A 57,671-nucleotide genomic window follows, 5' to 3' on the forward strand; every position below is an offset into this window, starting at 1 on the left:
GGGAGCGACCTCCACCACCGTGCCTGTCTCCATGCTGATGCTATTTCAATCCACGCTCCCGTGAAGGGAGCGACGACTTCGGATATTGACACTACGTCTGACACGGTATTTCAATCCACGCTCCCGTGAAGGGAGCGACCATCATCAGGGTCAGGGTAGATACCAAGAGCAGCATTTCAATCCACGCTCCCGTGAAGGGAGCGACCCCGATCCCACGCCGCCGATGTCAGCTCAGAAGCAAATTTCAATCCACGCTCCCGTGAAGGGAGCGACACACGCCCGGACACCCTATTTTTGTATTCCATCGCATTTCAATCCACGCTCCCGTGAAGGGAGCGACAGGAAGGGCGTTAAGTCGGCAGATCGGTCGCAGTATTTCAATCCACGCTCCCGTGAAGGGAGCGACCCGGGGATTTTCGAGTGCCGTAGACGCTGTTAAATTTCAATCCACGCTCCCGTGAAGGGAGCGACTTTTTCGTCCAACAAACCCAAGGATATATCGGTATTTCAATCCACGCTCCCGTGAAGGGAGCGACTTGAGCCAAGGTAGTAGCTTGCTGGGCCTCCTTATTTCAATCCACGCTCCCGTGAAGGGAGCGACTTGCACCTGCCCATCAGCGCCACTGGGCTGCGCGAATTTCAATCCACGCTCCCGTGAAGGGAGCGACACAAACCATTTCAGCACTCCCGTCAGCGCGGGCAGATTTCAATCCACGCTCCCGTGAAGGGAGCGACTTCTGCCTTCGACTTCCTGCGCGTCCTTGGGGCTATTTCAATCCACGCTCCCGTGAAGGGAGCGACCTCGCGCGAGTTACATCAGCAAAAAGATAATCTATTTCAATCCACGCTCCCGTGAAGGGAGCGACGCTCATGCGGCCACCCCCATGTCTTTCTTGTCAAATTTCAATCCACGCTCCCGTGAAGGGAGCGACAGGCGGCCAGGCTCACATGCCTGCCGTCCGGACTATTTCAATCCACGCTCCCGTGAAGGGAGCGACCAGAGCTTGCCTCCAGAAGCTCACCGACCTGCTATTTCAATCCACGCTCCCATGAAGGGAGCGACTATAGCCTCGTTGCTTCATGCTGTCAGTAATGTATTTCAATCCACGCTCCCGTGAAGGGAGCGACACGGCTGGAATCCTGCGGGAGCTTGGACGCATGAATTTCAATCCACGCTCCCGTGAAGGGAGCGACGACACAGCACATCGGGCTGATCGATTTCCTACATATTTCAATCCACGCTCCCGTGAAGGGAGCGACCAAACGAAGATCGGGCAGACAAACGGGTTTTCCGATTTCAATCCACGCTCCCGTGAAGGGAGCGACTGGATGCGCGCCGCTCGAGGGTTGCGGGCCAGGATTTCAATCCACGCTCCCGTGAAGGGAGCGACCAACTCTTTGGCCTTATTCAGTTCCGACTTTGAAATTTCAATCCACGCTCCCGTGAAGGGAGCGACTATTACAATCCCAAAACTAAAGGTGAAACAATCATATTTCAATCCACGCTCCCGTGAAGGGAGCGACCAGGGCAGGTCGAACGGCAGATCCAGCCATCGCATTTCAATCCACGCTCCCGTGAAGGGAGCGACCGGATATCGCCTGCCATTTGGCATCCCACCAGTCGATTTCAATCCACGCTCCCGTGAAGGGAGCGACCAAGCGCCGGACCAGTTGCCGCGCAGGACGTCGAGATTTCAATCCACGCTCCCGTGAAGGGAGCGACGTGTCGAGGTCTGGCCGGTGTACCGCGCAATGTATTTCAATCCACGCTCCCGTGAAGGGAGCGACCCTCATTGCCGGTGGCGCCAACGACACGGCCCAATTTCAATCCACGCTCCCGTGAAGGGAGCGACGCGTGGTGACCACGGTCAGCGGGGTCTCCTACTGCATTTCAATCCACGCTCCCGTGAAGGGAGCGACCCGACACGGCCAGCGGCGCCAGCAGGCACGCCATATTTCAATCCACGCTCCCGTGAAGGGAGCGACTCGGATAGGTGTATGGAATCGGTGTCGGAATACATATTTCAATCCACGCTCCCGTGAAGGGAGCGACGTGGGTATTACGTGTCCCAGCCCGCCACGATAGGCATTTCAATCCACGCTCCCGTGAAGGGAGCGACTCCGGCTTGAGGGTCGCCCCGGTGAGCATGACGGATTTCAATCCACGCTCCCGTGAAGGGAGCGACAAGCGTGATACGTACTCGCTCACTGATAAAGCATTATTTCAATCCACGCTCCCGTGAAGGGAGCGACGTTTCACGGGCACGGGGTGACACCACTACCCACCAATTTCAATCCACGCTCCCGTGAAGGGAGCGACACATCTGTGGACAAAACTGTGGATAAACCAGCAATTTCAATCCACGCTCCCGTGAAGGGAGCGACTGGTCAGGATGGCCCAGCTATGACGACGCTATCATTTCAATCCACGCTCCCGTGAAGGGAGCGACTCACAGACGATTCGGGCAGAAGCCTGGTGCTGGATATTTCAATCCACGCTCCCGTGAAGGGAGCGACCCACTGTCACGGTTTTTTGGATACCGATAGGGCGTATTTCAATCCACGCTCCCGTGAAGGGAGCGACACGAGAGCGGCAAGAGATCCATCACACCAGAAGATATTTCAATCCACGCTCCCGTGAAGGGAGCGACCCACGCCCCACGGGCTCGCGCTCAAAACAGCTTGATTTCAATCCACGCTCCCGTGAAGGGAGCGACTCGCTGGCCCCGGTCTTCGCCAGAGGCTCCACGAAATTTCAATCCACGCTCCCGTGAAGGGAGCGACATGCCCTTTGCAGGCCGGCTAATACGTGACTTTCGATTTCAATCCACGCTCCCGTGAAGGGAGCGACCGTCGAGAGTAGTCGGGTCGCCTTGGCTCATGGTATTTCAATCCACGCTCCCGTGAAGGGAGCGACCAGATACCATACTGAGTTGATACCTCACCTGAGCCATTTCAATCCACGCTCCCGTGAAGGGAGCGACTTGAACACATCCTCCATATGTTCGTTTTCGTCCACATTTCAATCCACGCTCCCGTGAAGGGAGCGACAAGGATAGTGACATGTCCAGAGTCGTCGGCCTGGTATTTCAATCCACGCTCCCGTGAAGGGAGCGACACTTTTAAGCCTGAACAGTTATCCATTTTTGGCAATTTCAATCCACGCTCCCGTGAAGGGAGCGACAGCACAATGATACATCCGATGACCAATATACGATCAGCTTTAAATGGCTGACGACTCCTAACAGCCCAAACCAGGTACCCAGATTCTGTTTCTAGTCGAGCAATTGAGATGATGCTTCAAGTTGATAACATCACTATTCAGTTATCAAACAACTGTTCATCCGATTCACTAAAATTCTAGCTTCCTTCGTATGAATAGCTGTCTGATTTGAAATGCGAAAAGAACTCAGCTCAAAAACATGTGAAATTAAGACCGTATATCGTCATGAAGTAAAGTTTTGCGGCGCGAAGAATCTGGTGAATACATGATTGCTAGCGTTTCGCGCCAACGATGATCCACAACAACAGTCAACATACTGCACTGTTTACAGAATTACACCAGCCATCTAGCTATCGTCTAATTTCCGCGGCTCAAACAAAACAGTAAAATCAAAGTCACACAATTCTATAACATCATCACTTGATCAACAGGGATATGACGCCTCACCCCGTAGTAATGGATTCTGCGCGAGTATCTGGCACCCAGGTCATACAAGATCAAGCTGTCTTCCTGAGGATTGATCAACGTCATCAGCCGCTGTTTTAACAGCTCACGGTCGGCGGGAGTGACCACGCATTCGAACACACTATTTTGCACACGCTGCCCAAACTTCATGCACTCATGGCCGACCTGTCGCAGCCGTCTCCGGCCGGCCGCCTCACAGGTGTCGACATCATAGGCAACAACCACCATCATTATTGTTTCACCCTACTTCCAAAACATTGGCGGATAGGCATCCATATCCCCGCGTATATATCTAGCCAGCAATAATGCCTGTACATATGGCACCAACCCCCACGGCACTTTCTCCTTAAGGAAGGGGTGCATGATTTGCTCATTCTTGCGCTTCTGCCAGGCTGAAAGCACCTGCTTCCTCCCCTTGTCGTTAAGATAAGTTCCTCCGTTCTCTCGAACCTCAAAATCTTCAGCCTTAACCACATGGGTGTTGACCAGAGACAAAGCCAGCCGATCCGCAAAGATTGGACGCAATTCCTCAACAAGGTCCAAAGCCAGCGAAGATCTACCTGGCCTGTCTGTATGCAAGAACCCGACGTAAGGATCAAGGCCGACACCTTGAAGTGCAGAACGACAATCTCCAGAGAGTAACACGTAGATAAATGAGAGCAAGGCATTCATCCTATCCATCGGTGGCCTTCGGCTACGCTGCTCGAAGTAGAAATCATCCTTATTCGTGAGGATGAGATCGTCAAAGGCATAAAAGTAGCACCTCGCCGCTTCTCCCTCCACACCACGAACCGAATCTGGCGTTTGGCAGCCATTCAATTCCTGCAAGGCTGCCAACAGACGGGCACTCTGCTCTTTGACACGAGGCACATTGATCCGTAAGGCGTGGTCTCGGGTAGCACGCTCCAGCACCTGTCGCGCATTGAATATCTTGCCCATGACGAACGAGGCTGCAATCGAACAGACCTCGTTATCGTCATCGGCCATGTGATATTGACGGCGTCGCAAAAGCACATTTCTGTTAGCCTCTCCAAGCACTGACCCATAGTATTTGCCCTGAGGGGAGTAGAAGGCGAACGAGACACCAAATTCATTACACTTTCCCAGCAAGGCTGGCGAAGCACCCTTGTAACTGAAGCAAAGAATAGACTCCAAGGCACGCAGTGGTATCCGTCCCATGACGCGATCGTCCTCATTCACCACAACGTTCTCCTGCTCTAGGGAAAGGTAGGCATCCTCTGTAGTGACAAACAAGGTGTTTAACATCTGTCTCAATGGATCATCGCTTCCCTCCGGCGCTTTTCCTCAATAAACTCTCATTGCCCAAGTTACCCCTACAACTCTTTCAAGGTCTTTCGAATGTAGCCAGCAGCGGATGACTTATGCACAAGTTCAGGCAGGCAGATATCTTTCAATGAGCATGACCGGCACCCCGTCTTTGGCTTCACCTTGGGAGTATGACCTCGCCGATAAAGGTCCCGCATCTGTGCCAGATCATGGACTACCTGAGCGCGAAGATCATCATTGAGCTCGACCAATTCACGACGCTTGGTCCGCTGATAGAACAATGCCCCCTGGCTGATGCTGCAAGAGAGCATTTCTTCCAAACACATAGCTTCGCCACACAATTGCAAACGATCAGCATTATTGACCTTGCTGGAACCATGCTTGTACTCAACAGGATAGGGTTTCCAACGTCCTCTCCTGCCTATCAACGAAACTCCATCCTGAGCTGCGTGAAATTCGACGATGTCACAATCGCCGACGACTCCCAACTTTCGGGAGAATACACGCAGATCGCGCAGTATCAAGGTGTCGCCGCGTTTTTCAGAAGCGTGATAGTCGTGAGCACGTCGGTGTTCGAAGTCTCCTGCATATGTTCTGGTGTTGTCACGCCATTGCTCCTCTATGTGGATCAATGCCCATTGGCGCTTGCAGAACTCAAAATGCTGAATGCCAGACAGGGCCAGCCATTCATCCTCAGGATATTCGGCCGGCCCTGTGGCCATGGACAAGTCCATGGAATTATCACTCATTGCAGTATTCTCAGCCATCCACCATTTCAGTCAGTTCAACCGACTGCGGAATAGCTGAAGTATCGACGGTCACATCGTAATCCGAGAAGCTGCGCGGGGTCTCGACCTCAGGCTTATGAGCCACATGAATGCTATCGAACAGCTTATAGGAAGGAGCATCGCCAAGATCGTTGCTGTGCTTGAAGACGTAGAGCTTGCGAACGGCCATCTTGCCCCTAGCTGCAGAATGATCAAACTCGAACATATTGAGAATGGCCTGCCAAAGCATGGCCAGGTCTTCCTCGCTAAACCCGGTGGTCTTTTGTGCAAGCTTGGCATTCACATAGCCATCAGCACGGTATAAACCATAAGGAACAATTGACTTGTTGCCCATCTCGTTGTTCTTGTTCTCTTGGTCTTTTTCCGTAGTAATGGCCACCCTGGTGATGGTGACAGACTGCGGGAAAATCGGATCGATAGATCTCGAGAATCCAAGTTGCACAGGACCACGCACCTGGCCACAGGCCAACCCGCCCTTGACGAAGGTGGTCATCACCGCGCCAAACGTTCTGATATCGAAGAAATTGGAGCACATGTAATCGAGGATTAATCTATCCAGCTCGCCATTTTCTTTCTTGGCCTTTTTTAAAGCCTTCCCGATACTGTCCATATCGGGATCCCCATTGACGCCAACCGCTTTTAGCGCCTCAGCATCGAGGCGGTTCAGCGGAACCTGCTGCTTGATATAAATACGCCAGGGCGCCTTATCCCCGTTAATTAACTGCACATAGTTACGTATCTTCCTCTTCAGGCAAACATCAGTAACAATTCCAATCCCTGTCTCACTATCGGTTCGTGGCATATTGCCTGATTCCGGATCTCCGTTGGGATTGCCATTCTCAACATCATAGAGAATGGAGAAATCGTACCTATTTTGGATAGCCTTGGCAGTTTGCTCACTCATTTACAATTCCTTCTTCCTTGTTAGTTTCCTTATTGTCGTCCTTGTTCTTGCCCTTGTAGCGCTCCTGAGTCTCGAAATAATATCCGAGCTGGAAAGCACCCTGTTCAGGCAGCGATAACCTTGTCGGGAAGTTCTCGCCGATTCTGGTCATCAGATCTGCAATACGCTTGGTATAGTAAATGCGCGTTCCCGTCGACAGTTTTCGCAGGTGCTTTTTCGCCAAATCGCCCAAGTGCGGGAAAACCACGGCGGGCATGGTCGATGCATTAGTAAAGAACCGGTCACCAATCGTGGTATTGATACCAGGATTCGCAGCATGTTGTATGTCCTCGTACAGGGCGAACAGCCGTCCTAGGACATAGGGCACATTGGTGCTTTCTTTGTTGATGGACACTTGCAATACCTCCTTAGGGCATTGGTTGTTTTGATGACGAAGAAAATACGCTTTGATGATTGCCGCCTTGGCGCGGGGCACTTCATGCTCAACGCCAATGCGGTTCTCGACAGCAGTCAGGAGCGACGTAGGATAGGGCGCACCTGTAAGAATGGCCTTAAATAGGTCGGAAACTGTACGGGGGGAAGCTGGAATCCTCTTTTTCCCACCAGCGGCAGATGGCACAGTTTGCGCAAGGAGCATCCACACAGGTAGATCGTGACGTTTATCAAATTTCGGTCGTTCGATATCCAAATCTGCATAATGACGACGTACATGTTCCATGTAACTGCCATAAGTGTCCTTCAAGAAGAAGGACACCGAAAGCCTGGCCGCATTAGGGGCAAGCCCAAGGATGTAAAAATGCTCATCTGGATTAAGCCTGACACCATTGAAATCAACGGGGTTCCCTTTAGATAAGGCCGTGACAGTGGCTATTAAATCCTGTTGGTCAACCCCTGCAGCGCCTTCAATGCACAAGTTCATCTCAGCTGAGTACTCAGCCTGTCCTGACTCTGCCCAGGAAACAATCGTCAAGGAACCATCATTTACAGTTCTTGTATACTGATCGTCTTTCAGCACAGTATTTAAGGCTGTAGTATAAGCAAAGGCTTCACGTTTGCTCATAGGAGCATTTTGATCCTGCTTTTTGTTGTAGGAAAGATATGCTGGCGCGTTAAAAGACACTAGTGCTGATCCACTGGATTGTGCGTTGCGGACGCCTCTGATATTTGGATGAGTAAGAGCAGGGACGACAGCTTGGCCTGAAACAACACTTTGCATGGTTTCAGAACCAGCGGCCGTTTCACCACTGTCCTCGTCATCCGAAGAGAACCATGAATCCCAGTATTTCTGCATGGTTCGGTTTTTAGATAAAGGTAAGCCGTTAAAGCAGAGGACAAAATTACCGGTTAAGGCCTTCTTCCAGTCCCCTTCACCCAAATTCTCCTCTACAACTGCCGCTTGAGGCGTACGGGAGAAGAAAGCGAGTACTGCACGGGCTTCAGCTTCATCGGCATTTGCGAGCACTTGTCGATGCAATTCAGCAGCAGCTGCAAAGCGTTTGGCTGCTTTGTTTGTTGCACCGTTGGCATCTGCACCAAGCAGGTAAGAGGAGTTGTCACAGAGGAAATTGGCCTGAATCTTCACTGTCCGCAATGCATGTGCTGGGACAGACATCATACGTCTGAACTGCTTGTTCTTTGTCAATGTCCCAAACGGAATGACGTGCGTTATAGTCCCATCATCCGCTATGTCCAGTCCCCACGGAACATTTTCAACGCTGTATCCATACCGCGGTGCCTGGCCAGCCTCCACCAGCCGATCGTAAAGTCTAACTAGTTCGCCGATCATGAGCTCACCTTCGGATCAGTTGCATCCAGCACACCGTTAATCAGCTCAGCCCTGAAAAACATAGGTTGCGGGTCCGCAGGGTCTCGATAGTCCATGTCATATAACATGTACCCCAGATCCCGACGACCGTTTTCGAATCCCTTGGGCTGGCCCTTATCGACATCCCAAAGCCGAAAATCGACAGGGAACTCCCGGGTTCCAAAATAAGGGTGATGATAGTATTGCCCGTTCTGAGCCCGCCTATTGAACATGCTGATGAACTTAGCCGGCGTATCCCCAGCGGCAGCTTTACTATTCATATCAAAGTGCGCCTCAATCACATAGTGAACATCCCGCAAAATGGTGGAAGCACGCTGCTGAATGTCTGAGGAAGCATAGATCGCGCTGTCTTTGGACGGATCATTGATCATCGACCTGATAGTATCGGCCGAAATCACGCTGCTGACCTCATTGCGACGAACACTGGTGAACCTGATCGGATTCATAACCACGATCCTGTCAATCCGCCAGACCATGCCCGGATGCCAGAACACAGCCTCCAGAATCCCCCGTGCCGCCGATGGCGTCATCACGTCGTACGAGACCCTCTCTACTTTCATTTCTGGTCTGGTGAAGAGGGCGTACGGACCCCAGACCTCAAGTTGTACTGTCATTGGTCTCCTTTCCTGTTGGCGGTATTGCCAATTACGATTCAGTTATCAATACAGCAGACCGTTTTGAGGCAACTGATCTTCATCGACTTGCAGACCTGTAGCACTGTCGTACATGCCCATGTCCAGCAGAACAAATGCATCGTCATCCGACCTGGCACCATGCTCAGCCAGAGCGGATATCTTCCCAGCCTCTTTGAGTCTGTCCAGCTGTCTAGGCCAGACATTGACCGCGTACCGGCCCAATCTGCGGAACAGCCCTCGCGTATAGCAACGAGGATCAGTCAGCTGGGCACACAGGGCGCTCGCTTCTTCATTGACTGGTATATAGACGGGAACAGTTGGCGTATCAATCAGCTTGAAAAGCTCAGCAATCTGAGCGAACGGCATACGGCATCCTGATATTCCACGCTCATGAGCCTTTAGAATCTGACGTTGATCGAGACTCTCGTCCCCACGCATTCCAAAGAGCCTGGTGAAGTATTCATGAATCGCTTTTGACGATGCCAGGTCAGCATTGCCTTCCCGCACCAAATCGAAAGCCAGCATATTCTGTTTCAAAAATGAAACTTGCCCCTCATCAGTGGAAAAAACATGGACCAATGAGGCATCCGCATCACGTCGACCTTCTCTATTGCAACGGCCAGCTGTCTGAAGAATCGAATCAAGACCAGTCTGTTCCCTATACGCCTCAGGAAAATCGACATCCACTCCGGCCTCTATTAGAGACGTGGATACGACCCTGCAAGATTCTCCTTGGGCGAGGCGATCCCGTATCTGCTTCAGCAAACGTTCCCTGTCATAGGCACATTGCAGTGTAGTCAGGCAGAAAGTGCCGTCTTCAAAGCCATGCTTTCGCACCATTCCGGAGATGTACTGCGCTTCCTTACGTGTGTTGACCACGCACAGAACCTGATTATGACCTTCTACTGCTTCAGCCATCTCATCCATGTTCTTATGACCGTCATCGACGATTCGGTTGCGCCGGAATTCCGAGCGCTCTTTTTCGCTCAATGGCGCAATTTCTGGAATTGCCAGAGTTGGAAGTCGAAGAGCCTGGGCAAACAGATCCTGCAAGGCCGGCTGTGTGGCTGTACACAGTACCGCAGTGACGTGATAATTGGTAACCAGCTCAGCAATGGCCTGTACACACGGTTTTAGCTGAGGCAAGGGCAAGGTCTGGGCCTCATCGAAGATCACAACAGAGTTAGCTATGTTGTGAATCTTCCTGAGTTTAGAGGCCTTGTTGGCGAACAGGCTTTCGAAAAACTGCACAGCAGTGGTTACGATAACCGGCATGTTCCAGTTCTCGGCCGCAAAACTGCGATGCAAATCGTTTGCTGTAAGCTCGTCTTCCTCTTTTAATTGGAAAGCAGCATCTGCATAGTGCGGCAGAACCGCATCTGGCCCAAGGAGGGTTTCGAATTCCTTTACCGTCTGGTCGATGATTGACGTGTAGGGCACGACGTAAATAACCCTATCCATATGGTGTGTTTTGGCATGTTCAAGCGCGAACGTAAGCGAGGAATCAGTCTTGCCGCCGCCTGTGGGAGCGGTCAGCGTGTATAGACCTGGTTTCCATTCAGGATCGGCTCCGTGAGTAAGACAGTCACGCAATATGGCATTACGCTTTTCATTCAACGACGTACTCGCCTTCGCCGACAGGAAGGACTCAGCCCTGCGTTCCATGATTTCAGCAAGCGCCATGATTCTGATCGACTGATGCTCACGCAGCTGCCCAGCTAGCGCTTTGCTTATTTCGCGTAATTCCTGTGGAGGCGGCATAATAGAGCTGGACAGACGATCAGGACCGAGATCCTGAAGCAGCTGCTCGAGAAATGGCGATTCATCGCGCTCTACTTTGCCATTGACAAAGAACTCAGCATCCAGCCGATCCGCATCCACTAGTGCTGATTCGTGCATACGGATACGCATCATGTCCGAGAAATGTGAGCCCAAAGAAGCGAGCGGCTTGACTTCGGGAAGGGTAATCTCATCCTTCCAATGCGAGGCATCAGGGTTGGGACGCTTCATTCTGCCGACCAAGGTGCTTGAATTCTCGGTATCAATACGATTGCCAAAATCCGGCAAACCAGCATGATGTCCTGCGATGGCAAACATGGCTTCTTGAAGATGAAGCTTATACGCTACTTTCATCCCGTATGAAGAGTGGTTGACATTACTGCTCATCATAGGCCTCCCTGATCATCCTCTGGAATTCATCCGAATACTTGCCTATGTCATGAAGAAGGCCTGTGTCCAGGCCCATATCAGCCTGATCCTGGTCATACGGATAACCGGCCAGTCGGCCAGCGAAGGCTGCATCAAGACATCCCGTCATCACCAGATGCTGCACGCAGACTTCAAAACCATGATCTTTCGAGGTGCGGGCCAGATATTCGTCTATCTCATTGCCTTCGGTCGTCATCTAAACATCCTGCCAGAGGATAGATCGCAATTACTTTGGGTATCGTTTGCCAAGCGCAAACCAAAGACCCACTTAGGCAGGTAGGCATCTTCGAATCTGAGCACAACCATCTTAACCATCAACCCTTCTCCCTCGTATGGGCGAACAACTTCGTTCTTTTAATCGAAGATAATACCTTTATCCGATAATGTCAATTCGGTCTCTGACCGTTCTAAAGAGATACTGCGTACACGTATTAATAGCTGAAAGTTTAAGCGCAGCATATTAAAAGGTAAAACAAAAGGCCCATCAGTCAATACTGATGAGCCCTTTTATAAGAACGGTCAGAAGACCATTTCAACCCTCGCCTCATGGCGACTTAATCCGTCTATGCATGTTATGCCAATCTCATCTACAGAGCACATACTATACAGACCAGATGCAATTATCCATAGGAGTCTCTTAACTACAGCTGGACTATGAAACATAACGGACTTCACCAAGATACTCTTCATTACGGAATATGTACTTGACGCGGTCATCGATTTAATCCATCATTTACAATATTTACAAAGTACGGCGGCGGTACTCCATAGGAGACATACCTACTTTTGACTTAAAAGCGCTGCAAAAGACGGACAGCTTGGAATACCCGCAATTCAGAGCTATCTGCTCGACAGGCTTGGAGGAATTGCTGAGCATGCTTCGAGCCGAATTGATGCGCGCGTCCATAACATAGGCATGAGGCGTATAACCGGTTGCCTTTTTGAATACCCTAATGAAGCTGCGCTCCCCCAGGCCAGTCATAGCGGCAAGCTGATGAAGATCGAGGGGCTCATCCAGATGATTGGCAATATATGTCATCACCATTTGAATGTCATGGCCGCTCCTGTCAACGTCACCCTGTCCGATCGGCGCATCAACGAACCAGGTCAGTATGTCCGTCACATATTTCGCAAGCATTGTTTCGGATAAATAGGTGCCGGACCGAAATATGTTGTAAATGGTCTTTAACGGATGCAATGCCTTTTCATCCTGCTCCAGGGCGAAGATCGGCCCTCGCTTGGCAATTATCTGCTGATAATAAAACCGGGCCGCCTGACCATCGAAATGCATCCAAAGCATCTCTGTCGGCCCCACAGACTGGTAGCGATGGTATTGGTAACAATCCAAAAGTACAAACTGACCACCGTGGGCAACGCCCTGCATAGCATTGGTACGCAGTGTGAGCTCGCCTGATTTCAAATACATGATTTGAAAACTGGGATAAGTGTCACGCTCGGTGCAATGGCCGTCGAGCATATGGAAGAACCCGGTTTCCAGAGGATAAAGCAAAACTTTCTTGGCATTGAGGCTAGGAGTATAGGTGTAATAGTCGAAACTACCGCCCCAGATGTGCTTTTCCGCAGAATCCAAAAACCCGCCTCCCTCGCCCGTCACACTGAGATGTCCCTATACCCGTTTCATCCTAACCCTGCGACAGCAGATGAGCACAATACCAATAGACACCCGCTAACAGACATAACCTTTACCACGCAAGAATCATCTTATCTGAAGCTCATAGGCATAAATAGGGGTCAACTCAACTGAGATAAGCCTGCCGACTGATTGCTCCACCTGTTCAGTACGGGCAGCCATTGCCGAATCCACGTTGACAAAAGATCCCTTTTTCAGTGGAGTCAGACCAAGAACCAAGGTATTGTCATTGTCCCGCAACTCTCGTCGATAGTCCCTGAGTCCCACATCCCAGGTGGAACCATTGGCAAAGTTATCATCCAATAGAGACGACCCAGCCCAAAGCCAAGCGATATCACCGGAATACCGGATACGCAACAGCATATCCGTAACCCCATGGTGTCCTAATGCATCCATTGCCAGAGAGGGCAAATGCAGGATGTACTTCATGGTTCCGGCCTCCTCAACTCGAACATCCTGATGCGGCAAAGCCACAGGTTCCGAATTGAGCACTGCTGAAAAAGGTGGCCACGACTCGATAACAGGGTGAGCACTCGACGACTCCAGCACCGCACTTCCTGGATTTGGCATGAACAGATTTGAGTCGTCATCCACAAAGACAAGACTGTCATGATCGACCACATACATGGCGTTCGACTGATTCCTATTGACTACTACAACATTGATGGTCTTGTCTCCACAGGTAACGGTGATCAATTGCCGCTGTGCATCGGCATCAACTTCTTCTGACATGACTGCGCCCTCTTGGAAGCGCATGTAATAACGAGACATGCCATCCGGTTTCATGAACACAAAGGTCGGTCGATTCCCGCTACGAGGCAGCAACCGCGCTACCGGCTGCACAGTTGCACACACAAGTGTGATCCCGTCCAGGTCCATATTGAAGGGCAGGATGCAGTTCTCCTGATTCTCCAGACCGATGCCATCAATGGTCAACCGCCGCCCATCCGCCAAAGTCAATGCAATGCTTTGATTCTTCTGAGGATTCATCTCGGCATGGTCCTGAAAATTGTTAAGAAAGACAAATCCACGAAGTCCATCCGTACGAAGACTCCAACGTAAAGAGTCAGAATCAGCCGGATCTATAGAGTCCTGGCCCGATGGCAGATAAACCTCAAGAGGGGTAATCTGCTCAGAAAAATCCTGAACCAGACTATGAATAGCCTTCAGTCTTTTACAGGATTCACGGACCTGGCCATATTGACCGATCGCCGCCTGGAAGTCATAGGATCGCTTCGGGGTCTGGCTCTCATTGAGATAGATCCCGTCCCCCTGGGGATTGGTTCCACCATGAAACATGTAATACCCAAGCATGTTGCATCCAGACCCCAATTTGATGTTGGCCATAGCATCTACTGATTTCATCGGCAGCTGGAACCGGTAGCGATAGGACGAAAACATCCCGCCTCCCATCTCGCAACAGGCATAGGGAAGCGAGGAAGGCGGATACGCAGGATCGAATTCCTCTGTTCGCTTGCAGTCATCGGCATGGTAATTCCGGTAGAGATACTCATCTGTCTTGGGATGCTCACCACCATGAGCATAGAAAAGCCAAGGACGATAAGCATATCCTCCCCAAAGGGGCAGTACATCTGAAGGCACAGGTGAACCTCCCCACCCCGTGGAAGTAAAGAACGGCACACGGATACCCGCCTGTGTCGCCATAGTACGCAGCGCCTGCAGATAGGCCTCGCCATCATGACCTCCGGGTATCCACTCATTGGAAACCCCCGTGGTCAATTCCCAGGGTGCTGCCGAATGCATATATTCATTGTCGAGCTGAGCGGCAATAATCGGTCCACCATCAGCATAGTAAAGGCCTCGTAACTGCTCGGCTTCATGATTATAGAGATCGCGTACCGCTGCCAGGAATCCAGGATCCAGTGATCTGACATCATACGGCTTTCCATAGAGCCAATCCGGCAGTCCGCCATTGCGTGCCTCACCATGGGCAAAGGGTCCAAGACGAACAATGACGTACAAGTGATTGCGAGCGCAGAGACGGACAAATTCACGCAGATTCCTGTTACCCGTAAAATTCCAATGCCCCTCACGCTCCTCATGGTGATTCCAGAAAACGTATGTCGACACAATGTTGATGCCGTTCATGGCCATCTTGGCCAGTTCCTCGTCCCACCGGTCTGCATCTACCCGTGAGTAGTGGAACTCCCCGCATACCCCGTACCAAGGTTTGCCATCCATGCTTATAAAGTAATCATTGATGGCTATGTGTTTGCCTTGAGGATCTACATCGTCTCCTTGGACGGTGATGGGCAGATCATGATGTTTCTTTGAGCTTGTGGCTCTCAGATTGATGTTAATGGTCATTCAGGTCCCCGTTCCTAATTTTGTGTCCTTTTGTATTCCTTAATCCCCGAACCCACCTGCTCATTGTCAAATGAAGCCAGGGAATCATTCCTGCCTATTCCTTAACTGAACCGGCGACCAAGCCCGCCACTATCCACTTCTGACAGAGGATGAAGAAGATGAAGACCGGTATCAAGGCGATAGTGGTAATGGTCATGAAGAGAGGCCAGTTAGTGGTGAACTGACCCATGGCAGTGAACACCTGCAGCACGATGGTCTGCTTTTCCGGTGATGAAATGTAGATGTTGGGTGTCATGAAATCATTCCATGTCCCCATGGTCTGAAAAACAATCACCGTAATCAGTATTGGCCGGATCAGTGGCAGTACAATCTGCCAGAATATCCGCAAGGGTCCCGCACCGTCGATGCGTGCGGCTTCAAATAACTCCTGAGGCAGTTTCATCATGTACTGCACCACAAGGAAGTAGCAGAAAGTGGAGCCGGCCAAGTACAGCACAACCAGGCCAGTCAAGGTATCCACCAAGCCTAAGCCGGCTTCCATCTTATACTGCGGGATGAGCAGAGTCTGCCCCGGCAGCACAAAGGAGAGAAGTAGGAATGCACCGATGCCGGCCGTGAATCTACTGCGCTTTTGAACCATGCCGTAGGCGGCCAAAGCACCGATGATGACTTGCAATGCCACGCCGGCCACCGTCACGATGACCGTGTTCGCCAACGCCCTGAAAATAGGCAGACTCTCGAAGGCATGTCGGTAATTTTCAAGAGAAAACTTCGAGGGTAGGCCAAAGGGATTCGACATCATCTCGCCGGAAGACTTGAAAGTGTTGACGACGACGACATAGAGCGGTGAAGCACAAATAAGCGCCAGGGCTATGACCACAACCGACAGTATTGTTGTGCGAATTCGTCTGCGCCTCGTGATTGTCATGACAGCCTCTTTTCAAACAAGCGGGACAAGAGCTGCTGCAAGGCGACTAGCAACAGACAGCAGATGAAGAACAGAACTCCCAAGGCCGAACCCACACCATACCTGCCCGATCCAATGCCGGTGACGATAATGGATTGTGTCACCGTATAAGTCGCGTTTCCAGGCCCTCCTCCTGTTAGGGCGAATGGCAGGTCGTACACTTTCAGGCCACCAGTGAGCAGCATAAAAACAGATACGCTGATGGCCGGCACCATCTGCGGCAGTGTGATATGTACGAACTGCTGAAATCCAGAGGCACCATCAACCGATGCCTGCTCGTAAAGATCTGCCGGAACGGCCTGTAGGTAAGCCAGATAGAGGGTGGCATGCCAACCAGTCTGAGCCCAGACAGCAATGAAAATAATGCAGAAGCATGCCAGCTTCGAATCACTGAGCCATGGAACCGGATCGATACCCATCTTTCCAAGCACCATATTGACAGCGCCATTGCCCAGTGGAGAAAAGATATACTGCCAAACCAGACCGAGCACAACCATAGATGGCACGGAGAGGAAGAAGAACAGCGAGCGAGCAAAGTTTCTACCAAAGAACTGCCGGTTGAGGATAACTGCCAGCGGAAGAGCCAGTACCGTGGTAAAAGCTGTGGTCAGAACGGTATAAACAAGGGTGAATCCCAGACCAGCAAGCAGCGTTTGATCCTGGAAAATCATTCGATAGTTGGCCAGACCAACGAACTTAGCCAGGGCGAAATCATATCCTCCATAATCAGTGAAGCTGAAAACCAAACTCTGGAAAAAGGGAATGAGAATGATGACAATATATACAGCCAAGAGGGGAAGCAGAAATCGCAGGGATACAAGATTATCCGCCAGATTGCGCTTTTTTCGTTCCCTTCTATGCCTCTCCTCATCAGCCTGATAAGCCGGAGAAACCGACCTGGCAACTGCAGTCATGACGACGCTTCCTTCATTTTTTCAATTGCATTAGTAAGGGGTTGATCCGCCAGGTCTGCCCAATTGTGGGCAGACCGGACAGTGATTTCATCATGGAATTTCAAGAGAGAGTTTTGAGCTTGGCATCCAGATTCTTGGCAGCTGCGGCAGGGGTAATCTGCCCAAGAGCAACCTTCTGCAGCTGTGAGTATGTTTCGCCTCGCAGAGTGGAACGTCCAGTGACTGGCCATCCAAGACTATTCAGATAGACATGGCCGGTCTTAAAATACAAATCGTAGGGTTCTTTGAAAGTCGGATCGATGGCAGCCGTGAAGGTCTTAGTCGAAGGAATTAATCCTGCACCATCCTGTATGGCCTTGAGGCCCTGATCAGAAGCAAGATAGGTCAGGAACTTTTCAGCGGAGGCCAGCTTGTCGCCGCTGATCTTGGCATTAATGGCATATCCGGAATCAGCAGATCCTGGGGCCCAAGATTCGTCACCTTTATGCAGCATGGGAATGCGCCCGAAGGCAAAATTGATTCCAGCCTGCTTAAATGGCTTGACATCCCAGTAACCCGAAGGCATGACGGCCAAACGTCCGGAGGCGAATTCTGAACGCACCTGATCATCACCCAGACCAGTCACATCCGAACTCATGACATTCTGAGCAAAGAGCTTTTGCCATTGCTCGTAGTACTTGGTGTAGGAATCTGCGAAGCTGCTTTCGTGATCGCCGATTTGTTGGTCTATTGTCTTCGATTGTCCAGAGGAATCGTTCCCAATCCAAGCCTCTACCGGAGCACCTAGTCCTGACTTAGGCTCAAGGTAGGGTTTCTGGACTCCTGCGTCTTTCAGCTTCTTGAGCATTACCAAGAACTCATCCCATGTCTCAGGAATATTGTCATACCCAGCCTTGCGCAGGAGATCCTTGTTATAAGCAAAGGCATTCGACCAAGCCGTGGTCGACATAGACCATATCTTTCCGTCGACCGTGGACTGCTGCTTGTTTGTGTCGCCGATATTCTTCATAAATGACTCATTGGTCAAATCCTTGACAACCTTGTTTTTGACGAGCACAGACAGTTGTTCTGGAGGCGCCACGAACACATCTGCCAACTGCCCTCCTGAGATACGGGTCTGCAAGGTCTGTTGATAACCAGCTTGTGCTCCGTTGGTGGTGGTGAATTTGATTTTGATATCCGGGTTAGCTTTGGCAAAGCCATCCAACACAGGCTTATAGGCTTCCTTAGTATTGTTGGCGAAGAAAGTGATCTCCTTCCCGCTGCTCGTTGACCCGGCTCCGCATGCCGCCAGTGGGAACAGCAACGCCGCCGCCCCTATTACTGCCAGAGCTTTCATACTGCGTTTCATCATCACTTACCCTCCTTGGTAAGAGGCAATGCCCGAGGCACGGCCAGGCCATGAAGTCACCATGACTTGGTCGTTTCCACTATTGTCGGTTTTCATTATGCACCAATGACATTAAGCACGCAAATCGGCATAGTTGCAGCATATATTCATTTGTCATTTTTTCTATATCATGTCAATTTTTCTAAAGCAGAATAAAATTTCATCTCGATTGTCCATGAATTATATAGGTAGACTTTTCGTAGCTATGCCAATCAAAGCCGCTCATAAATATCTAGGTTGTTGATTCTTCATCAACCTGGCCAACATGCCATATAAATGACTGTGGTCAGGCAGTACAACCTTCACCATGATCAGAGCCTGATGTGCTGATTAGGCGATTCCGAATGGTTCAGATTCAGGCACACCTGCACAAAATCACGACCGCCGAAGCCATCGGCCCATCATGGCTGAGAGCAATGTGCCAGCATAACTGCACTCGATTGACCTGACCACCGGTTAGAGGTAAGGAATCGTAAAGCCTGGCTTCTACGGAAGGCTCTAGATTGATACTCGGCCGACCCCGGCCATCATCCAGGATCTCCACCCCGCTCCAGGGGAAATCATCCAATCCATAGGGCGATGGCTTAGGTCCCAGCGCCTGCGACCATGCCTTGAGCACCGACTCCTTGCCGGCCCAGCGCACGGCCAAGTGTGCCGCTGTGTCGTCATGCTTGAGCAGGGCCCGCTGCTGGGCCTGCCGCCGCTCCCGAGGCGAAAACAAGCTTGTCATACGCGTGCCAGGCATAGCCAGCTGCCGGCCAAACTCCTTCAGGTCGACTAGGTCATGTCCCAACCCCAGCACTTGTCCAAACCCGGCATCATTCATAGGCCCGAGTATGCCCTTCATCAGCCCCTGCAGCAAATCATCCGGTCAGGAACTCATAAACCACACAACCTCTGGGCCTAATCGACGATCACTGCAATCTTGCACAAATGGCCCTAGAAAGGGAATAAAACCAGAAGGAACAAGTGGCTAGCAAGACGGGAAGGTATGAAAGTGAACAGATAGGTTGAGACTCTGCCGTGTCTCATGTGGCGTAGTCGGTGCCCTTCGATTTATTGTGTAAGACGGACCATGTACCAACGCCTTCTTCAGCGGAATTGAAGAACACCATCCCAGTCATCTCAAGAGCAACTGTATTCCCGGTCTGATGATCCGGCAATGGCTTAGGCGGATAGGATGCGAGAAGCTTTCTGTAACTTTCATCTTGCTAGATTGCTCGGCTAGTCGAATCGGAAACTTTGACTTGTCTCAGATACCAGTTCTTCCGCAGGACGAGCAGAGCGCATCCTCTCTTCTGCCCAGTATTCTGCAACGTCGATGTCTTGAGACGATGATTGTGAAGAAGAAACGGTCGTTACATCAATTGAGACTGGCTGGCCTGCTGCTGCATTTCCCGATGCAGGCTGCACAGATGCCTGATCTGCGGAGACTATAAGCCCTATCAACAGCATCGGGCCCAAGAACGTCACGAAGATAATCACGGTTAAATATCGTTTCTTCATGGGACTCATCCTTGAGTAGTTCATTGATATTGTCCTTGACGTTAGCATTTTAGCCACTACTCCGGGAGAGGGTTGGTGAACGGCTATCTGCTCGATATCTTTGACCTGCTGCATGTCCGAGCACACCCGTGGCCCTGAATTCCTACAACCCTGCTTGGAGGGCAGCGGGCGGGGCCAACCGTACACAAAAAACCATTTCAATCCACGCCCCATAAAATGAGCGATGGTTGTCTGTCAACGCGGCGGCTTGCTTGGCGGCATATCAAGCGAGACGTTGACCCAAGCCTTTCAAGATGCCGATTTCTCCTTACCAAGGTCTTATGTTTGGTCAAAAGCTTCCTCGTACTGGGGTGCTCGCCATACCATATAGGGTCTCGACCCGGCGCTGCACGGCTGGAAGAAGAACGACTGACACGTCAGTATTAGGACCAAAGCAGACCGGAGGTCTGGGACTTGGGCAATAACTGACCAACTCGCTAGTAATCTCTCAGACCGTGCATCATCAGATTCATACAACTTCACCGCGCCACCTTGTGAAGCAGTCTTAATCTCACGCTCGTTAGCGCATTCAATGCAACACGCGCAATTCACTAAGAAAAAATGCGATACAGGCTACCGTTGAATTCCAACAGGCTAACGCAAACGCCGACTTATCGAATCCTACGTCTAAGTGGAGCGGGCGGCGGGAATCGAACCCGCGTAATCAGTTTGGAAGACTGAGGCTCTACCATTGAGCTACGCCCGCGAAGCCGTTGGCTCGGTAAACAGCATAGCACATGGCCCAGCCGGAACATGCGGTCAATTAATCACTGCGTGGTTTTACTCAGTGATAAACCTATGTAGGCATCACTTGGCAAAGCCTTGTCACTGGGCAAAGCCTTGTACAACATGGAATCCTGCCCACAGCTGAAGGGGAAAATATCGGCGTGGCTATGATGATCGGGCTTCTCGCCATGAGTATCATGACAACAAACCGCAGCCGCAGGAATTCCACAACAGCGGCCACTAACACCAACACTTCGTACGAGTAAGCGGTCGGACGACTCCCCAAAGACAAGTCCGGCCATTCGGGTGGCCCAGCAATAACCCCAAGTAAAACCTGGGCCACCCATCTACTTTTTTATACCTTTTCATGAGCAGGAGCCAAACACCGTCAGGTCGTAAAGGCCGCCTGCCCCTCAAACAGCATTGAAGCAAGACAAGGGATGGTCATAGTCAAGACTGACGTACCCAGGGACATTTCATCCACTATCCCGCGAAGAAAGCGATCACCCGAGTACGAGCAGCTGATGAGCATCCGCCCCATAACAAAAGGGGAGGTGAGCCGTTTGGCTCACCTCCCTGATCAGCGCAGTGTTTGAGCTCTTACCGATTTCCCATCTCCCACTGAAAAGAATAGGAAACCGACCAATTCACGCTGCTCTCAGCCCCGGTCGTAGTAGCCGTCGGCACCCAGGCGGGCCTGGGGATCCAGCAGCATGGCCTTCTCGACCTCATGACCCACATACCCGTGGCCGTCCTCATGGAAGCGACGGTTGTCTATGGGCTCGTAGAGCGGGGCCCTACCCATGCGGCCCTCCTCCAGGCGACGCTGGCCAGCGGCTAGACGGTCATTGGCCCGACGACGCCACTCGTCCAGGGCCTCCTGGCCGGAGGTCTGGAGCACAGCAGCTTCGAAGGCTCCAGGGCTGACGATAACCCCTATGCCGGAGACATGGCCGAAGCCCAGGGATGTGACCAGTCCAGCCTTGACCCTGCCCACCTTCAGAGGCTGCTCCAGCCAGACCAGATGGTCGTCGCGCCTCAGGACCGGATCCACGCAATCCAGGGAGGCATTGGCCGGGATGACACCGGACCGGAAGAGCTGGGTGAGCCCGTTGATCTGGAAGATGCAGGCGCCGCCCTTGGCATGGCCGGTCAGGCTCTTCTGGGAGATGACGTAGAGCGGGTTGCCGTCCGTCCGCCCGATGGCATGGGCCAGGGTGTTGTGCAGCTCGGACTCGTTGGGGTCGTTGGCGTTGGTGGAGGTGTCATGCTTGGAGACCACGGCGATGTCGTCGGGGTCCACGCCCAGCTTGGCCAGCGAGCGCACCAGGTCCGAGTCCCTGCCGCCCATGCCGGCGGCCAGAGCCCCCAGCCCGGGTGCGGGGATGGAGGTGTGGGCACCGTCCGCGAAGGAGTGGATGTACCCGACCACGCCAGCCACGGGCAGACCCATGCGCAGGGCAATGTCGCCGCGGGTCAGCAGGATGGTCCCGCCGCCCTGGGACTCCAGGAAGCCCCCGCGCCGACGGTCATTGGCCCGGGAGAAGAACCTGGGCTGAATGCCCTTGGCGTACATCTCAGCGGAATCGGCGGTGGCGTTCATGTTGCCGAAACCGATGACCGACTCCACGCCGATGTCGTCAATAGCGCCCGTGACCACGAAGTCAGCCTTGCCTAGGGCGATCTTGTCCGCGCCCTCCTCAAGAGAGACCGCAGCCGTGGCGCAGGCCGAGACCGGCTGGACCATGTTGCCGTATCCGCCGATGTAGGACTGCATGACGTGCGCGGCCACCACGTTGGGCAGAGCCTCCTGGAGGATGTCTGTGGGGATCTCCTTGCCTAGGAAGCGGTCCAGATAAAGCTTGCGCATGGAGGCCATGCCGCCGAAGCCGGTCCCCTGGGTGGAGGCCACCTTGGATGGATGGACAGCCTGTAGGATCTCCACAGGGGTGAATCCGGCCGACAGGTAGGCATCCACGGTGGTCACGATGTTCCAGAGGGCGATCTCGTCCACGTCCCCGACCATGGAGGCGGGAATGCCCCACTTGACCGGGTCGAAGCCCTGGGGGAACTGGCCGCCCACGGTCCTGGACATGGTGGCCCGACGCGGCACGCGGATGCGGGAGCCGGGCAGACGGGTGACGGTCCACTCGCCGGACTGCTCGTCGCGGGCGACGCTGGTGTGGTCCGGATCCTGGGCCACGTACTCCTGAGCCATATCCTTGGTGGGCACCGAGAAGGCCACGTCGTGATCCAGGAAGACGTCGACCTCCTCTTCGTTGGTGCCCTGTCGGTAGTCGGAACCCATGCCGTCGTCGAAGGGACGGATGCCGGAGCGGGCCACCACCTGGTCGTGGTAGCGCTCGGCAATGTCCTGCTCGGGCACCAGCTCGCCGTCGGTGTCGTACCAGCCCGGCTTGGGGCTGTCCTGCCACTCGACCAGACCCATGTTCCAGGCCAGTTCGAGGACGGCCGCGGCACTCAGGTCGACCTGACCATCCGAATGGATGCCCATCTCGGCCTCGAAGCGGGTGCGGCCGGAGCCCCAGGGACCCATCTCACCGATGGAGACGATGACGATCTGATCCTCGGGACGAGCGGTCACGCCCTGCCAATCCTGCAGGTCCACCGGGGCCTGGGCGGGCACCCGGGGTGTGGGCAGAGCCTTGATGACCCGGCCCGGATCCTTGTCTGCATCTGCGGGAGCATCTCCGGACTTCCCGGTTGGAGCCGGTGTCGACGAATCGCCGTCCTGGGCAGCCTCGGCCTTCAGGGCCTTGAGGTCCAGCGGGCTGGAGCCCAGGCCACCGGTCAGGTCTGCCTTAAGCGGGGCCTGGAGAGCCTGCTGGCGGGCCTGCACAGTGCACAACTCCAGCAGGGAATCGGCCATCTGCCTGGTTGAGTATGTGTGAATGCCGTGACGCTCCACCACCTGGACCAGCGGATCATTGCCGCCCATGAGCCCGGTGCCCCGGACCCAGCCGATCAGCGGGTGGGCGAAGGTTACACGGCCGGACCAGTCCTGTTCGGGGCGGGACCGGTTGACGATAGCATCCAGTGCGGCCTTGACCTCCCCGTAGGCTCCGTCGCCGCCGAACATGCCACGGTTGGGCGAGCCTGGCAGAACCACATGCAGACGGTGGTCGACGTCGGTGTCCGCCCCGATGCCGGCGAACCCGGCAATCTGGCGTTCCAGGCTCCAGAGCATGAGCCGGGCCTGGGACTCGAAAAGCCGGCCCGAGTCGGCCATGGTCCCGTGCATGGCGGGTGCTGCGAAGGGCAACAGCAGGGTGGGCTCGTAGGCGGGCTTGAGCACGGTGGTCGTGGCCCCCGTGGTCTTGCGCTGCTCATTGCCCACCCAGTCGACCAAAGCGTCCACATCCCGGTAGCTGGACAGGTTGGCAGGAACGATCCAGAGACGAGCACCGCCCACGGCATGGCGACGGTAGAGGTCACGGGCCCAGATGACAGTCTGCGGCTTCAAGGAGTGGAAGACAGCGATGACCGTCGCCCCACCCTCCAAGAGGCCCGCAGTCAGAGATCCTGCGATGGACTTGGGGGCCACGCCGGTGACCACGGCCACGTCCTTGGCGAACTGTGCTGCGGTCTGGTCCGAGTCGGCAGGGGTCATGGCCTGATCGGCGATGCCGCTGAAGACCCGGGCCAAATCCTGCTCGCCGCGTTTGTCTGCCTGCTCGGCGTACCAGACGGCCTGATCGTGCACCTCACGTCCGGCTCCTACGAAGCTCAGGCGGCTGCGGTCATCATCATGCTCGTGGTAGATGTGAGCCAGATCCTCTCGGGCGCTGGCCCAGCGGTCGTCGAAGAGGACGGCGCGCGAAGCCTCGAACCGTGGTTCCACCTGCTCGGGCCAGTCGCTGCCCAGCTCGGCATTGACGGCGGCCACAACGGCAGCATCCTCATTCTCGCCAGGCTGGACGGCCGGGGGTTCAAGCCCCAGCTTGTCCAGGAGGAAGCGGGCGGTGGAGGCCAGCACGCCCTCAGAGCCGGTCACCTGAGCCGCGAAGGCATCAAGGGCAGCGGAGTCGACCACGGCACCGCCAGCGGCACCACCTGCAGAGGGCATGGAGACCGTGACACCGTGACGCTGGGCCACCTGCTGAACGGCCTGGTCAATCAGCGCGTTGGCCGCAGGCACTGTGGAGACGGCTTCAGTGGGCAGGAGCGCCAGATCACCGCCACGCGAGGAGGCACCCTCACGGGTGTCCAGGACCAGACTGGCCACGGTGGCCGAAACCCAGCCCGCACCCAGCTGCCAGACATCGGAGACCCGCTGTTCAACCTGCTGCAGCTTGAGGCCGGAGGGGCCGAAGAGGTCGCGGATGCGCTCACGCACGATGTCGGAGAGCACCGGGCCAAAGGGCCGATAGTTAGGAGCCACCTTGTTCACCAGGGCGCTCAGGTCGGTCATGCTGGCCTCGGCTGCACCATCCACGCTGGCCACACCCAGCTCCGAGCTGATGTCCATCAGCAGCTGGTTGCGCCTGGAGGAGACGCCATTGGTCAGGGTGTCGGTGGTATCGGTCTGCCCGATCTGCTCGGGTCGAATCTTGGTGGAGTAGGCCAGCAGGACGGCGATGGCGTCCGATGCCTTGAAGGGCAGGTCGGCCACATCGGCACCCGACGGACCAGCGGTCGCCGGGGCCGGAGCAGGAGCCGAATCCTCGGCTGCTGCAGGGGCAGGAGCCGAAGCTGGATCCGGATTCGATGCCGGGGCGGGAGCAGCAGCCTGAGCAAGTTCAGTACTGGAGTCGTGGGCCGGAGCTGCGGGCTCCTCCTCCACTGTGGCCATGGGATCGGTGTCGGTCAGATAGACCCGGCTCTCGTCCCTGCCCAGGTTGTAGACGCTCACGTGACGCTCGCGGAAGTCAGGCAGCTTCAGGGTCTTGGTGCCCAGGTTGGCCAGGGTGGGTGAATGGCCCAGTCCCACCTCAATCAGCTGCTCCACGCCCAGGCCGCCCTGTTCAGGGGCGTCGAACATGATCGCCTGGGTCTCGATCCACCGCACAGGAGAGGCGAACTGCCAGGAGAGCAGCTCAGTCAGCAGCAGACGACCCAGCTTCTGGTCGTCAGCCGCATACTGGTCCCAAACCTGGGGATCGCCCAGAGCCTGCTTGATGCGCTCGGAGGGAACCACCTCCAGGATGGAGGCCGCGAACTCCTTGGTCATCTGGAAGGGCCGTGCAACCAGGTTGGGTATGTAGCGACCCTCCAGGCGGGAGTAGTCAATGTGCTCGGGCAGCAGGGCGTCCAGGGTATCGCGGAACTCGGGCACCCCCTTGCGCAGCAGGGTGGAGTGGAAGGGCACGTCGATGCCGGGCACGTACATGAAGGCCGGCTTGCCGCCCGCCTCCTTGGCCCGACGGTTGGCATCGGCACGCAGATACTCCAGACCGGCGATGGTCCCGGCCACGGCGTACTGCTGGCCGGCCAGGTTGTAGTTGACGATCTCCAGGAATTCGCCGCACTCCTTAGATACGGACGCCACATACTGCTTGACGCCGGAGTCGCCCACGCCGAACTGGTTTGGACGCAGGGCGCCCATCCGGTAGTTGCTGCGCCCCTGGTCGTCGCGTTCGATCAGGGAGTGCATGGTGGACCCACGGTGAAAGACCAGCTCCAGAACCGTCTCCAGGGACATGACCCCGGCGAAGGAGCTCAGGGCGTTGTACTCGCCCAGGGAGTGGCCGGCGAAGTAGGCGGGCCAGATGTCCATGCCGGACTCGCGCAGGCGGGCGGTCTGGGCGAAGGCCACGGTGGCCAGGGCCACCTGGGTGAACTGGGTCAGGTTGAGCAGACCCTCAGGATGGTGGTAGGTGACCCCCTTGGCTGTAAGGGTATGCGGGTTGTCACGCACCACGGCCAGGATGGAGAACCCCAGCTTGCTACGGGTCAGGGCATCGGCCCGCTCCCAGGTCTCACGGGCGGCCGGGGACTTGGCACGCTCATCCAGGACCATGCCCTGCTGCTGGATCCCCTGGCCTGGGTAGACGTAGGCGGTCCTCGGGGCCCGAGCTATTGCCGTGCCGCGGGAGACCAGCTGGCCGTCGATCCTGCAGGTGACCTCCAGGACCAGGCCGCCATGGCGAACCTTGCCCACACGCTCCAGGCTGATCTCCACCTTGTCGCCCAGCTGGACCATGCCGTACATGTTGTAGGTCCATCCGGCGATCTCGTAGTGGACGCCCTGCTCGTCAGTGGCCTGGGCCGCGTACTGGGCGGTGGCCGACAGCCACATGCCGTGCACCAGCGGCGCAGACAGACCGGAGACCGCCGCTCCTCGCTTGGACGTGTGGATGGGATTGAAGTCACCGGAAGTGCGTGCGAAAGCGGTCATGTCCTTGGGGGCGGTGACGGTGACGCGACGCAACAGCCTACGGGGTGTGTCCACCGTGTCGGCGCGGATGCCGCCATATTCGGGAGCCTCCTGGGGCAGCTGGTCGCTGTAGGCGCGGCCACGGATGGCGAAACGCTCGACCTCGCGGGCCAGCACGGTTCCGTCCTGGGCGGCGTGGACCACATGGATGGTCACCACCCGACCGGAGGCTGACTCCTGGTAGGGCTCGGCCCAGCTGGTCAGTTCAATCCGCTGGCCGGTGTGCTCCAGCAGGCGCTTCTCGCTGACCTCCAACTCGATCAGATGGTCCAGATGGACCGCGTTGAGCAGTCCCTCGATGATGGGGAAGCCATCCACATAGACGGATCCCAGGGCTGCGTAGATGGCCGGCCAGGCCGGACCCACCAGAGCGTCGGGAGCGAAGCCGGAGGGGATCAGTGCATCGGGCAGGGCACCTCCGGTGGCCGCCTCATGGTCGAAGCCCAGGTTGGCCGCCAGTGTGTAGCCGCTGTGGGCCAAACCGAAGGGGTGGTCCTGGTCGTCATCATCCTTCTCGATGACAGGCATGGCCTCCAGCTTGTCGCCGGTGATGGAGGTATTGCCGATGCCGGCTGTGTCGGCCAGCATGGCGTAGACGTCCTTGGGCAGGCGGCTGCGGTCAACCACCGGGAAGAGGCCGACCTGGTCGCTCTTGAGGGTCAGAGGCACGACGATGTCACGCACCGCATGCCGGTCCAGACCGCCGTCGGGATCGTCGTCCCAGTAGGTGTCCAGATGGATGTCCAGATCGTAGTGCTCGCCCTGGTCGTCCTGGCCGGTGGCGGTGATGGTGTAATTGGGGTCGTCCATGGCCGTGCCGTAGGCCGGATTGGCCATCAGGTGTCCCACCCAGGAGATGTTGGGGCTGCGGCGGATGAACTCCTGTGCGTCAGCGGCGCCTGCCAGCTGGCTGTAAGCCTTGGCGGGACCGCTGTCCAGGCCACGCACCCGATCTATGGCCGCCTGCTCGAATCGTCCCAGAATGGAGGCCACCGGCTCGTCCACCGTGGTGATGCCCGCCACGGAGATGGGTCCGGGGATGGCCCTGACCGAGTCGGCACCGTAGCGGGGATCCTCGGACTGCCAGAGCTGGTCCTGACCCCACCAGCGCAGCAGATCGTTGTCGATGACCGGCACGAAGGGCATGGGCTTGGGGTACTCGCGCACCAGGACGGGGAACCAGGCCACGTCGGTGGGCACCACCTTGAGCTCGGCTGCCTGGGGATAGGCCTCGTGCAGCCGTCGAAGCGCCTGCTCGGGCTCGGCAACATCCTGCCTGGAGGCGAAGATGGAGTCGAACTCGCCGCTCTGACGCTCGCAGACACGGGCCTCGATGCGCCGCAGCAGGTGCAGGAAGCGGTCGATGTAGGTGTCGTCGGCCCAGGGGTAGGCCAGGTCGGCGAAACGTTGGGCCCAGTCCTGGTAGGTCATGGTCTCCAGATCGCCGAAGTAGGGCTTGGCGGTCTTGTTCAGGGCCTCGATGATCTCTGCGCGACGGGTCTCCAGCTCCTCGGGGTGCTTCATAACCCGGACCAGCAGGCGGCCGCACTCGGCTGAGGAGTTCTCCATCTCGTAGATGTCGGCGTGCAGATGGCTCAGGCCGGAGCCCACACCTCCCACAGACTTGCCGCTGGGCACCCACTTCTCACCCATGGGGGCGAAGGGGTCCGGATCGGGGGTGGAGCTGTCGATGCCAGGGGTGGCCACCAGAGCCCGCTTGATCTCAGGATTGGTGTGGGCCTCCTTGGCGGTCATGGCCGCTGTGCCGATCATGACGCCGTCCACGGGCATGTCCGGCAGGTGGTAGGCACGGGACCACTGACCACTGATGTAGTCGGCCGCCCGCTCAGGGGTGCCGATGCCGCCGCCAGCCACGAGCACGATGTTGGGGCAGGCACGAACCTCGGCATAGGTGGTCGAGAGCAGGTCGTCCAGGGACTCCCAGGAGTGGTGGCCTCCTGCGGCCCCGCCCTCGACCTCCATCAAAATGTGGGTGGGTGCGACCTTGCGGGCGATGGCCACGACCTGACGGATCTGGTCCACCGTACCGGGCTTGAAGGCCACGTAGGGGAAGCCTTCCTCGTTGAGCTGACGGATCAGGGTCACGGCCTCGTCCAGCTCGGGGATGCCGGCAGAGATGACCACACCGTCGATGGGGGTGCCGGAGGCGCGCTTCTTTGGCACGATGTGCTGGCTGCCGAACTGGAGGTTCCACAGGTAGCGGTCCATGAACATGGCGTTGAACTCGACCGTGCGGCCCTCCTGCAGCTGGTCCTCCAGCTGGGACACATGGCGGTCGAAGACCTCGGCGGTCACCTGACCGCCGCCGGCAAGTTCGGCCCAGTAGCCTGCGTTGGCGGCTGCAGCCACGATTTCAGGCTCCACAGTGGTCGGGGTCATGCCGGCCAGCATGACCGGGGGCTTGCCGGTCAACCGGCTGAAAGCAGTCTCCACCCGGGGGCCAGCCGGGGTCTCAAGCAGACGGGGGGCCAGCTTGGACCAGTCCTGGGTTCGGGCCGGATCCTCCTCCATGGTGGACAGCTGCGCGCGCCGGGCCTGGTTGGAGGCCTCGACCACACCAACACCGGTGCCCTGGACCAGGTTGTCCACCAGCTTGCCCAGGGTCTCGCCCGGGCCCAGATCCACCAGCCAGAGGGAGGCGGCATCCTGCTGGTCCATGACCTCGGCGATTCGGCCGGCCCAGTCGGCATGGTTGAGCAGGACCTCCTCAGCCAGAACCCGGGCACGCTCGGTGTCCAGACCGCAGCGGGAGGCCCATTCCACGCTCAGATCCACGGCTTCCTTCATGAGCGGGGAGTGGAAGGGCAGGGTCACATCCAGGTACTCCAGAACCGGCGAGAAGGCGGTTCCGCCACGGACCTTGTCTTCGCGCAGTTGGCGCTGATGCTCGCTCTCCTTGCCAGCCTCGATGGCAAAAGCGGCCAGATCCTCCGGATAGCCGGACAGGACCAGGTTGCGATCCGAGTTGGTCACGGCCACGCTGATGGGGCCGCGAGCGCCAGGCACCCGGTCGACCAGAACCTCCACCTGATGGCGGGTGGCCCCGCGCACCGAAAGCATAGGGGTGGCCTCACCCTGGCGGTGGATACCCAGACGACGGGCCTGACGAGTGCCAGCCGTTCCAATCAGCATGGCGGTGGCCAGAATCTGGTCAATGGCACCCTGAGCAGCCTTGAGGGATCCGGCAGCCTGAATCTCCTGAACCATGTGAACGCCGATGATGCCCTGAGAGTGCCCCAGCAGGGCCACCGGACGGGCCTGGGCCGCGTCGTAGCCCAGCTGGTCCATATCCATGAGGGCACCCAGCTGCACCAGGGCGATGCCGGGCACGCTGACCGCCGCGTCGGCGGCCGGCCCCAGCCTGACCGGGTCGGGCCTGTAGCCGAACATATCCAGCTGACGACCGTTGGTGGCCAGCAGGTCGGGCTTGACTGCCCTGAGCAGGTCGGTGGCCGCCGCCATGCGCTCCTTCAGGGCCTTGTCGATGTCGGGATCGCCCTGCAGATCGGCCAGGGCCACGGTCCAGGGGTTGGACTGGCCGGCAAACATGAGCGCGTGCGGCTGCTCAGCGAGACGGTTGATGAAGAATGTACTGGTCATGATGTCCTATTCATAGAGAGTTGGGAATTGCTGATAATGACGAAGGGAAGCTCATAGAGGCTGGTTGCCGTGGTGCTTGTCGTTGACCCTGACGCGTTGCTTGTCTGCCAGGAGGTCCATGGCCTGAACCAGGACCGGTCTGGTCTGCTCGGGGTCGATCATGCCGTCCAGCTCGCCCATCTCCAGGGAGAGATTGGCGTTGACGGTGCTGGTTTCGTACTCCTGGGCCAGCCTGTTTCGCAGCTCATCCACGTCCCGGCCGGCCTCCTTGGCCTCCTGCAGGTCGCGCCGGTGGATGATGTTGACCGCGCCCTGGGCTCCCAGCACGGCGATCTGCGAGGAGGGCCAGGCATAGTTGAGGTCCGCGCCGATGGCCTTGGAGCCCATGACGATGTAGGAGCCGCCAAAGGCCTTGCGCAGCACAATGGTGACCATGGGCACCTGGGCGTTGGCATAGGCGTAGATGACCTTGGCACCCCGGCGGATGATTCCGGCGTGCTCCTGGTCCGAACCCGGCTTGTAGCCAGGGGTGTCCACCAGGGTGATGACCGGCAGGTTGAAGGCGTCGCAGAGGCGGACGAAGCGGGCCAGTTTCTCGGAGGACTCCACATCCAGGCTGCCTGCGTCCACCATGGGCTGGTTGGCCACGATCCCCACCGGCCTGCCCTCCAGGCAGGCGAAGCCCACCACGATGGCCCTGGCGTAGAGCTCCTGGACCTGAACCAGCTCGCCGTAGTCGACGATGGCGTGGATGACGTCCAGCACGTCGTAGGGCTGCCGGTCGTTCTCGGGGATGACCGTGGCCAGGCGTTTGGCGGCCTGGCGCTCGGCATGGCCGGAGATGAAGGCGTACCGGGGAGGCTCCTGTCCGCTGTTGGCAGGCAGGTAGGCCAGGACGGTCCTGGCGTAGTCGATGGCGTCGGCCTCGTCCTCACCCAGGTAGTGGGCCACGCCGGAACGGGTGTTGTGCACGTAGCCGCCGCCCAGCTGGTCCATGCTGATGGTCTCGCCGGTGGCCGCCTTGACCACATCAGGACCAGTGACGAACATGTCTGAGTTCTCCTTGGTCATGATGATCAGGTCGGTCAGGGCCGGGCAGTAGACGGCACCGCCTGCGCAGGGCCCCAGGATCAGGGAAATCTGCGGGACGAAGCCGCTGGCCTGGCAGGTCTTGCGAAAGATGCGTCCGTACTGGGTCAGGGCAGCCACACCCTCCTGGATGCGGGCGCCCCCCGAGTCGATCATGGCCACGATGGGGACCTTGATCCGCAGGGCCATGTCCATGAGCCGGCAGATCTTCTCGCCCTCGGCCCGGCCCAGGGTACCGCCCCTAACGGAGAAGTCCTGGGCGTAGACGCCGACCTTGCGCCCGTAGACCAGGCCGAAGCCGGTGATGACCGCAGAGCCCGCCCGGTCCCCGGCGATGTCGCCGCCGGCGAAGCGGCCCACCTCCTCGAAGGTGTCCTTGTCGAAGAGCAGATCCAGGCGCTCCCGGGCGGTCTGCTTGCCCTTGGCATGCTGACGGTCGCGGGCGTGCTCCTCAGCCTGCTTGGCCAGGGCGGCGGCCCGGTGGATGCCCTGGCGCACCGGCTGGGAGCCCAAGGTGGATTCGGTGACGCTCATGCCTGCTCCTCCCCGCCCAGATCCAGGGTGACCAGGGTCTGGCCCGGATCCACCCCTTGTGCCACGGACACATCGATGGTCCTCACACGCCCCTTGGCCGGGGCATAGACGTAGTTCTCCATCTTCATGGACTCCAGAACCACCAGCAGGTCGCCCTTGTCCACCTCCTGGTCGGGGGCCACGTTGATGCGGGTGACCACAGCCTGCATGGTGGCTACGATGATGCCGGACCGGGCCGCATCCTGCCGGGGGGCGCCAGGCTCCTGATCGCGCAGCCCGCGCCCGCGCAGGGGCTGCCGGGGCCGGGAAATGCCGCCATGGCCGCCGACGCCGCCCATGCCTCCCAGCAGTGACTGGGGCAGGGCCAACCTGACCCGCTTGTCGTCGATCTCCACGTTGTAGGTCTCCATGGGATCGCTGTCCCGGTCCTGTTCCTGGGCGGAGGCGCCGGAGACCGAGGCTGGCTGGCCGCTGCCGTTGGAGGCAGGCTCCACATTCAGGTAAACCCGTTCCAGCCACTTGGTGGACACATCGAAGGAGTGCCCGTCCTCGGCGGTGAACTCGGGGTTGGTGAAGATCTTCTGGAAGAGGCCGGCCGGGGTGGGGACCCCGCTGATGCTCATCTCGCGCAGGGCCCGGCGAACCCTGGCCACGGCGGCCGGGCGGTCCTGGGCGGTCACAATCAGCTTGCCCATCATGGAGTCGTCCCTGGGCGAGACCGTGTCGCCCACTTCGACGCCCGAGTCCACGCGGATGCCGGGGCCGGAAGGCCACTGAATCGACTCGATGGTCCCTGAGCTGGGGGTCAGGTTGGTGGCCGGGTCCTCGCTGGTGATGCGCAGCTCGAAGCTGTGACCGCGGGGCGGGGGCGCCACGTTCAGGGAACCGCCGTCGGCGATCCGTAGCTGCTCGCGGACCAGGTCCAGTCCGCAGACCTGCTCGCTGACCGTATGCTCCACCTGCAGCCGGGGGTTGACCTCCATGAAGTAGACGTCGTCCCTGGGGGTGACCAGAAACTCGCAGGTGCCCAGGCCCACATAGCCCACCGTATCGAACAGACGGCGGGAGAACCCCTCAAGCTGGGCGATCACATCGTCGGACAGGAAGGGAGCCGGGGCCTCCTCCACCAGCTTCTGGTTGCGGCGCTGAACCGAGCAGTCCCTGGTGGAATAGACGGTGAACTGGCCGTGGCTGTCCCTGCCGGACTGGGTCTCCACATGTCGGGCGCGGTCCACGAACTTCTCGATGAAGTAGTCGCCCAGGTCGCCGCCCTGAAGAGCATCATGGTTCATGTAGAAGGTGCGCAGCTCGTCGCTGTCATTGATCAGGGTTATCCCCCGGCCGCCGCCGCCGTCAGCCTTCTTCATCATGACCGGATAGCCGTGCTCGTCGGCGAAGTCCAGCAGGGGGCGCATATCGGTGACGGGCTCGCTCAGGCCCGGCACCACAGGCACCCTGGCCCGCTCGGCCACCTTGCAGGCGGTGATTTTGTCGCCCAGCTCGTCCAGGACCTCTGGATCCGGCCCCACCCAGGTGATGCCCGCATCAAGCACCTTGCGGGCGAAAGAGGAGAACTCGGACAGGAAGCCGTATCCCGGGTGAAGGGCATCAGCGCCGGCCCGGCGGGCGATGGAGACGATCAGATCCTCGTTCAGGTAGGTCTCCATGTTGGTGTCCCCGGGCAAGAGGTAGGCCTCGTCCGCCATCTGGGCATAGGGGGCATCACGATCCTGGTCGGCATAGACCGCCACGGTAGCGATCCCCATCTCCTGGGCTGTGCGCACAACCCGCAGGGCTATCTCGCCGCGGTTGGCGATCAGCAGTTTTTTCATTCCCCTCTCCTCACTGGTTGATCAAGGGTGATTGGATTGACGGAAAGCATGAACAGGGTGGGGATTAGGCCCCCACAGCTGCCACTTCAGGCAGGACACCCACGTCTGCCGTAGATACCTCAACCTGGTCGCCATCCGTCAGCTGCACCCGCAGGGAGGCATCCGGGTTGATCTCCAAAGCACGGCCCTCCACGGGCTCACCGGCCACGGGGACAACCCTGACCCGCTTGCCCAGCGTCCAGCTAAGCGCGGCAATCCGCGAGCGCAGACCCTGGGGTCCGTTCAAGGTCCTATCCAGCGACCCGCCAAAGCCAAGGGGGGCCATCTCCCCGCTCAGGTGCCAGCTGATGGCATCGACCAGGTCGTCGCGAAGGGTCTGATAGTCGGGCAGGTCCTGGTAGTGCAGCTGCAAAGATGTGGACTCCGCAATGGGCAGCGCCTGCCGTGGCAGGAACAGGTTGATGCCGATGCCGACAACCAAGGCCGACCAGTCCTGATCCACCCGGACCAGTTCGCAGAGGATACCCCCCAGCTTGGCCCCGCGGCAAAACAGATCATTGGGCCATTTGAGGGTCAGGACCCTTTCAGGGTCGCCGCCGTCAGCCAGCGGGCAGCCGTGGTACTCAAGCACATCCTGCAGGCCTTCCAGAGCAGCCAGCCCCGCCACCATGGGCATCCATCCGCCAAAGGGTCCAGTCAGCAGTCCGGTGGGCAGCGGCAGGGCCCAAGTGGCCAGCAGGGAGCATCGGGCCTGATTGACCCAGGTTCGGGCAAGACGACCGCGGCACCGGGATTGCGCATCGGCAACCGCTACGCTCAGCGGCATGGTGCTCTTCCCGGCGCCCGGCCATCGCCGAATACCCCTACTTGCGACTCTTCCCTCGTACCGTGTAGTCGTAGAAACACCCTGACGGGCATTTTTTCGAGGCGTATCTTCGGCTTTTCCCCTTGTGCCAGAGGCCAGTCCCTTCACGGTCTCCGTGCTCGTTGTCGATTCACCGCCCCCAAACAGCCGCTCGACCCGGTCGCGCGCATCCGAATACGTCGAGGCTTCCAGAGCATGAGCCACGAGCGTATTGGTCGAATCGACGGTGTCGAGCACCACGATCGAGGAGAGTACGCCACTGTCCAGCGATGCCGATGGCTGCCACTTGATATTCTGATGAGGCACGCGTTCCACTATACGGCACAAGGGGTCAGCCCCGGTAGCGAACCACCCACAAAAGCGACGGCCGGTTTTTGTATCTTTTCACAGGAGACCCTTGGATAGCTCAGAGCGCATCCTCGGATGGGCACTGGATAAAATAGGGAAGCCGTACACCAGGCATGACCCGCGAAAGGGGTTCTTTTGAGCGCAGACAGCGGACGGGTGCAAGCGAGAGAGGCGGGCGAACAACCTGTGCAGACATCTGCCTTGCAGACCGGGAGACCTGGGTCTCGTGCATCCCGGACCGTCGGCCTGGTCCTGGCCTTGCTGGCCTGCCTCTGGATTGCCTTCTGCACTGGACTGGGCCCCATCTACCGGCAGCAGGGTTCGCTGACACAGGTGGGCCTGCCCCAGATGCTGATCATGCTGGGAACCCTGGCCATCTGCCTGGCACTGGTCCTGGTCTGCCGCCGGATTCTGCTGGGTTGCAGACCCCTCAGGATGCCGCAGCGGCTGACGGCCCTGGCACAGCGCCCACGGATGCGTGCCTACGCGGCCTTCATCACCAGACAAACCAGCGGCTGGCGACCCATCATGCGTCTGCTCCTGCTGGGCTGGGCCTGGGCCTTTCTTACCCTGCTGGCCGCCTACGGGGCCGACCTGTATGCACAGGCCCAGGAATGTGCCAACTTCCTGGCCCAGCTGCAGGGCGATCAGCCCCCCTACGGCGGCAATGCCTTCACCCAGATGGATGTCTATCCCATCGGTCATTACCTGTGGCCGGGTCACCCGGCCTTCCTGACCGATCAGCACAACATAGTGCTGACCCTGTTTTACGGGATGACCATCATGGCCTCCAACCATCTGACCGGATCCTATGACGCGGGCATTGTGCTCCTATCGGGGCTGCAGGTGATCTTTGCGGCCTTCTGCTGCGCCGTCACTGCCGACCGCTTCCTGCGCGGCAGCGAAACTGAACATGTCGGGGCGCTGGCCCGCACCCTGGTCATGCTCTTCTTTCTCTTCTCCCCCTTTGTGGTCTTCAGCACCTTCAGCCTGACCAAATCCCCACTCTTCGCCTTCGCCTTCGTCTGGTGGTTCGGCATCTGCCACCAGCTGGAGTCAGCGGACAAGAACTCGCCACTGTACGCAAGCCAGGCAGCCCGACTGCGACCTGCCCTCGCCTTGAGCACCCTAACCATGCTGATCAGCGCAAAGTATGGCCTTTACATCGTCCTGGCCCAGCTGGTCCTGGCCCTGATCATCCACCGTCGCCAGTGGGCCACCATCCTGATAGGTCTCCTGCTGCCCCTGGTCCTGTTCACAGGGGTGACCGGGGCCATGATGGCCACAGGGACGGTCATTAAGGGCGACCCAGTGGAGAGCCGCAGCATCCAGCTACAGCAGATCGCCCGGGTGGCCCAGCGCAACCCTCAGGGGATTCCGGCCCAGGCAAGGGCCGACCTTGAGCCCATCATGGACCTGGACAATGCCGCCATCCAGTACACCCCCTGGGAGGCAGACCGGGTCAAGTCCTCGGGCAACCAGCCCAAACTGATCGTCTATCGATGGAGAACCGTCACGCCCGAGCAGCTTTCCCGGCTGAATCGGGCCTGGCTCCAGGTGGGACTGCGCAACCCGGTGATCTACCTGGATGCCTTCATGGCCGAGTCCTACGGCTACTTCGACCCCGGCGACCCTGCCTACGTGGCCATGTCCTACTACCTCAACAACGGCTACGTGCAGAACTCGGGCTCCTGGCTGGCGGCCTGGTGCCATGACTGGCGCAACGGGGTGACGGGATTCGTCAGAACCTGGGCCGATACCCCCCTGCTGGGCCTGGTGGCACGTGCCAACTTCTGGGTGGTGGCCGCCCTGCTGCTGATTGTCGCCCGCCTGTCTGCCGGCCACTGGCGCGGGGCCCTGTGCTGGTTCCCCCTCCTGCTGATCATGGGGGTCATGATCACTGCCCCAGCCAACAACTTCGAACGGCACATGCTGCCGGTGGACATGGCAGTGCCCTTCCTGATCCTGGACATGGTCCGGCAGAGCCGCCGTGCCCGCGCCGAAAACCTGATGGACCGGCCGACATGATCGGCAAGTCGAAGCGGTCCAGACCGAAGGACGATGAACCTGCCGAGGCGCAGCAAGCTCACCGGTCATCTACTGCCTCCGATGCCGCCATGGAGCAGATTCTCTTGAAGACACTGGATCATCTGCAGGAGGCGTTGCCCTGGGCCAGGTCCGTGCCCGCTGATGGGCGCAGAACCTTGGAGGGGGCCATTCAAACGGCTCTGAACGACCTGCTGTCCCGACTTGATTCCCAGGGCACAGAAGACAGCGAAGTCCCCTCACCCGTACCAGCCGAGCTCTCCCGGAGCCTGGGTCCGCACAGAGCCATGGAGCTGACCCAGGTCATTCTGGACATGCTTGAGGAGGCTGGCCGGACCATGGGAGCCGAAGGGGAACGAGCCACACTGGTCTACACCCGCCAAGCCGCCACCGCAGCAGCCGAGCTCTACGCCGACCTGGCAGAGACGCGGAGCGGCCGCAAGGCAGTAACGGAGTCGAGGATCATTCGGCATCTGATCGAGAAAACGGCAGACACACGGACGGTGGATGATCTGGCCCGTTTAGGCTGGCCGACCGAATTCGACTGCTTCGCTGTCGTCGGCGAGGCCCAGGGCAACGATGACGGGCAGGGCATGGAGAACGCCCGCCAGCCCATACACACCACGGTGGTCCGTCAAGGTGGCAGGGCTCTGGTGGGCGAGAGCGAGGGGCTCATGGTGGTCCTGATCAATCCCGACCGGTCAGGCACCCCAGCCGACTTCTGCGCATCCATCCTGCGGTTCTTCACCGACGAATCAGCTGTCTGCCTGGGACCTCTCCGCCATGGAATCTCCGGTGCGGAAGACTCCATCCGAGCTGCCCTGAGCACGCATGCGGCGGCTCCAGCAGTGGCTGACCCCATCACTGCCGCCCTACCCAGACCACTGCACGCCGACGATCTTCTGCCCGAACGAGCTCTGAACGGAGACACGGACGCTGCCGACCAGCTCTATCAAGAGATCTATATGAGCCTGGCCGGACAGGATCCGGACGGGCCCCTGCCGACCACGCTGCTCACCTTTCTGCGCTCGGGCAACTCGCTGGAGGTCACCGCCAAGAAGCTAGGCATCCATCCCAACACCGTGCGCTACCGGCTGAGGCGCTGTGTGGAGGTGACTGGCTGGGATGCTATGGACCCGCGAGAATCCTTCGTCCTCCGGGCGGCCCTGATTATCGGCAGAATCCGCAGATCGCATCCGGGCGCCGACTGACTGGTGCCGGACCAACTGCCGTAAGGCCAAGATATAAAAAGGGCGGGAACCCGAAGGTCTCCCGCCCTGGAAGTATACAGTCGAACTGACTCAGAGCACCGCGGTGTCCAGAGGAACGCCCGGGCCCATGGTGGTGGTGACGGTGGCCTTGGTGATGTAGCGGCCCTTGACCGTGGCCGGCTTCAGACGCTTGATCTCCTCGTCGACCGCGTGGAAGTTCTCCTCCAGAGCCTGCTGCTCGAAGGAAACCTTGCCCACCGGGAAGCTCAGGTTGCCGTTCTTGTCCACACGGAACTCGATACGTCCGGCCTTGATCTCGGTGACCGCCTTGGCCACATCCATGGTCACGGTGCCTGTCTTGGGGTTGGGCATGAGGCCACGGGGACCCAACACGCGGCCCAGGCGACCGACCTTGCCCATCATGTCGGGGGTGGCCACCACGGCATCAAAGTCCAGATAGCCGCCGGCGACCTTGGTTACCAGCTCGTCGTCGCCAACCTCGTCAGCTCCGGCCTCAGCGGCTGCAGTCGCCTGAGGACCACGGGCGAAGACCAGGACGCGCACGGTCTTGCCAGTGCCGTTGGGCAGGCTGACGGTGCCGCGGACCAGCTGGTCGGCCTTGCGGGGATCGACGTTCAGGCGGTAGACGGCCTCCACGGTCTCGTCAAACCCACGCTTAGGCATGCTCTTGAGCAGGGCGATGCCCTCCTCGGGGGTGTACAGGTTAGTGCGATCGACCTTCTCGGCCGCTTCGCGGTACTTCTTGGAACGCTTGGTCATCTGCTTCTCCTATCAGCAGTCGCGGTGCGGGCAAGCGTATGCCCTACCGCTCACAACAAAAATTTCAGTCGGTGACGGTGATGCCCATGGATCGGGCGGTGCCTTCGATGATCTTCATTCCGGCCTCGACGTCACGGGCCGACAGATCCTCCATCTTGGTCTGGGCGATCTCGCGGACCTGGGCCTTGGTGACGGATCCCACCTTGGTGGTCAGCGGGTTGCCGGCACCCTTGGAGACGCCGGCCGCCTTGCGCAGCAGGTCTGCTGCCGGCGGGGTCTTGGTGATGAAGGTGAAGGAACGATCCTCGTAGACAGTGATGATGCAGGGAATGACCTGGCCCATCTTGTCCTTGGTGGCATCGTTGTACTGCTTGCAGAAGTCCATGATGTTCACGCCATGGGAACCCAGTGCGGGGCCCAGCGGGGGCGCGGGGTTGGCCTTGCCGGCCTCTATCTGCACCTTGATCAGCGCGGTGACTTTCTTCTTTGCAGCCATATGCTGGTTCTTCTTTCTACGAAGCGGTGATGTCGGAGACCATAGGTCCCCTCCCGCAACCTGTTCTTTCCAAATGCTCTCCACAAGGGAGCACAAGCTTGACGATTATCTCATCGACCGGGGACCGGCCGACGGTGCTCAGACGATCTTTTCGACCTGGTCGAAGCCCAACTCAACAGGGGTGTCCCTGCCAAAGATGGAGACCAGAACGGTCAACTTCTGCGTGGTGGGCTCGACATCAGAGACTACGGCGGCCATGGTGGCGAAGGGTCCTTCAGTGACGGTGACCTGATCGCCGACGGCGTAGGAGACCTCCACGGTGCGCTTCTTGGCAGCCTCGGGTTTGTCTCCAGCGGCCTTTAAGGCCTCGGAAGCAATCATGGGGGCCATCATCTGGACGACCTCCTTGCGGGTCAGCGGAGCCGGCTCCTTGCTGGGACCGACGAACCCGGTGACACCCTCGGTGTCGCGGATGATGCGGCGGGCGTTCTCATCTGGCCACATGCGAATCAGCACATAGCCGGGCACACGCACGCGGGTGACGACCTTCTTGCCCTTGTCGGTGTGCTTTTCGACCTCCTCCATGGGAATCTCCACCTGGAAGACCTTGTCCTCCAAGCCGAAGGAGGCCACGCGGGACTCCACATTGGCCTTGACGCGCTTCTCGTAGCCGGAGTAAGTGTGCAGAACGTACCACTTGCCCTCAAGAGTGCGCAGCTTCTTGGAGAACTCGTCCACGGCACGCTGACCCGGATCCTCCTGGTCAGCCTGGTCGTCGGAATCGGAAGAATCTACCTGGGTATCCTTGGCCTGGGCAGATTCGGCGGATGCCTTGTCCTGCTCAGCCTGCTCCGAAGAGGTTCCGAGCTGCTGATCCTGGACCTGGGCATCCTCCTGCGCGGGGGCGTCGACGGATGCCGACGGGACCGACTCAGTTGCCTGATCGGGGTCCAGTCCCTCTCTGGTCAGATCATCACTCATGGATCACTCCACCTTCTACCTTGTCACGGCTCAGCCGAATATCAGGAGGGCTAGTTTGCCCAGCCCGAAGTCCATCGCAGTCACGAAGATCATCAGCAGGAGCACAAAGATGAAGACGGCCACGGACCAGCCCACCAGTTCCTTGCCCGTGGGGGTCACGACCTTGCGGATCTCGTCGATGACCTGCTTGATGAAGAGCCCGATACGCATGAAGAAGTTCGGCTTGGCTTCCTCAGCCCCATCCTTCTGTGCCATGGTCATCCATCCTTCGTTTGTTCTGCATCATCTGCTGCAAGCCTTGGCAGGGAAGGCGGGACTCGAACCCACAACCTACGGTTTTGGAGACCGTTGCGCTACCAATTGCGCCACTTCCCTATCGGAACTTCCCACCAGCCTACTCGACAGGGAGGAAAAACCGCCAAATGGCAAGTCTAGCCTAAAGGATGGATTGCGTCCAACCGTGTTGCCACCATAGCATTTCGCTCAGGAGCCGGATCAGGCGCTGATCCAGTCCCCAAGGCGCCGCATGCCCTCGGCCAGGTCGTCATCGGCCAGCGCATAGGAGAAGCGTAGGCAGCCGGGCGCGCCGAAGGCCTCGCCTGGCACGGCCGCCACCTGGATCTGCTCCAGGATGACCTCGGCCAGCTCACCCGAGGTGGCACAGACCGTACCTTGTGGACCCACTGGCTGATTCAGCAGGCCAGTCACGTCGGCAAAGGCATAGAAGGCGCCTAGGGGTTCAGGGCAGGTCACACCCTGCATGGCGTTCAAAGCATCCACGATGGCCCGCCGACGCAGGGCGAAGGCCGACCGCATGGCCTCCACGTCCTCCAAACCGCCGGTCAGGGCCGCCAGGGCCGCCTGCTGGGAGACGTTGGCCACGTTGGAGGTCATATGTCCCTGAAGCTTGGCGGCCGCCTTGGCCACCAGCAGGGGGGCAATCAGCCAGCCCACCCGCCAGCCGGTCATGGCATAGGTCTTGGCCACACCGTTGACCACAATCAGCTGATCGCGCACCTGGGGCACCAGAGCGCCCGGATAGGGGGTGTGCGCTTCCTGGTAGGTCAAATGCTCGTAGATCTCGTCGCTGATCACCCAGATCTGGTGCTCCACAGCCCAACGGCCCACGGCTGCCACCAGGTCGTCGTCCCAGACCGTCCCGGTTGGGTTGGCAGGCACGTTGAGAATGATGGCGCGCGTGCGCTCGGTCCGGGCCGCCTCCAGCTGCTCCAGGCTGGGGATATAGCCCTGGTCGGCTCCGCTGAGCACGGGGACCGGCCGGCCGCCGGCCAGCAGAACCATCTGTGGATAACTGGTCCAGTAGGGTGCAGGGATGATGACCTCATCGCCAGGATTCAACAGGATCTGAAAAGTCTCATAGACGGCCTGCTTGCCACCGTTGGTAACCACCACCTGATCCGGGTCGATCTGGTAACCCGAGTCGCGCAGGGTCTTGTCGGCGATGGCCTGTTTAAGTTGGGGCAGGCCCGCCGTGGGCGTATAGCGATGGTTGCTCGGATCCAGGCAGGCTCGGGCCGCTGCCTGCACGATGTGGTCAGGCGTGGGAAAGTTGGGTTCGCCGGCACCGAAGCTGATCACATTCATGCCCTGGGCCTTCATGGCCTTGGCTTTCGAATCCACGGCCAGAGTGGCACTGGGGGCCACCGCATCTACGCGTCTGCTCAGGGTCTGCCATTGCGCCATAGTCATGCTGTCATGCTACCGCCCGCCACCCCCAGGGCTGCGCTCAGACAAGGACCAGAGAGTCCCGATGCACCAGCGGGTGGGCATAGTGAGCGCCCAGTCGGCGGCGGAGCTCCTTGGTGTTTAGGCCCAGCATGTCCTGAGCCTCCTCGGAATCGTAGCCGGACAGACCCTTGGCCACCTGGTGACCGGACTCATCATGAATCCAGACCGGATCCCCGGCCGAGAACTCGCCCTGGACCGATCTGGCACCAGCTGCCAGCAGGCTGGCCCGACCACCGCGCAGAGCTTTGACGGCCCCCTGATCCACCAGATAGCCGCCCCGGGGACGGGATGCGAACTTGATCCAGAGCCGGTGCGAGGAGCCCCGCGGACGGATGGGGGCGAAGAGGGTGCCCACCCGGTCGCCGGCCAGGGCAGGACCTGCAAGATCGGCGCAGGTCAAGACCACGGGCATGCCGGAGGCCGCAGCAATCCGCGCCGCCTCCAGCTTGGTGGACATGCCCCCGGTTCCCAGCCCAGAGACGGACCCCTGGGCATCCACTTGGTCCATAATGGCCGCCACGTCCGGCACAAAGCCGATCCTGTGAGCCCCTGGCTGGGACGGGGGTTCAGTGTAGAGGGCATCCACATCAGTCAGCAGGACCAGGGCATCGGCACTGACAATGTTGGCGATCAGGGCCGAAAGATGGTCGTTGTCGCCGAAACGGATCTCGTTGCTGGCCAGGGCATCGTTCTCATTGACGATGGGGATGACCCCCAGATCCAACAGACGGCAGAGGGTGCGCCGGGCGTTGCGGTACTGGACTGCATGGGTGGTGTCACGAGCGGTGATCAGGATCTGGCCAACCCGTAGGTCATAGCGGGCGAAGGCGGTCTCGTACTGAGCCATGAGCAGACCCTGGCCCACTGAGGCCGTAGCCTGCTGGGTGGCCACATCACCGGGGCGTTCGTCGAATCCCAGGGTGCCAAAACCAGCTGCAATAGCCCCGGAAGTGACCAGGACCAGGCGAGCGCCATTCACGGCAGCCGAGGCCAGGGCGCCCACCAGCGAACGCAGGCGGCCAAGGTCCAAGTGCCCATGGAGATCGGTCAGAGAGCTGGATCCTACCTTGACCACCATGGTACGGGCCTGAGCCACTCGGGAGCGGATCTCAGCCTCAGCAGATCCTTCCCGTTCGGTCATTGCCCAGCCTCCTCCGAACTGGCAGCATCCGCGTCCCCGCGCCCCAGCAGGCCCTGCCTGTCGTGGGGATCGTCGTCCACGGAGGGGTCGGCCCAGTGCCCCTGGCGCCGTTCCTGCTCCATGACCTGTCGCACCGCCTGCCGGGCATCCATCATCTGGTGGTACTGGCGGCGGCGTTCGCTGTTGGTGCGGCGACGGTTGAGCCCCTGGCTCTCCTCCAGGCGCAGGTCACGACCCCGGGCCACCTGGGGGGTGCCATCCAGCATTTCGGCGCCGGCCGCCACACTCGGATCCCAGTCGAAGGCCACCGCATCGTCGCCAGGACCGATGCGGACCTCGTCACCTGGCCTGGCTCCGGCCTTGCGCAGAGCATCCTCCACACCCATCCGGGCCAGGCAGTCAGCCAGATAGCCCACGGCCTCCTCGTTGTCGAAGTTGGTCTGGCGGACCCAACGCTCGGGCTTGGCTCCGCAGACCCTGAACCAGGTCTGTCCGGAACGGGTCTGATGCCGCTCAAGGGTGAAGTCCCCGGACTGGTCGCCGCTCCTGCGCCGCCGCTCCAAGGGGCGGATAACCACGCGCTCCTCCTGCCTGGCCTCTTCCCGCTGACGCAGCTGCCCGCGCAGGCGGTCCACCAGACCGGCCAAGTAGTAACCCAGTTCCTTAAGCCCCTGATGCGAGGCTGTGGAGACCACAAAGACCTTGAGACCCAGGGCCTCGAAGTCAGGCCTAACAAATTCGGCCAGTTCGCGAGCTTCCGGCAGGTCAGCCTTGTTGAGGATGATCACCCTGGGCCGCTCGGCCATGGGGATGACTCCCAGAGGAAGCTCCAGGCGGTCGGCATAATGGGAAAGCTCCTCTTCCAGGGCCCGGTAGTCGCTCATGGGGTCCCGATCAGGCTCCAAGGTGGCACAATCGATGACGTGGGCGATAATCTCGGTACGCTCGATGTGCCGCAGAAACTCCAGCCCAAGACCCTTGCCTTGGGAGGCTCCTGGAATCAGCCCTGGCACATCGGCCATAGTAAAGCGGCTTTCCCCTGCCTGGACCACGCCCAGGTTGGGCACCAGGGTAGTGAATGGATAGTCGGCGATCTTGGGCCGGGCCGCGCTCATGGCCGCCACCAGGCTGGATTTGCCCGCGCTAGGGAAACCCACCAGGGCCACGTCGGCGATGGATTTGAGCTCCAGCACCAGGTCGCGCTCCTGCCCGGCATCCCCTAGCAACGCGAAGCCAGGAGCCCGCCTGGCCTTGGTGGCCAGGGAGCGGTTGCCCAGACCGCCCACGCCGCCTTGGGCTGCAACGAACCGGTCTCCCACGTGGGCCAGGTCGGCCAGTCGCTCACCAGGCTGCTTGCGCTCGCCTTGGCCTCCTTTGGCGGTGAAGACCACGGTGCCCACCGGCACCGGCAGAATCAGATCCTGGCCACGGCTGCCGTCCTTGTCGCCGCCCAGACCCATGGTGCCTGATTCGGCCTGGCGGTGCGGCAGGAAGCGGTAGTCCAGCAGGCTGGTGGCGTTGGCATCGGCCTGAAGAATGACCGAGCCGCCCTGGCCGCCGTCGCCTCCATCAGGCCCGGCCAGGGGCTTGTACTTCTCGCGGCGGATGGAGGACGCTCCATTGCCGCCGTCGCCACCCTTGACATGGACGGTGACCTGATCCACAAATGCGCTCATAGGGGCCCATGGTACTCAATCCGGCCTGACATGCGGCCCCTGAGAGCTGAATGCCCTGCATCTTCATACATATATGCAAAAAGGCCACCCCCACGACAGGGATGGCCTTGGCTGATGCCGATAAAGGGCAATCAGGCGGTAAGCACGTCAACGACCTTGCGGTCACGCCGGTTGGCGAACCGAACCGTTCCGTCCGTCAGGGCGAAGAGGGTGTGATCCTTACCCAGACCGACATTCTGGCCGGGATGGAACTTGGTGCCACGCTGGCGAACAATGATGTTGCCGGCCACTACGGCCTCGCCGCCGAACTTCTTGACGCCCAGGTACTGTGCATTCGAATCGCGCCCGTTGCGTGAGCTGGACGCGCCCTTCTTATGTGCCATGTCTGGTTCCTTTCCTACCTCGACCTAGGCCTTCAGGCGATGGCCGTGATCTTGACCACGGTCTGCTTCTGACGGTGGCCCTTGCGGCGCGCCACGCCGGTCTTGTTCTTGAACTTCTGGATGTTGATCTTGGGGCCCTTGGCCTCGTCGTCCACGACCTCGCCCTTGACAGAGATCTTGGCCAGATCCTTGGCGGCCATGGTCACCTTGGATCCATCGACGACCAGCGCGACCGGAAACTCGACCGACTCGCCCTTCCTGGCAGCCAGACGGTTGACCGTGATCTGGTCACCGACCTCGACCTTCTCCTGATGGCCTCCGGCCTTCACAATCGCGTACATAGCCCTACCTTGCCTGTTGTCCAAAGCTGTATGCGCCCGGCATCCGGGTCTCGCCATGCGATTGACGGACCCGTCCAGACACCAGCTAACCAGTATAGAAGCAAACACACCGCGTCGTCAAATGTGCCTGCTCCGCCGACAAAACGAATTCAGTTTATGACTCCTTGGCGACATCCGCCGTCTCAGCCTGGGCATCATCCTCGTCCGACGCCGCCTGGGCCGCCGCAGCGATCCTGGCCAGCTTGGCCTTGACTGCAGGGGTCGAGCCTGTGGACAAGGTCTCCTTGGAAGAGGAGCCGTGCCCATGCTTGTTGGTCTTGACGAAGGGGTCGCCGCCCTTGACTGCGTATGGGTCGGCATAGGAGGCTGAGATGGTCGGCTTGTCGTGAAGGATGAAGCCTCGGCCATGGCAGGTGGGGCACTCCTCGGAGAAGGCCTCGACCAGACCCTGGCCCACCCGCTTGCGGGTCATCTGCACCAGGCCCAGGGAGGTGACCTCGGCCACCTGGTGCTTGGTGCGGTCCCGGGCCAGGCACTCGACCAAGCGGCGCAGGACCAGGTCGCGATTAGCCGGCATGACCATATCCACGTAGTCGATCATGATCATGCCGCCGATGTCGCGCAGGCGCAGCTGGCGGGCGATCTCCTCGGAAGCCTCCAGGTTGCAACGGGTCACCGTCTCCTCCAGCGACTTGCCCTTGCCGATGAAGCGGCCCGTGTTCACGTCGATGGTGGTCATAGCCTCAGTGCGGTCGATGACCAGGGAGCCGCCGGAGGGCAGGTAGACCTGGCGCTCCATGCCCTTGCGCAGTTGGCTGTCGATGCTCCAGCGATCGAAAACATCCTTGCCCTGGTGCTCGGCCGGGTCCCAGTGCTCAAGTTTCTCCTCCAGGTCGGGGGCCATGGTCTCCAGGTAGTTGCGGACCCTCTCGTAGACCCCCTCGCCCTGGACCACCAGCTTGGCGAAGTCGTCGTTGAAGATGTCTCGAACCACACGGATAGCCACGTCCGGCTCGCCCTGCAGAAGCTTGGGACGCTTGCCGTGCAGGAACTCCTTGCGCTTGTCCTCGATCTTGCCCCACTGACGCTGCAGGTTCTCCAGGTCCTTGGTCAGGGCCTCCTCGCTGGCCCCCTCTGCCGCGGTGCGAATGATGACGCCCATGTCCTTGGGGGCCACCTTGGAGACGATGCTCTTGAGACGGGAACGCTCGCGGTCGGGCAGCTTGCGACTGACGCCGGTCATGCCGCCCGAAGGCACCAGGACCAGGAAACGGCCGGCCAGCGTGACCTGCGAGGTCAGCCGTGCACCCTTGTGGCCAATGGGGTCCTTGGTGACCTGGACCAGCACAGGGTCACCGGATTTGAAGGCCAGTTCGATCCGGCGGGGCTGACCCTCCAGACGGGTGGAGTCCCAGTTGACCTCGCCGGCATAGAGCACGCCGTTGCGGGCCTGGCCGATGTCCACGAAGGCGGCCTCCATGCTGGGCAGGACGTTCTGAACCCGGCCCAGGTAGATGTTGCCTACAGTGGAGACCTCCTGGATGTCGGAGACGTAGTGCTCGACCAGGATATCGTCCTCGATGACCGAGATCTGGGTGTGGTGCTCCTTCTCGCGCACCACCATCAGGCGGTTGACGTTTTCACGGCGGGCCAGGAAGTCCTGCTCGACCAGTTGGGACTGACGCGAGCGTTCGCGGCGGTTGTCCCGCCGGCGCTGCTTTTTGGCCTCCAAGCGGGTGGAGCCCTCCACGTCGGTGATCTCGTCAATATATTGCTGTTTGCGCGAACGGCGGGTACTGGACTCCTCTGACTCGCCCTCAGCGGACTTGGAGCCTCTGCGACGGCGGCGGCGACGGGTCAGCGGGGCCTCGTCCTCGTCATCCTTGTCCTTCTCCTGCTCGTGCCCGCGACGGCGGCGAGTGGAAACGGGCTTCTCAGAGCCCTCATCATCGCTCTTGGCACGGCGGCGACGACGAGTGCGAGTGCCGGACTCATTCTGGTCCTCGTCCTGATCCTGATCCTGATCCTCGTCAACTACGAAGGTTATGCCCTCGTGATCCAGATCCTCCTCGATGCGCTCCACCTCGTCGGCGGCCCTGCGCTCCTCGGCATTGAGCCTGCGGGAACGGCGTGAACCGCCCTCCGAGGTGCTCCTGGATTTGCTTCGGCGGGAGGGCTTGGATGACTGTTCGGCATCCTCGTCCTCCTCATCCCGTTCGTCGCGCTCATTCTGCTCAGGCCTGGAGACGGGTATAACGGGCTCCTGGAAGAGCAACGACGTCATAGGACGGGGACGGGCGGTGCGGGCGGCACGCGGACGCTCATCCTGCTCCTCAGCCTTCCGGTCTGTCCTCTGGCTGAGCCCCGAGGTCAGAGCCTCCACAGCCTCAAGGGCACGTTCCTGACGGTCTTGATCAGGTTCGCCCTCCTGGGCATGCTCCTCGGTGCGTCGGCGGGCAGTAGTACGGCTGCGACGACGAGTAGTCGTCCTGGTTGGCTTGGACTCGCTCTCATCCCCCTGAGCATCTTGGCTGGAATGGTCCTGCGCGCTCTGATCGGCAGCCTGATTCTCCTTGGACTTGCGAGTGCGACGGCGACGGGTGGCGGAGGGCTTGGACTCGTCCTCCTCCTCCTTGGCCTTACGGGAGGTCTTGCGCTTCTCGGCCTCGACCTTCACAGGCACGTCGGCACCGGCCGCGCCGGCCACCCTGACCACACGCCGTCCGGAGCGGCGACGAGTGCCGGGACTTGCAGTCTCTTCAACCTGCCGCCCCTGCCCATCACTGATGGCGGACCGATTATCCTTGGTATCCTCATTCGTATTTTCGGGCACAATGCTCCTTGCGGCACGCCGCCTCGCGCCGCTCTCACGGTCCCGATCCGTCCTCACGCTGCACTCTCACTGCAACCGCGCACCTGCGTGCGCCCGATCGAAACGCCTTGGCAAAAAGTCTTCCTGACGCAGGCGGACACCGACGCCCACACGGGTCACTGGGTCTCCGTCCGGGGGGATCAACGCCTACGCTGCAAGTGGTCAGGCAGAACCACCGTCATCTAGTATGTCACAGATCAGCGGTCTTCAGGTCCATTGAGCCATTCGACCAGTATTGCTTCCAGCCGGACCAGGTCATCCAGGGGCACCTGTTCGTCGGCCTTGTGGGCCAGCAGGGGGTCCCCTGCGCCCAGGTTGACGGCTGGTAGGCCAAGGGCTGAAAATCGGGCCACATCGGTCCACCCCAACTTGGCACGAGGCTGCTGGCCCGTGGTCCGGGCAACCAGGTCCGCTAGTGAACGCGCCCAGGGCGAATCCAGACCCGGACGGGCCGCTGGCGATTCGTCACACATGCGCACCGAGAATCCCTGGAAGACCCCGCCGCGGGCCATATGCTCGCCATTGCCCAGCTCAGCGCCTGTCCCTTGACCCATCATCAACTCCTTGGCCTGAGCCAGACTCTTGTCGGGGGCGAAACGGTAGTTGACATGCACCCGGCAGCGGTCGGGAATGACGTTGGTGCCCAGGCCGCCCTCGATCATGGTGGCGTTGAGTCCCTCCCGGTAGTCCAGGCCATCCACCCGCACCGTGGCCGGACGGTACTGCTCCAGCCGGTCCAGAATGGGCGCGGCCGCGTGGATGGCGTTGCTACCCATCCAGGCCCGGGCGGAGTGGGCCGCCGTGCCGTGGGTGATCAGATCGAAGCGCATGGTTCCATTGCAGCCGGCCTCGATGGTGCAGTCGGTTGGCTCGCCGATGATGGCGAAATCACCTTGCACCCAGTCAGGGTGGGCGGCCACCACCCGGCCCAGCCCGTTCAGGTCGGCCTGGACCTCCTCATGGTCGTAGAAGACAAAGGTCAGGTCATAGACCGGCTCCTGCATGGTGAGCGCCAGGTGAAGAAAGACGGCATCCGAGGCCTTCATGTCGGCGGAGCCCCTGCCGTACAGCACCCGGGATCCAGGGTGGGCGGCGGCCAGGTCGGCGCGGATGTCCGGGTCGCCGGGCTCCAGCCAGCGCGGGGGGAGGTTCCCATCCACGGGTACGGTGTCCAGATGCCCGGCAAGAACGATGCGGTGGGGACGGCCCAGCTGGGTGGAGGCCACGACCGTATCTCCCAACCGTTGGACCAAGAGGTCGGCTCGTGAGGACAGGGTCCTCTGGACGGCATCAGCCAGGGCGCCCTCCTGGCCGCTGACCGAAGGCAGGGCGGTCATGGACTCCAGTATCCTTGCCAAGGCCTGGGAAGGTTCAACCCCCCGGGTGCCGGAGAGAAGATCAATATCCGTCTGTGTGTTCTTGGCCATAGTGCCATGCTAGCGGGCCGGGAATCGCAGATGGACCTGCAGCCGCAAGCATGAGGTCCTAGTGGCACAATGGGGGCGACGGAAGCGGTGGCACTCCGCCTGGGAGGCCGCCGTCCACCATGCGAGACGAGGAGGATGCCGGAGTGCCTGGACTGCTCAGCGCCATGGAGGGGTTCTTCATCATCGGCGTGGTCATCGCCGTGGGCTATGTGGCCGCCCGCTTCCATGTAGGCGGTCCCACAGCCCAGCTGGTGCTGAACAAATACTCATTCTTTGTGTCAACGCCCTGCCTGATGTTCGCCATCCTCTCCAAGCAGAAGCTATCGGTAATCTTCCACCCCAGCATCATCGTGGCCTTCCTGTCGGCGGCGGCCGTGGGTCTGCTTTTCGTGGCCCTGAATGCGGCCAGCTTCCACCTGCCGGCCGCCGAAGCCACCATCGGCGCTCTCGACTCCCTGTATTTGAACTCCAATAACATCGGGCTGCCTGTAGCCACCTATATTCTGGGCAATCCCACACTGGTGGCCCCTATCCTGGTCATGCAACAGGCCCTTTTCACCCCAATCGGGCTGACCGTTCTGGACGCGACCACCTCTGGCAAGCTTTCGGTCAAGACCATCCTCAAACAGCCTCTGAAGCAGCCGATCCTCATCGGCTCCATAGGCGGCATAGTGATATCGGCTATCAGCGCCCAGGCCGGCCATTTCGTCATCCCTGACTTCGTCTACAAGCCCATCGACATGATCGGACAGTCGGCCGTGCCCATGATCCTCATGGCCTTCGGCATGTCCCTGCGGGGTTCGCGACCCATGGGCCGGGGCACTGACCGTCGTGCCACCCTTTGTGCGGTGATCCTGAAGAATCTGGTCATGCCCATGATCGCTTACCTGCTGGCCCGGTTCATGATGGGCTTCAGCGGGGCGGAGCTGTACGGGTGCGTGGTTCTGGCGGCCCTGCCCACCGGCCAGAACGTCTACAACTACGCCGCCCGGTACGAGGTGGGAACCACCTTCGCCAGGGACGGCATCCTGTTGAGCACGATCACCTCGCCCGTGATCATCGCTCTGGTTGCTCTGCTCCTGAGCTGATGTGCCCAGGCAAGCTGCCTACTCAGCCTTCGGCTGCCAGAACCTCCAAGCGTTGTCTAAAGTGCGGCCAGTCCCGTCCGAAGGCCTTCAGAAGGGGCAGGTCCGCGACCTTGTCCAGGTCCACCCATTCCAGGGCAATGCTCTCATCGTCATTCATGCGGGGATCGACCTGGTGGCCGGGACGCTCAAAGGCCAGTATGGTCGTGTAACCCCAGGGGCCGTGGTCCTCCAAGTAGGAACCCACCACCTGAATGTCCTCCGGACGGATGTTGGCCTCCTCATAGCTCTCGCGCAGGCCGCCCTCCAAGGGGTTCTCCCCGTCGGAGATGGCGCCGCCCGGCACACCCCAGGTGCCGCCCTCAGCGCTCCAGCGGGCCCGGTGCTGCAGAAGCACACTGACCGGCACACCTGTGCGGGCATCACGCCGGACCAACAAAACGCCGGCAGCCCCGTTGAGCCCCCAGTGCCGCTTGCCGCAGGCGCAGTCCACCCACCCGTCGCCGGGCTGATGGACATTCTCCACGGGAGCGACCAGTCCCTCAGGACCATGCGTTGATCCGTCCGTCTGCTGCCGCTCGGGCAGGACCCGTTGGGCCCACAGGTCAGGCCAGGAGACGCCCAGCTCCTGAGCCAGGGCGCGCAGGGTGGGCATGCTCAATCCCATCACCCCGCTGGGATCGCCTCGAATGCCCTGGATGAAGGCGCTGCCCAATCCCTCCAAGGTGAAGGATCCTGCCACCTCCAGGGGTTCGCCGGTGGCCACATAGGCCTGCATGACGGCCCTGTCATAGTCTCCGAAGGTCACTTGAGCGCTGCTGACCGCTCGGGCACGTCGGCCGGTGGCCAGATCGATCAGACAGTGGCCGGTTACCAGGGTGCCGGTTTGGCCGCGCATGGCCATCAGCCGCTCCAAAGCACGCTCCGGCTGGTGAGGCTTGCCCATGACAGCACCGTCCATGCTGAACAGCGAGTCGCACCCCAGCAGGAGGGGCCCACGCCCGGCGCCGAGCATCCCGCCCCAGGCCCCAATGACCCGGCTCATGGGATCCCGGGAGGATGCACCTGAATCACCCTGGCTCAGAGGCCTGAACGTGACCAGATCGCCCCGGGAACGTCTTTCGGCATCCTTGACGGCATCCATGGTCGCTTGGACAGCCGAAGCCTTGGCCTCAGCCAAGACGCTGACCCGTTCGCGCACATCCAGGTCATCCAGGCGACAACCCAGTTTACGGGCCTGTTCCGCAAGCACAGCCGGCTCATCGACCTTTGAGGGTCGAATGATGGGGTCGATGCCCGCCTGGACCAGAAGCCGACGCCTGGAGGGGGAGGATGAGGCCAGGATGAGCGGGATATGCCTGTCTTCAGTGTTCACGATTGCCTTCCTGGTCCCGTTCCACCTGGACCCCCTGGCAGTCCACGTCCAAGGACAGGATCCGCCAGCGACCGGAATCCAGATAGTCCCTGGCAAGGGTCCGCAGCTCATTTTCGGCATCCCCGTAGTGCAGGACGATAATGCATGGTCCAGCCCCAGAGACGGCCGCCGCATAGCCCTGACGACGAAGGAGCTGCAGGAGCTTGGTGGAGGACGGCATGAGCCCGGCCCGGTATGGCTGATGGAGTCGATCCTGGGTAGCTACAAAGAGCATGGCATTGGCCCTGGCAGCCTGCTCGGCTGCATCAGCTCCCAAGTCATCCAGTGACCCTGGGTTCAGAGCGCCAGGAATCAGGGCCGCCCGCGACAGGTTATGAACAGCATCCGCGTAAGGCACCCGGTTGGGCAGGGCCTGTCGTGCCTTCTGTGTGGACAGATGAACGCCGGGAACGAAGACTGTGGCCTTGATGGCCGGGTCCACCTTGTATCGCAGGGTGTGGTAGCCGCCCTCCAAGGGCGCACCCCCGGCTATGGGCAGAGAACCCACTCCCTCGCCAGTGGCCAGATCATAGGAGACGGTCAACCCCCCGTAGACAGCAGGCGCCACGTTGTCGGGATGCCCCTCAATCTGGGCGGCCAACGCAAAGACGGCATCACGACGCAGAGGGCCGGCATGGGCGAAGGCCGCAGCCGCCGCGATACCGGCTACGATGGCCTCGGCGCTGGAACCCAAACCCCTGGCCTGGGGGATACGGTTGACCGCGCGCATGATGAAGCCGAACCTTGGCAGTCCGAAGACCTGGCAGGCCCGCCGGAAGGCTGAGACGACTAGGTGGGTCTCGTCTCGGGGCAGAGTCCGCTCCCCCTCGCCCTTGATTACCACATAGGCGGTGGTGTCGTCCTGGTCCACGGAACGGGTGAAGACGATCTCGTCATGGTAGTCCAGCGCCAGACCGACCGCATCGAAACCTGATCCCAGGTTGGCACTGGTGGCTGGCACACGCACCCGAACAGTAGACGGGCCTTCTGCAGCAACGGCCATCATTGGGCCTGCCGATCGAAGACGCGCAGGATAGAGGCCTGACCGGTGACTGAGTCGAAGGTGGAGATCCGCTTGACCACCTGTCGCAGGGTCACCTCGTCGCACAGATGGGTGACCACGCGCAACTGCTGGATCTCGCCGCTGTAACCCGGGTCATGCAGGGTGGGCTTGATGTCCTGGTTGACTCCGTTGATGGAGATGCCTGCCTCGGAGAAGACCTGGGCGATGGCCGCCAGCACGCCAGGCTTGTCGTGGATCAGGAAGCGGACAGCAAAGGCGGCCCGGGATGCATCCAGCGGAGCCATGGGGATGTTGGCGTACATGGGGATTCCCGGACCCATGCCATGCTGGACGATGTGGCGTGCCTCGGTGACCACGTCCCCCACAACGGCTGATGCTGTGGGCGCTCCGCCGGCACCCCGGCCGTAGAACATGAGATCGTCGGCGGCCTTGGCTGTGACGAAAACCGCGTTGAAGCTGCCATGGACCGAGGCCAGGGGGTGGCTGTCGGGAATCAACGCCGGGTAGACCCGGGCGGAGATGCCCTGTTCGCCGCGTTCGGCCACGGCCAGAAGCTTGATGACCCGGTGCTCGGTCTGTGCGGCCGCAATATCGTCGGCGGTGATGGCGCGGATGCCCTCCACGGGGACGTCGTCCAGGCGCACATCGGTATGGAAGGCCAGCGTGGCCATGATGGCGGCCTTAGCGGCCGCATCCAGCCCGTCCACATCGGCAGTGGGATCCGCCTCAGCGAAGCCCTTGGCCTGGGCATCGCGCAGGGCCTGATCGAATTGAAGACCCTTGGTGGTCATCTCATCCAGAATGTAGTTGGTGGTCCCGTTGACGATACCCACCAAGCTGGTGATTCCGTCGCCCACCAGAGATTCGCGCAGGGGCCGCACGATGGGGATGGCCCCGCCCACAGCCGCTTCGAAGTAGATGTCGACGCCCCGTTCTTCGGCGGCCCGGTAGAGCTCAGGGCCGTGCTGGGCCAGCAAGGCCTTGTTGGCGGTGACCACGCTGGCGCCGGACTCGATGGCCTTGAGCAGCAGGGTGCGGGCCGGCTCGATCCCGCCGATCAGTTCGATGACGATATCCGCTTTAGTGACTAAGTCGGCTGAGTCTGTGGTCAGCAGGGACTGATCAATCCAATCAGCCTTGACCTTGTCAGGATGGAGGACGGCGATACCTACCAGCTGCAGGGGGCGGCCCACTCGACTGGCTAGATCCTGGCTCTGCTCCACCAAGAGGCGGGCAGTCTGGGAGCCCACGGTCCCGGCCCCCAGAAGTGCTACGCGGATGGGCCTGACGGCCTCCTGCTGCTGCATGCGTTCAGGCATATGGTCCTCCATCCGCCCCAACGGGGCCTGTCTCCGGGTGTTGCTCCATCTTAGAAAGCCAATCCGACACCCCTACCCCAGCGGCTGGCTCCATCCGAGGGCGAGGCTCATCCCTGGTCCAAGGCCAGCAGATCATCCATGGTCTGCCGCCGTAGCATCAGCTGGGCACCAGACTGGTCCAGGCCCACCACGGGAGGGATCAGAGCCTGGTTGTAGTTGCTGGCCATGGTCCGTCCGTAGGCGCCGGTCACCGGTACCAAAAGCAAATCACCCCGGCGAATGTCCGCAGGCAGAGGCACATCCTGCACCAGGATATCCCCAGATTCACAGTGCTTGCCCACCACACGGGCCTGAATCCGGTCCACGCTGCCATGTCGGTTGGCAAGGACGGCAGTGTACTCGGCCCCATACAGAGCCGGACGAATGTTGTCACTCATGCCGCCGTCAACCGAAACGTAGGTGCGCACACTTCCGTCAGACAGGGGAACGGGCTTGACGGTGCCCACCCGGTACAGGCTCATGCCGCATGGGGCCACGATCCAGCGGCCGGGCTCGAAGGCGATGACCGGCATGGGCATGCCCAAGCGGCGGTTGATGGCGGCCATGTCAGCCCCCAGGCTGGTCAAGGTCTCGTCCAGGTCCATCCGATCCTCATCTGGAGTGTAGGGCACGGAGAAGCCGCCCCCCAGATCAACCTCAGGCATCAGGTATCCGTCGGTGGCCCAGAAGGTATGCCGCAGCAGCATCATGCGCCGGGCGGCCTCGATGAAGGCCGAAGAGTCATGGATCTGAGAGCCGATATGGGTATGGATGCCCACCAACTCCAGTTCCCGCTCGTGGGAACGAATCTCCTTGAGCAGGGCGATAGCCGGTCCGTCGGCCAGAGCGGACATGGCTTTGATCCGGGCAGGATCGGCAGGTTCAGCAGGCTCGTTGGCAACCGAATACAGTGCCGAAGACGACGGGGAGACCACAGAATCACCAGGAGCCGAAGAGCTGTCATTCTTCGTGGCCGCCGGAGTCGCTGTCCCAGCCTGCCCTGAGGACCCAGGCTCAGCGCCCAGGTCCAGCAGACTCACGTCGGTGCCCTGGGGCAGCAGGGGGATGCCAAACTTCTGATCCTCGTGTGCGGTGGAAATGTACTCGTGACCGCCGGCGTGCACCCCCACGGTCACCCGGAGCATGACCTTGGCGCGACGACCCTGTGCCCTTGCAGCAGCGGCGATTCGGGCAGGCTCGTCGGGCGCATCGATAACGATGGCCCTATAGCCCTCCCTCACAGCCAGGTCGATCTCCTGGTCAGACTTGTTGTTGCCGTGCAGGACCAGACGGCGGCCAGGGGCACCGGCAGCCTGAGCGATCAGCATCTCGCCCAGGGAGCAGGTATCAATATCCAACCCCTGGCGCAGCATGATCCGCACGGTCTCCTTGCTAAGGAAGGCCTTGCCCGCGTAACTGACCCTGGTGGTCGCACCGCCCAGGTCTCGCAGAGCCGCCTGGCGGAAGGCCGAGGCCCGTTCCGCCATCATCGCGGTGTCCATCAGATACATGGGGGTGCCGTAACGCTTGGCCAGATCTTCCATAGAGCACCCGTGCATGCTCAGCATGCCCTCATGGTCCTGCTGCAGAGCCTCGGGCCAGAACCCATCGGACCCCAACCCGCACATCCCTGTCTCCATTAACGACCTCCCGGTAACCTTCAGGCTTACATACGGTCAGGGGCCTGGACACCCAGCAGATCCAGACCATTGGCGATGACCTGCTGCACAGCGTCATTGAGCCGTAGACGTGCCGACGCACGGGCTGGCTGTGGATTCCTGTCCTCGTCCTGGTCCAGATCCTTACGGCCGGTGGGTTCCATGGGCACCACGCGCTCCAGGTTGTACCAGCGGTGATAGACCCCAGCCAGCTGCTCCAGGTAGTGGGCCACCCGGTGGGGAGCCTTCTGGTCGCCTGCAGTCTGAACCACATTGGGATAGAGGGCCAGGACGCCCAGAACATCGTTGTCGGCAGCGGTGTCCAACAGGGACAGGTCGGCGCCGGACCGGTCGATGCCCGCCTGGGCTGCGTTCCGATCCACATTCCTGGAGCGGGCGTGCGCGTACTGCACGTAGTAGACGGGGTTGTCGTTGGTGTGCGAAGCCAGCAGGTCCAGGTCGATGTCCACGCTCTGGTTGTAGTCAG

The 57,671-nt window shown here is 59.7% G+C and carries 38 protein-coding genes, 2 tRNA genes and 1 CRISPR repeat array (2 of these 41 running past the window's edge); of the genes, 3 read left to right on the forward strand and 37 right to left on the reverse strand.

What is annotated here, in order from left to right; translation table 11 throughout:
- Positions 1-3,184: a CRISPR direct-repeat array (repeat unit 32 nt; unit sequence ATTTCAATCCACGCTCCCGTGAAGGGAGCGAC) (it extends 3,452 nt beyond the left edge of the window).
- Positions 3,185-3,628: 444 nt separating this feature from the next.
- The 20 genes from cas2 to H3V09_RS05485 all read right to left on the reverse strand — a co-directional run bounded on the left by cas2 (position 3,629) and on the right by H3V09_RS05485 (position 35,500).
- On the reverse strand, positions 3,629-3,919 hold the full coding sequence (gene cas2 / locus H3V09_RS05390; RefSeq protein WP_046323348.1) for a CRISPR-associated endonuclease Cas2: 291 nt from the start codon (positions 3,917-3,919) through the stop codon (positions 3,629-3,631).
- Between the two features lie 12 nt (positions 3,920-3,931).
- On the reverse strand, positions 3,932-4,954 hold the full coding sequence (gene cas1c / locus H3V09_RS05395) for a type I-C CRISPR-associated endonuclease Cas1c (RefSeq protein WP_232339460.1): 1,023 nt from the start codon (positions 4,952-4,954) through the stop codon (positions 3,932-3,934).
- A gap of 68 nt (positions 4,955-5,022) precedes the next feature.
- Positions 5,023-5,724: a CRISPR-associated protein Cas4 gene (gene cas4, locus H3V09_RS05400; RefSeq protein WP_232342062.1), complete on the reverse strand. Its 702-nt coding sequence runs from the start codon at positions 5,722-5,724 to the stop codon at positions 5,023-5,025.
- 10 nt (positions 5,725-5,734) lie between these two features.
- Positions 5,735-6,667, reverse strand: coding sequence for a type I-C CRISPR-associated protein Cas7/Csd2 (cas7c, locus tag H3V09_RS05405; RefSeq protein WP_121913645.1), 933 nt, complete (start codon positions 6,665-6,667; stop codon positions 5,735-5,737).
- Positions 6,660-8,453 (reverse strand): type I-C CRISPR-associated protein Cas8c/Csd1, encoded by a 1,794-nt coding sequence (gene cas8c, locus H3V09_RS05410; RefSeq protein ID WP_121913646.1) that lies wholly within the window; start codon positions 8,451-8,453, stop codon positions 6,660-6,662. Before cas8c ends, cas7c begins: the two co-directional genes overlap by 8 nt.
- Positions 8,450-9,106, reverse strand: coding sequence for a type I-C CRISPR-associated protein Cas5c (gene cas5c / locus H3V09_RS05415; RefSeq protein WP_198191346.1), 657 nt, complete (start codon positions 9,104-9,106; stop codon positions 8,450-8,452). The genes cas8c and cas5c overlap by 4 nt, the downstream gene beginning before the upstream one ends.
- A gap of 45 nt (positions 9,107-9,151) precedes the next feature.
- On the reverse strand, positions 9,152-11,296 hold the full coding sequence (gene cas3 / locus H3V09_RS05420) for a CRISPR-associated helicase Cas3' (protein WP_198199037.1): 2,145 nt from the start codon (positions 11,294-11,296) through the stop codon (positions 9,152-9,154).
- Entirely contained in the window at positions 11,283-11,531 is a 249-nt protein-coding gene (locus tag H3V09_RS05425) for a hypothetical protein (protein ID WP_121913649.1), read from the reverse strand. The genes cas3 and H3V09_RS05425 overlap by 14 nt, the downstream gene beginning before the upstream one ends.
- A 546-nt stretch (positions 11,532-12,077) precedes the next feature.
- Positions 12,078-12,950: an AraC family transcriptional regulator gene (locus H3V09_RS05430; RefSeq protein WP_198191344.1), complete on the reverse strand. Its 873-nt coding sequence runs from the start codon at positions 12,948-12,950 to the stop codon at positions 12,078-12,080.
- 102 nt (positions 12,951-13,052) lie between these two features.
- Complete coding sequence (locus H3V09_RS05435; protein WP_198191343.1) at positions 13,053-15,314, reverse strand: beta-galactosidase; 2,262 nt, start codon at positions 15,312-15,314, stop codon at positions 13,053-13,055.
- Between the two features lie 94 nt (positions 15,315-15,408).
- A complete protein-coding gene (locus tag H3V09_RS05440; protein WP_046323357.1) occupies positions 15,409-16,242 on the reverse strand; it encodes a carbohydrate ABC transporter permease in 834 nt (277 codons plus the stop codon).
- Complete coding sequence (locus tag H3V09_RS05445) at positions 16,239-17,195, reverse strand: carbohydrate ABC transporter permease (protein ID WP_198191342.1); 957 nt, start codon at positions 17,193-17,195, stop codon at positions 16,239-16,241. Before H3V09_RS05445 ends, H3V09_RS05440 begins: the two co-directional genes overlap by 4 nt.
- A gap of 100 nt (positions 17,196-17,295) precedes the next feature.
- Entirely contained in the window at positions 17,296-18,549 is a 1,254-nt protein-coding gene (locus H3V09_RS05450; protein WP_198191341.1) for an ABC transporter substrate-binding protein, read from the reverse strand.
- Between the two features lie 391 nt (positions 18,550-18,940).
- Positions 18,941-19,432 carry a holo-ACP synthase gene (locus H3V09_RS05455; RefSeq protein ID WP_232339459.1) on the reverse strand — a complete coding sequence of 164 codons (492 nt, stop codon included), beginning with the start codon at positions 19,430-19,432 and terminating at the stop codon, positions 18,941-18,943.
- Positions 19,433-19,809: 377 nt separating this feature from the next.
- Positions 19,810-20,091 carry a hypothetical protein gene (locus tag H3V09_RS05460; RefSeq protein WP_198191340.1) on the reverse strand — a complete coding sequence of 94 codons (282 nt, stop codon included), beginning with the start codon at positions 20,089-20,091 and terminating at the stop codon, positions 19,810-19,812.
- 671 nt (positions 20,092-20,762) lie between these two features.
- A tRNA-Gly gene (locus H3V09_RS05465) sits at positions 20,763-20,836 on the reverse strand.
- A 678-nt stretch (positions 20,837-21,514) separates the two neighbouring features.
- Positions 21,515-30,874 carry a type I polyketide synthase gene (locus tag H3V09_RS05470; RefSeq protein WP_198191339.1) on the reverse strand — a complete coding sequence of 3,120 codons (9,360 nt, stop codon included), beginning with the start codon at positions 30,872-30,874 and terminating at the stop codon, positions 21,515-21,517.
- Between the two features lie 51 nt (positions 30,875-30,925).
- Positions 30,926-32,497: an acyl-CoA carboxylase subunit beta gene (locus H3V09_RS05475; protein WP_198191338.1), complete on the reverse strand. Its 1,572-nt coding sequence runs from the start codon at positions 32,495-32,497 to the stop codon at positions 30,926-30,928.
- Positions 32,494-34,329, reverse strand: coding sequence for an acetyl/propionyl/methylcrotonyl-CoA carboxylase subunit alpha (locus H3V09_RS05480; RefSeq protein WP_198191337.1), 1,836 nt, complete (start codon positions 34,327-34,329; stop codon positions 32,494-32,496). The genes H3V09_RS05475 and H3V09_RS05480 overlap by 4 nt, the downstream gene beginning before the upstream one ends.
- 64 nt (positions 34,330-34,393) lie before the next feature.
- Positions 34,394-35,500, reverse strand: coding sequence for a biotin--[acetyl-CoA-carboxylase] ligase (locus H3V09_RS05485; protein ID WP_198199038.1), 1,107 nt, complete (start codon positions 35,498-35,500; stop codon positions 34,394-34,396).
- A gap of 177 nt (positions 35,501-35,677) precedes the next feature.
- Here H3V09_RS05485 and H3V09_RS05490 point away from each other — a divergent pair, with 177 nt between their 5' ends.
- Positions 35,678-37,570, forward strand: a complete 1,893-nt coding sequence (locus H3V09_RS05490; protein ID WP_198191335.1) for a DUF6020 family protein — start codon at positions 35,678-35,680, stop codon at positions 37,568-37,570.
- Positions 37,567-38,799, forward strand: coding sequence for a PucR family transcriptional regulator (locus tag H3V09_RS05495; protein ID WP_198191334.1), 1,233 nt, complete (start codon positions 37,567-37,569; stop codon positions 38,797-38,799). Before H3V09_RS05490 ends, H3V09_RS05495 begins: the two co-directional genes overlap by 4 nt.
- Positions 38,800-38,889: 90 nt before the next feature.
- Here H3V09_RS05495 and rplA read toward each other — a convergent pair whose 3' ends face one another.
- From rplA to dapE, 12 genes are all read right to left on the reverse strand, one after another.
- Entirely contained in the window at positions 38,890-39,579 is a 690-nt protein-coding gene (rplA, locus tag H3V09_RS05500; RefSeq protein WP_046323363.1) for a 50S ribosomal protein L1, read from the reverse strand.
- A gap of 64 nt (positions 39,580-39,643) precedes the next feature.
- Positions 39,644-40,075 carry a 50S ribosomal protein L11 gene (rplK, locus tag H3V09_RS05505; protein WP_015022451.1) on the reverse strand — a complete coding sequence of 144 codons (432 nt, stop codon included), beginning with the start codon at positions 40,073-40,075 and terminating at the stop codon, positions 39,644-39,646.
- A gap of 138 nt (positions 40,076-40,213) precedes the next feature.
- Positions 40,214-41,056 carry a transcription termination/antitermination protein NusG gene (nusG, locus tag H3V09_RS05510; protein WP_046323364.1) on the reverse strand — a complete coding sequence of 281 codons (843 nt, stop codon included), beginning with the start codon at positions 41,054-41,056 and terminating at the stop codon, positions 40,214-40,216.
- Between the two features lie 30 nt (positions 41,057-41,086).
- Positions 41,087-41,311 (reverse strand): preprotein translocase subunit SecE, encoded by a 225-nt coding sequence (gene secE / locus H3V09_RS05515; RefSeq protein WP_046323894.1) that lies wholly within the window; start codon positions 41,309-41,311, stop codon positions 41,087-41,089.
- A gap of 44 nt (positions 41,312-41,355) precedes the next feature.
- Positions 41,356-41,431 (reverse strand) — tRNA-Trp (locus tag H3V09_RS05520).
- Between the two features lie 120 nt (positions 41,432-41,551).
- The gene (locus H3V09_RS05525; RefSeq protein ID WP_198191445.1) at positions 41,552-42,760 is read right to left on the reverse strand and encodes a pyridoxal phosphate-dependent aminotransferase; all 1,209 of its coding nucleotides are present in this window, start codon (positions 42,758-42,760) and stop codon (positions 41,552-41,554) included.
- A gap of 43 nt (positions 42,761-42,803) precedes the next feature.
- Positions 42,804-43,946 (reverse strand): glutamate 5-kinase, encoded by a 1,143-nt coding sequence (gene proB / locus H3V09_RS05530; RefSeq protein ID WP_198191333.1) that lies wholly within the window; start codon positions 43,944-43,946, stop codon positions 42,804-42,806.
- Positions 43,943-45,622, reverse strand: a complete 1,680-nt coding sequence (gene obgE, locus H3V09_RS05535) for a GTPase ObgE (protein ID WP_198191332.1) — start codon at positions 45,620-45,622, stop codon at positions 43,943-43,945. The genes proB and obgE overlap by 4 nt, the downstream gene beginning before the upstream one ends.
- A gap of 131 nt (positions 45,623-45,753) precedes the next feature.
- The gene (rpmA, locus tag H3V09_RS05540; RefSeq protein ID WP_015022457.1) at positions 45,754-46,005 is read right to left on the reverse strand and encodes a 50S ribosomal protein L27; all 252 of its coding nucleotides are present in this window, start codon (positions 46,003-46,005) and stop codon (positions 45,754-45,756) included.
- 32 nt (positions 46,006-46,037) lie between these two features.
- Positions 46,038-46,346, reverse strand: a complete 309-nt coding sequence (gene rplU, locus H3V09_RS05545) for a 50S ribosomal protein L21 (protein WP_024626855.1) — start codon at positions 46,344-46,346, stop codon at positions 46,038-46,040.
- Positions 46,347-46,500: 154 nt separating this feature from the next.
- The gene (locus tag H3V09_RS05550) at positions 46,501-49,179 is read right to left on the reverse strand and encodes an Rne/Rng family ribonuclease (protein WP_198191331.1); all 2,679 of its coding nucleotides are present in this window, start codon (positions 49,177-49,179) and stop codon (positions 46,501-46,503) included.
- 236 nt (positions 49,180-49,415) lie between these two features.
- Entirely contained in the window at positions 49,416-50,645 is a 1,230-nt protein-coding gene (gene dapE, locus H3V09_RS05555; protein ID WP_198191330.1) for a succinyl-diaminopimelate desuccinylase, read from the reverse strand.
- Between the two features lie 143 nt (positions 50,646-50,788).
- Between dapE and H3V09_RS05560 the strand changes: the two genes are divergently transcribed.
- Entirely contained in the window at positions 50,789-51,733 is a 945-nt protein-coding gene (locus tag H3V09_RS05560; protein ID WP_198191444.1) for an AEC family transporter, read from the forward strand.
- 22 nt (positions 51,734-51,755) lie between these two features.
- Here H3V09_RS05560 and H3V09_RS05565 read toward each other — a convergent pair whose 3' ends face one another.
- The 5 genes from H3V09_RS05565 to argS all read right to left on the reverse strand — a co-directional run.
- Positions 51,756-53,105 (reverse strand): Maf family nucleotide pyrophosphatase, encoded by a 1,350-nt coding sequence (locus H3V09_RS05565; protein WP_198191329.1) that lies wholly within the window; start codon positions 53,103-53,105, stop codon positions 51,756-51,758.
- A complete protein-coding gene (gene thrB / locus H3V09_RS05570) occupies positions 53,095-54,147 on the reverse strand; it encodes a homoserine kinase (RefSeq protein WP_415873509.1) in 1,053 nt (350 codons plus the stop codon). Before thrB ends, H3V09_RS05565 begins: the two co-directional genes overlap by 11 nt.
- Entirely contained in the window at positions 54,147-55,487 is a 1,341-nt protein-coding gene (locus H3V09_RS05575; protein ID WP_198191327.1) for a homoserine dehydrogenase, read from the reverse strand. Before H3V09_RS05575 ends, thrB begins: the two co-directional genes overlap by 1 nt.
- A 107-nt stretch (positions 55,488-55,594) precedes the next feature.
- Complete coding sequence (locus H3V09_RS05580; protein WP_232339457.1) at positions 55,595-57,166, reverse strand: diaminopimelate decarboxylase family protein; 1,572 nt, start codon at positions 57,164-57,166, stop codon at positions 55,595-55,597.
- Positions 57,167-57,192: 26 nt separating this feature from the next.
- Positions 57,193-57,671: the 3' portion of an arginine--tRNA ligase gene (gene argS, locus H3V09_RS05585; protein ID WP_198191326.1), read on the reverse strand. The gene runs 1,279 nt beyond the window's last position; 479 of the gene's 1,758 nt are visible here — the last part of the coding sequence; its start codon lies beyond the right edge, outside the window; its stop codon occupies positions 57,193-57,195.

The sequence above is a fragment of the Bifidobacterium sp. M0399 genome (genome assembly GCF_016100595.1).
Classification (GTDB): domain Bacteria; phylum Actinomycetota; class Actinomycetes; order Actinomycetales; family Bifidobacteriaceae; genus Bombiscardovia; species Bombiscardovia polysaccharolytica.

Excerpts from the sequence above, each read along its gene's own strand:
- cas4 (WP_232342062.1), bottom strand. The coding sequence starts at position 5,724 with ATGAGTGATAATTCCATGGACTTGTCCATGGCCACAGGGCCGGCCGAA.
- H3V09_RS05475 (WP_198191338.1), bottom strand. The coding sequence starts at position 32,497 with ATGAGCGTCACCGAATCCACCTTGGGCTCCCAGCCGGTGCGCCAGGGC.
- cas3 (WP_198199037.1), bottom strand. The coding sequence starts at position 11,296 with ATGATGAGCAGTAATGTCAACCACTCTTCATACGGGATGAAAGTAGCG.
- cas5c (WP_198191346.1), bottom strand. The coding sequence starts at position 9,106 with ATGACAGTACAACTTGAGGTCTGGGGTCCGTACGCCCTCTTCACCAGA.
- thrB (WP_415873509.1), bottom strand. The coding sequence starts at position 54,147 with ATGGCCGTTGCTGCAGAAGGCCCGTCTACTGTTCGGGTGCGTGTGCCA.
- H3V09_RS05580 (WP_232339457.1), bottom strand. The coding sequence starts at position 57,166 with ATGGAGACAGGGATGTGCGGGTTGGGGTCCGATGGGTTCTGGCCCGAG.
- proB (WP_198191333.1), bottom strand. The coding sequence starts at position 43,946 with ATGACCGAACGGGAAGGATCTGCTGAGGCTGAGATCCGCTCCCGAGTG.
- dapE (WP_198191330.1), bottom strand. The coding sequence starts at position 50,645 with ATGGCCAAGAACACACAGACGGATATTGATCTTCTCTCCGGCACCCGG.
- H3V09_RS05425 (WP_121913649.1), bottom strand. The coding sequence starts at position 11,531 with ATGACGACCGAAGGCAATGAGATAGACGAATATCTGGCCCGCACCTCG.
- H3V09_RS05450 (WP_198191341.1), bottom strand. The coding sequence starts at position 18,549 with ATGATGAAACGCAGTATGAAAGCTCTGGCAGTAATAGGGGCGGCGGCG.
- H3V09_RS05445 (WP_198191342.1), bottom strand. The coding sequence starts at position 17,195 with ATGACTGCAGTTGCCAGGTCGGTTTCTCCGGCTTATCAGGCTGATGAG.
- obgE (WP_198191332.1), bottom strand. The coding sequence starts at position 45,622 with ATGAGCGCATTTGTGGATCAGGTCACCGTCCATGTCAAGGGTGGCGAC.
- H3V09_RS05525 (WP_198191445.1), bottom strand. The coding sequence starts at position 42,760 with ATGGCGCAATGGCAGACCCTGAGCAGACGCGTAGATGCGGTGGCCCCC.
- H3V09_RS05435 (WP_198191343.1), bottom strand. The coding sequence starts at position 15,314 with ATGACCATTAACATCAATCTGAGAGCCACAAGCTCAAAGAAACATCAT.
- nusG (WP_046323364.1), bottom strand. The coding sequence starts at position 41,056 with ATGAGTGATGATCTGACCAGAGAGGGACTGGACCCCGATCAGGCAACT.
- cas7c (WP_121913645.1), bottom strand. The coding sequence starts at position 6,667 with ATGAGTGAGCAAACTGCCAAGGCTATCCAAAATAGGTACGATTTCTCC.
- H3V09_RS05575 (WP_198191327.1), bottom strand. The coding sequence starts at position 55,487 with ATGCCTGAACGCATGCAGCAGCAGGAGGCCGTCAGGCCCATCCGCGTA.
- rplU (WP_024626855.1), bottom strand. The coding sequence starts at position 46,346 with ATGTACGCGATTGTGAAGGCCGGAGGCCATCAGGAGAAGGTCGAGGTC.
- cas8c (WP_121913646.1), bottom strand. The coding sequence starts at position 8,453 with ATGATCGGCGAACTAGTTAGACTTTACGATCGGCTGGTGGAGGCTGGC.
- cas1c (WP_232339460.1), bottom strand. The coding sequence starts at position 4,954 with ATGTTAAACACCTTGTTTGTCACTACAGAGGATGCCTACCTTTCCCTA.
- H3V09_RS05440 (WP_046323357.1), bottom strand. The coding sequence starts at position 16,242 with ATGACAATCACGAGGCGCAGACGAATTCGCACAACAATACTGTCGGTT.
- H3V09_RS05470 (WP_198191339.1), bottom strand. The coding sequence starts at position 30,874 with ATGACCAGTACATTCTTCATCAACCGTCTCGCTGAGCAGCCGCACGCG.
- rplK (WP_015022451.1), bottom strand. The coding sequence starts at position 40,075 with ATGGCTGCAAAGAAGAAAGTCACCGCGCTGATCAAGGTGCAGATAGAG.
- H3V09_RS05495 (WP_198191334.1), top strand. The coding sequence starts at position 37,567 with ATGATCGGCAAGTCGAAGCGGTCCAGACCGAAGGACGATGAACCTGCC.
- H3V09_RS05455 (WP_232339459.1), bottom strand. The coding sequence starts at position 19,432 with ATGAAGGGCATACTCGGGCCTATGAATGATGCCGGGTTTGGACAAGTG.
- rplA (WP_046323363.1), bottom strand. The coding sequence starts at position 39,579 with ATGACCAAGCGTTCCAAGAAGTACCGCGAAGCGGCCGAGAAGGTCGAT.
- H3V09_RS05460 (WP_198191340.1), bottom strand. The coding sequence starts at position 20,091 with ATGAAGAAACGATATTTAACCGTGATTATCTTCGTGACGTTCTTGGGC.
- secE (WP_046323894.1), bottom strand. The coding sequence starts at position 41,311 with ATGGCACAGAAGGATGGGGCTGAGGAAGCCAAGCCGAACTTCTTCATG.
- cas2 (WP_046323348.1), bottom strand. The coding sequence starts at position 3,919 with ATGATGGTGGTTGTTGCCTATGATGTCGACACCTGTGAGGCGGCCGGC.
- H3V09_RS05480 (WP_198191337.1), bottom strand. The coding sequence starts at position 34,329 with ATGAAAAAACTGCTGATCGCCAACCGCGGCGAGATAGCCCTGCGGGTT.
- rpmA (WP_015022457.1), bottom strand. The coding sequence starts at position 46,005 with ATGGCACATAAGAAGGGCGCGTCCAGCTCACGCAACGGGCGCGATTCG.